Raw genomic sequence first — 57671 nt, 5'->3', positions numbered from 1 at the left:
CTGGTGCAGCGCAGCGTCACGGTCATCTCCGGAGTCCGCGAGACCGGCAAGATGATCAAGGTGGACGACATCGTGGCGCACTTCAGGACACGCTGCCGCGAGGTGGTGGTCGTCCCGTTCGACGAGCACCTGGCCGCGGGCGCGGAGCTGGATCTGGACATGATGCGGCCCAGGACGCGCGAGGCGTACTTCGACCTCGCCGCGCTGATCGCCGAGGACTTCTCACGCCACCAGCAGGAACAGGGCCTGTGGTCGCCCGGCGGGAACCCGCCGCACGTGGCACCGCCCATGCCGGGACAGCAGCCCCACCCCCAGTACCAGCAGCAGCCCCACCCCGGTGGGCCGGGTGGTCCGCCACCGTACGCGCAGCCCCAGCCGGGCCCCTACCCGCCCGGTCCGCAGCCCCAGCCCGGGCAGGCGCAGCCGTACGCGCCGCCGCAGCCCGGTGGGAACCCGCCCCACCCGGCACCACCGGCTCCCGGGGAGCAGTGGCGGCGACAGCCGCCCCCGGAACGGTGACGGCGGCGGGCCCGCCCCGCCGGAGGTACGGAACGGGCCCCGCCCCGGTCACCACGACCGGGGCGGGGCCCGTTCCGCGCTCGGTACCGGCGAAAGCCCGCTCCGTCGGTGCCCGCTCTCAGGCCAGCAGCCCCTTGGCGATCCGCACGTCCTCCGCCATCCGCTCCAGCAGTTCGTCCAGCGTGGCGAACTTCTCCTGGCCCCGGATGTAGGCCAGGAAGTCGACGGCGACGTGGAGCCCGTACAGTTCGAGATCCACCCGGTCGATGGCGTACGCCTCCACGGTCCGCTCGGTGCCGTCGAACTGGGGGTTGGTGCCGACGGAGATCGCCGCGGGCATCGACTCGCCGGCCACGACCAGCCACCCGGCGTAGACCCCGTCGGCGGGGATCGCGGTGTGGGGCAGGGTCTCCACGTTCGCCGTGGGGTATCCCAGTTCGCGTCCGCGCTGCGCACCGCGGACGACCACGCCCTCCACCCGGTGCGGGCGGCCCAACACCTCGGCGGCGCCCCGCACATCACCCTCGGCGACCAGTCTGCGGGTGAGGGTGGAGGAGAACGGTTCCCCACCGCCCGCCTCGCCGCGCTCGAACAGGTCGACGACCATCACCTCGTAGTCGTACGTCCGGCCCAGCTCCGCCAGGGTCTCCACGGTGCCGGCGGCCTTGTGTCCGAAGCGGAAGTTGGGGCCCTCCACGACCGTGCGGGCGTGGAGCCGGTCCACCAGTACCTTCGCCGCGAACTCGGCCGGTGAGAGCCTGGAGAACTCCCGGGTGAAGGGGAGGACCAGGACCGCGTCCACCCCGAGCTCCGCCATCAGTTCCGCGCGCCGGTGGTGCGGGGCGAGCAGCGGTGGATGGCTGCCGGGCCGCACGACCTCGCTGGGGTGCGGGTCGAAGGTGACGACGACGGACGGCAGCCCCAGTTCGCGAGCACGTTCGACCGCCCTGCCGATGATCGTCTGGTGCCCGCGGTGCACCCCGTCATAGGAGCCGATGGTGACGACGCTGCGCCCCCAGTCCTCGGGGATGTCCTCCAAGCCACGCCAGCGCTGCACAGTGCCCGCTCCTCGCCGAATGCCAGTGGATGGTGCCGGTCCAAGGGTGCCATGACCCTTCGTCGCGTTCGCACGGGGACCCGCACCGGATCGGCCTCTCGACGGCACGGGCCCCGGAAGGCCGCCGGGACGGGGACGGTGCCGGCGTGCTCCGGTGCGCGCCACGTTTCACTCCGAGCGCCCGCCCGCCGGGGTGAGTCCGGTCGTCCGGGTGGATAGGGAACAGGTGCACACAGGAGGGGGATCGTGGGGCGGGCACCGGTGTCGGCGCCCGCCCCACGGTGCGTGTCCCGGTGGCGTCGGTCGCCGACCCGCCGCCCGAGCCGGAGCCGCGCACCGCAGTCGGACGCCCTCCGGCACCCCAGCGGAGAGTTCGGGAACGGGCGACCATCGGCCCCGTCCTCCCTCAGGCGAAGACGGCCAGGCTCCTGGCCTTGCCGCCGCGTTCCTCGACCAGGGCCGTGAAACGGTCCCCCGGGCCGAAGACGGCCACCGGGCCGGGCCGTTCGGCGGGCGGCATGGCGATCCGCACGCCGTTGGCCAGCAGTCGGGCCCGTCGCTCGTCCACGTCCCAGCGGGGGAACGCCGCGGCGGCGGCCTCCCCGAGGGGCATGACGGTCAGCGACTCCTGGTGCTGTTCCAGGGTGCGCGCCGCCTCCAGGCCGTAGGGACCCACCCGGGTGCGGCGCAGCGCGGTGAGGTGGCCGCCGACGCCCAGGTCGGCGCCCAGGTCGCGGGCGAGCGCCCGGATGTAGGTGCCGGAGGAGCAGACGACCGAGACCAGCAGGTCCGTGACGGGCGTGCCGTCCTCGGCGCTCCCCTCGCGGACGTCGTGCACGGCGAAGGAGGAGACGGTGACCGGCCGGGCGGCCAACTCCACCTCCTCTCCCTCGCGCACCCGGGCGTACGCCCGCTTCCCGTCGATCTTGACGGCGCTGACCTTGGAGGGGGTCTGGAGGATGTCCCCGGTCAGTTGGGCCACCCCGGCGTCGATCGCCTCGCGCGACAGGCCGGCGGCCGGGGTGGAGGCGGTGACCTCGCCCTCGGCGTCGTCGGTGACCGTGCTCTGGCCGAGCCGGATGGTTCCGACGTACTCCTTCTCCGTCAGCGCCAGGTGTCCCAGCAGTCGGGTCGCCTTCTCGATGCCCAGGACCAGGACGCCGGTGGCCATCGGGTCGAGGGTGCCGGCGTGCCCGACCCGCCGGGTGCGGGCGATGCCGCGCATCTTGGCGACGACGTCGTGGGAGGTGAAGCCGGCGGGCTTGTCGACGACGACCAGTCCGCCGGGCTCCTGGGTGCCTTTGCTGCGTGCCACGGGTCAGGCGCCCTCGCCGTCCGTGTCGTCGGTGTCGTCGGTGTCGTCGGTGTCGCCGTCGGTCTCCTCGCCCGGCTCCTCGTCGTCCCGGACGGGCTTGCGGTAGGGGTCGGCGTCACCCGCGTAGGTGGCGCCGGAGGACACCTGCCGGACCTGGGCGTCCGACGCCCTGGCCTTCTCCAGCAGATCGTCGATGGTCCGGGCGTTCTCCGGGAGCGCGTCCGGGACGAACGTCAGCGACGGCGTGAAGCGCACGCCGGTCTGCCGTCCGACCTCGGAGCGGAGCACGCCCTTGGCGCTCTCCAGCGCGGCCGCCGAGGCCGCGCGCTCCTCGTCGTCGCCGTAGACCGTGTAGAAGACGGTCGCCTCCCGCAGGTCACCGGTGACCCGGGTGTCGGTGATCGTCACATAGCCGAGCCGCGGGTCCTTGATCCGCCGCTGGAGGGTCTCCGCGACCACGACCCGGATGCGGTCGGCCAGCTTGCGTGCCCGCGCGGTGTCGGTCATGTGTCTGCTTCCTTCTGTTTCGGATCGTTCGGTTGGGATGCGGATGCGGTCCCGGGCGACGGACCGGGCCGGGCCGGACGCCGGTCGGTCCGGCCCGCCACCGGTCAGTCGTCGTCGCCGTGGAACCGTCGCCGCACCGACAGCAGTTCCACCTCCGGTCGCGCGGCCACCAGCCGTTCGCACCGGTCGAGCACGTCGGAGACGTGTCCCGCGTCCCCGGAGACCATCGCCAGGCCGATCAGGGCCCTGCGGTGGAGGTTCTGTTCCCCGACCTCCGCCGCGCTCACCGCGTACTTGCGCTGGAGCTCGGCGATGATCGGGCGAATGACCGACCGCTTCTCCTTCAGCGACCGTACGTCGCCGAGCAGCAGATCGAAGGAGAGTGTGCCTACGTACATGCGATGCGGGTCCAGCCGACCCGTGAGGCCTCGTGAAGTGGACCCCTGCCGACGCCCGGCAGGGACACGAGAACCGTACACGTCCGGTTCCCGTCGATCGACGCGTTTAACGGCCGGGAGCCTCCCGCCGGGGCGGGAGGCTCCGTGGCCGTTCACCGGTGTGACCACCGGTGGGCGTCAGGCGCGGGGCTTCTCCCGCATCTCGTACGTCGCGATGATGTCGTCGACCTTGATGTCGTTGTAGTTCCCGAGGTTGATACCACCCTCGAAGCCCTCGCGGATCTCGGTGACGTCGTCCTTGAAGCGACGCAGGCCCTCGATGGTGAGGTTCTCCGCCACGACCTTGCCGTCGCGGATGAGACGGGCCTTGGTGTTCCGCCTGACCTCGCCGGAGCGGATGATGACACCCGCGATGTTGCCGAGCTTGGAGGAGCGGAAGACCTCGCGGATCTCCGCCGTGCCCAGCTCGACCTCTTCGTACTCCGGCTTGAGCATGCCCTTGAGGGCCGCCTCGATCTCCTCGATCGCCTGGTAGATGACCGAGTAGTAGCGGACGTCCACGCCCTCGCGTTCGGCCATCTGCGTGGCACGCCCCTCGGCGCGCACGTTGAAGCCGATGACGATGGCGTCGGAGCCGGTCGCCAGGTCGATGTCGGTCTCGGTGACCGCGCCCACGCCCCGGTGCAGGATGCGCAGGTCCACGTCCTCGCCGACGTCGAGCTGGAGCAGCGACGACTCCAGGGCCTCGACCGAACCGGACGCGTCGCCCTTGATGATGAGGTTGAGCTGCTGCACCTCGCCGGCCTTGAGCACCTTGTCCAGGTCCTCCAGGGAGACCCGGCGGGTGCGCTTGGCGAACGCGGCGTTCCGCTCGCGGGCGGCGCGCTTCTCGGCGATCTGGCGTGCCGTGCGGTCCTCGTCGACCACCAGGAAGTTGTCGCCCGCCCCCGGGACGCTGGTCAGACCCAGCACCAGGGCCGGAGTCGACGGGGTCGCCTCCTGGAGGTTGTTGCCCTTGTCGTCGAGCATCGCCCGGACACGGCCGTAGGCGTCGCCGACGACCATGGTGTCGCCGACCCGCAGGGTGCCGCGCTGGACCAGGACGGTGGCCACGGCGCCGCGGCCGCGGTCGAGGTGGGCCTCGATCGCGATGCCCTGGGCGTCCTGGTTCGGGTTGGCCCGCAGGTCGAGCGAGGCGTCCGCGGTGAGGATCACGGCCTCCAGCAGCTGGTCGATGTTCAGACCCTGCTTGGCGGAGATGTCGACGAACATGGTGTCGCCGCCGTACTCCTCGGCCACGAGCCCGTACTCGGTGAGCTGGCCGCGCACCTTGGTCGGGTCCGCGCCCTCGACGTCGATCTTGTTGACCGCCACCACGATCGGCACGTCGGCCGCCTTGGCGTGGTTGAGGGCCTCGATCGTCTGGGGCATCACACCGTCGTTGGCCGCCACCACGAGGATCGCGATGTCGGTCGACTTCGCACCGCGGGCACGCATGGCGGTGAACGCCTCGTGACCCGGGGTGTCGATGAAGGTGATCTTGCGCTCTTCGTCGTTGACCTCGGTCTTCGCCTGGTAGGCGCCGATGTGCTGGGTGATGCCGCCGGCCTCGCCCTCGATGACGTTGGTCTTGCGGATCGCGTCCAGCAGGCGCGTCTTGCCGTGGTCGACGTGACCCATGACGGTCACCACCGGCGGACGCGGCACCAGGGCCTCGTCGCCGCCCTCGTCCTCGCCGAACTCGATGTCGAAGGACTCGAGCAGCTCGCGGTCCTCCTCCTCGGGGCTGACGATCTGGACGACGTAGTTCATCTCCTCGCCGAGGAGCTGGAGCGTCTCGTCGGAGACCGACTGGGTCGCGGTGACCATCTCGCCCAGGTTGAACATCACCTGGACCAGCGACGCCGGGTTGGCGTTGATCTTCTCCGCGAAGTCGGTGAGCGACGCGCCACGCGACAGTCGGACGGTCTCGCCCTTGCCGCGCGGCAGCATCACGCCGCCGATGGACGGGGCCTGCATGGCCTCGTACTCCTGGCGCCTCTGCCGCTTCGACTTGCGGCCGCGACGCGCCGGGCCACCGGGACGACCGAAGGCGCCCTGGGTGCCACCACGGCCGCCGGGGCCACCGGGACGACCGCCGAAACCGGGACGGCCGCCGAAGCCGCCGCCGCCACCGCCGGGACGGCCGCCGAAGCCGCCGCCACCACCGGGACGGCCGCCGCCGCCACCGCCGGGACGGCCGCCGAAGCCGCCGCCACCACCGGGACGACCGGCACCGCCCGGACGGCCACCGCCGCCGGGACCGCGGCCACCGGGGCCCGGACGCGGACCCGCGGCCGGACGCTGCGGCATCATGCCCGGGTTGGGACGGTTGCCGCCCTGCGGACGCGGACCCGCGGCACCGCCCTGCGGACGCGGCATGTTGCCGGGGCTGGGACGCGCGCCGCCGGGCGCCTGCGGACGGGGACCGCCCTGGCCGGCGCCGGGACGCTGACCGCCCGGACCGCCGGGGCGCGGGGCACCGCCCGGCCGGGGCGCCTGCGGGCGTCCCATGCCGGTGGAGCCGCCGGAGGTGAAGGGGTTGTTGCCCGGACGCGGACCCGAGGGACGGGCACCCGGCTTGGGGCCGCCCGGCTTCGGGCCGCCGGAACGGCCGCCGCCCTGGCCCTGCGCGGGCGCGCCGGGGCGGGCCCCCGGCTTCGGGGCGCCCGGCTTGGGCGCGCCACCGGTCGACGGCGGGGCGGTGAACTCCGGCTTGGCCGGAGGCTGCGCCGGACCGGGCTTGGCCGGGGCCGGACGCGGAGCGGGGGCGGGGGCGGGCTTGGCCGGCCCCGGACCCGGGACGTTCTTCTGGGGCGCGCTCTTGGCGGCGTCGGCCGGGGAGGCCGACGGCCGGGGCGCGCCGGGCTTGGGGGCACCCGGCTTGGGTGCGGAGGCGCCCGGCTTGGGGGCGCCCGGCTTGGGCGCCGCCTTGCGGGGCGCGGCGGGCTTCGCGGCGGACTTCTTGGCGCCACCGGCACCGTTGCCCGCGTCGAATGCGTCAGTCAGTTTGCGTACGACCGGCGCCTCGATGGTCGAGGACGCCGAACGGACGAATTCACCGAGTTCCTGGAGCTTGGCCATGACGACCTTGCTTTCGACTCCAAGCTCCTTGGCGAGCTCGTATACCCGGACCTTAGCCACTTCGCTCCTTACGGTCCGGGGGGATCGTCCGCCGGACCTTCGCTACTGCATGGGCGTACTCATCGCGTACTCATCGAGTGCTCATCGCAATCTCGACCTACTTCCAACTCGCGAGGTACCTCTCCCGTACGGCGGGGTGCCGTACGGGCGTCGTGCGTGCTTGCCGTCTTACGGTGTCTCCCGCGGCACTGCGCTCCGCAGTTTCGCGGTGTCGAGCGGCCCAGGGACCCGGAAGGCCCGCTGGAACGCCCGGCGGCGGACCGCCAGGTCGACACAGGTCGGTGTGGGGTGCAGATAAGCACCCCGGCCGGGCAGCGTACCGCGATGATCGGGAACGCATTCGCCCTCGACCAACACCACACGCAGCATTTCGCCCTTGCCCGACCGCTCCCGGCAACCCACGCAGGTGCGTTCAGGGCATGCGCGGGCACGCGTCCGGTCGGACACCTTTCAGTCTACCTCCCCGCGCCGATTGCGCCGTTGGTGGGGTCGGCGGCGGGCACGGGCGGCGACCGTTGGCACGGTACGCCGTTCCGTGTCCTTCCGCACTCCTCATTCCGGTCGGTTCCGGCCGGCCCCGGACGGACCGGGGCCGGCCGTTCCCGCTCAGCGTTCCCCGCCCTGCTCCCCGCTCTGCTCGGTGTCCGGGCGGATGTCGATCCGCCAGCCGGTGAGCCGGGCGGCGAGCCGGGCGTTCTGCCCTTCCTTGCCGATCGCCAGCGACAACTGGTAGTCGGGCACGGTGACCCGGGCCGACCGGGCCGCGGCGTCGACGACCTCCACCCTGCTCACGCGGGCGGGCGAGAGCGCGTTGGCCACCATCTCGGCCGGATCGTCCGACCAGTCCACGATGTCGATCTTCTCGCCGTTGAGCTCGGCCATGACGTTGCGCACCCGACCGCCCATCGGGCCGATGCACGCGCCCTTGGCGTTCAGGCCCGAACGGGTGGACCGTACGGCGATCTTGGTGCGGTGACCGGCCTCGCGGGCGATGGCGGCGATCTCCACCGAACCGTCGGCGATCTCCGGCACCTCCAGGGCGAAGAGCTTCTTCACCAGGTTGGGGTGGGTGCGCGAGAGCGTCACCGACGGGCCGCGGACGCCCTTGGCGACCCGCACGACGTAGGTGCGCAGCCGGGTGCCGTGCGAGTAGTCCTCACCGGGCACCTGCTCCTGCGGGGGCAGGATCGCCTCGAGCTTTCCGATGTCAACAAGAACGCTGCGCGGATCCTTCCCCTGCTGGACGACTCCCGTGACGATGTCGCCCTCGCGCCCGGCGTACTCGCCGAAGGTGATCTCCTCCTCGGCGTCCCGCAACCGCTGCAGGATGACCTGCTTGGCCGTCGTCGCGGCGATCCGGCCGAAACCGGAGGGGGTGTCGTCGAACTCGCGCGGCTCGGTGCCCTCGGGCAGGTCCGCCGGGTCCTCCTTGGCCCACACCGTCACGTGGCCGGTGGAACGGTCCAGCTCCACACGGGCGTGGCGGTGACTGCCCTCGGTGCGGTGGTAGGCGATCAGCAACGCCGCCTCGATCGCCTCCACCAACAGGTCGAAGGAGATCTCCTTCTCCCTGACCAGGCCCCGCAGGGCACTCATGTCGATGTCCACGGCTACGCCTCCTCCTGGCTCTCGTCGTCAGAGGCCGCAGCCTGACGTACACCGTCGGTCCTGTCGGCGGCCTTGCGGTTGAACTCGATCTCGACCCTGGCCCTGGCGATCTCGTCGAAGGCGAGCCGGCGGGCGGTGGGCTTCCGGCCCTTGACGCCGGGGACCTCCAGGTCCAGCCCGTCGTCGTCCACCGCCGTGATCCGGGCGACCAGTTCGTCGCCCCCCGCCTCGTCGGTCAGCCGCGCCCTGATCAGCCTGCCCACGGCGCGGCGGTAGTGCCGCGGCTCGGTCAGCGGGCGGTCGGTGCCGGGTGAGGTGACCTCCAGGACGTAGGGGGCGCCCCCCATCACGTCCGTGGAGTCCAGCACCTCGGACGCCGCGCGGCTCAGCTCGGCGCAGGTGTCGAGCTGTACGCCCTCGTCGGAGTCCACCACCACGCGCAGGACGCGCCTTCTGCCCGCCGGGGTCACGGTGACCTCTTCCAGATCCAGGCCTCTGCCGACGGCGAGCGGCTCCAGCAGTACTCGCAGCCTCTCGCTCTGGGTGGTGCTCATCCGGGTGACTCCTCGGCCGCGTGTGCTGTTGTGGAAACATCCAGTCCTGGGGGTTCGGGGGTCAAGCCTATCGTCTGCGACGGGCCGCGCCGACCAGACGATCCGGCGGACTGCGCCGGGCGGCCGTCCCCCGCAGGGGGCACGGTGCGGGCACGGAGGTGACCCGTCGCGGGGGACGGTGCGAACACGGGTACGCTCGCAGGGCGCTGATCACCGTCGTCCCCGCGACCGTCTCGGCGTACCGTTCGAACCACCTCCCCAGGGAGCACCCGTGTCGATCGACTCGCGTCCACGCCGGCGGAGCCTGCTGGCCACCGGGGTCACGGGGGCCGCCGCCCTGCTGGTCACCGGATGTTCCGACGGTGGCCCCGAGGCCGCCGGGCCCGAGTCGGCCGGCCGCGCGGAGCGGCTGCGGCGGGACGCGGCGCGGCACAGCGCCGAACTGCTGGGCCGCTACGACCGCACCCTCGCCGCGCACCCCTCCCTCGCCGGACGGCTGGAGCCGCTGCGGGCGGACGTCGCTCGGCACGTGGAGGCGTTCGGCGGAACCGGACGGAAGGACGCCTCCGGTGCTCCCGACGCCTCGGCGGCCCCCTCCGCGTCGCCGGAGCGGGAGACCGGGCGGGAAGGACGCGGCGCCCCGGTGCCCGAGGACACCGACCGGGCGCTGACCACCCTGGCGAACGCCGAACGCGCCACGGCCGCCGCCCTGACCCGGGCCCTGGACGGGGCCCCGCCCGAACTGGCCCGGTTGTTGGCGTCCGTCGCGGCGGCGGGAGCCGCGCACGCGTATCTGCTCACGAACGGCGGCGAGAGATGAACAGCGCGACCCGAACGACACGGACCGGCCGGGCGGCGAACGCCCCCACCCGCCTCCGGACCCCCCTCCCGGCGTCGGCCGACCCGGCTCCCGAGGGGGCCGCCGCGCTCGGCGCGCTCCAGGCCGCGCTCGCCGCCGAGCACGCGGCCGTCTACGGCTACGGCGTGGTGGGCGGACGGATCGCCGAGGACCGGCGCGACGAGGCACGCCAGGCGTACGACGCGCACCGCGCTCGGCGGGACGCCCTGCGCCGCGCCGTGCGGCGGACGGGCGGCACGCCCGAGCCCGCCGCCGCGGCCTACTCGCTGCCCTTCGCGGTGCCGGACGGTGCCGCCGCGGTGCGGTTGGCCGCCGAGTTGGAGGACCGGGTGGCCGCCGTCTACGCCGATCTGGTCCGGGCCGGCGAGGGCGAACTGCGGCGGGAGGCGGCGGGCGCGTTGCGCGAGGCCGCGGTCCGCGCGGTGCGCTGGCGCGGCACGGGCGTACCCTTCCCTGGGCTCGCCGAGCGCTCCGCCACGGCGTCCCCGGAGTCCTTCTGAGATTCCGCGGGGCCCGGCGGCACGGACGGGGGCGGGTACACGGACGGACAGGACGACGAAGGGAACCGCTCGCGCATGGCATCCGCTCCCCACGTCGATCCCCCGCGGCGGCTGGTGCGCGCCCTGGGCGCGGACTCCCCCTGGCTGGCGTCCCTGCCCCGGCTGTTGGCGGGGTCGTTGGCCCGCTGGGAGTTGACGGCCGAGCGGGTGGTGGCCCCCGGTGGGCGCGGCAGCCTGGTGGTCCTGGTGCGCCGCGCCGACGGCACCCCGGCCGCGTTGAAGCTGCGCGCGGACGGCGCCGCGGCGGAGGCGGCGGCCCTGGCCCGTTGGGACGGGCACGGCGCGGTGCGACTGTTGGACGCGGCGCCGCGGGACGGGGCGCTGCTGCTGGAGCGGCTGCACGCCGAGGTGTCGCTGCGCTCCCTGCCGGAGGCCAAGGCCAACCTGGAGGCGGCCTCGGCGCTGCGGCGGCTGTGGGTGCCACCGGCGCCCACCGGCGCGGAGCACCCCTTCACCACCGTGGCCGAGCACACCGCACGGGCCGTGGACCGGATCCGCGAGCACGTGCCCGGTGAGGCCGGCGCCCTGGTCGACGAGGCGCTGGAGGCGCGCTCGGCGCTCCTGGACGACGCCCCCGAGGAGTTGCTGCTGCACGGCGACTTCCGACAGGGCGCCGTGCTCTCGGCCGATCCGGGGCGGGCGCACTGGCTGGTGGTCGGCCCCGATCCGCTGGTCGGTGAACGCGCCTACGACCTGGCCCGGTTGGTGCGCGACCGGCTGCACGACCTGGGGGCCACCTCCGGCGCCTCCTCCCTGACCCGGCGTCGGGTGCGCAAACTGGCGGACTCCCTGGAGGTGGACCGGGAGCGGTTGCGTGCCTGGAGCCTGTACCGGGCGGTGGAGTCGGCCTCCCGGCACTTCGCCGCCGGGGCGCGCGCGGACGGTGAGATGCTGGTGGAGTTCGCGGGCTGGCTCTGACCGCCCGTACGTCCCCGAGGCCCCGTACGGAGTGTGCGGGGCCTCGGGGACGTACGGGGCCCGCGGAAGCACCGCGGGCCCTGGTGTGACGGGATCAGGCGCGGGCGGTCAGCCGCTCCACCGCCTCCTCCACCGGCAGCTCCTCGCGCTCACCGGTGCGCCGGTCCTTCAGCTCCACCAGCCCCTTGGCCGCGCCCCGGCCCACCACCAGGATCTCCGGCACGCCGACCAACTCCGCGTCGGTGAACTTCACACCGGGCGAGACGCCCGCACGGTCGTCGACCAGGACGCGCACCCCCGACGCGGCCAGCCGGTCGGCCAGTTCCAGGGCCAGCTCGATCTGGGTGCCCTTGCCCGCGGCGACGACGTGGACGTCCGCCGGGGCCACCTCGCGCGGCCAGCACAGGCCCTGGGCGTCGGCGGTCTGCTCCGCCAGCGCGGCCACCGCGCGCGAGACGCCGATGCCGTAGGAGCCCATGGTGACGCGGACGGGCTTGCCGTCCTTCCCCAGCACGTCCAGTCCGAAGGCGTCGGCGTACTTGCGGCCGAGTTGGAAGATGTGGCCGATCTCGATGGCCCGGTCCAGCTTCAGGCCGGCGCCGCAGGACGGGCAGGGGTCGCCGTCCTCGACGGTGACCACGTCCAGGTACTCGTCGACCTCGAAGTCCCGGCCGCACACCACGTTGCGGGCGTGGGTGTCGGGCTTGTTGGCGCCGGTGATCCAGGAGGTGCCGGGGGCCACCCGCGGGTCGGCGACGTAGCGGAAGGCGGCGCCGGCCAGCCCCTGCGGGCCGACGTAGCCGCGCACCAGGGCGGGACGGCCGGTGAAGTCCTCGGCGGTGACCAGCTCGACGGTGGCGGGCGCCAGGTGCTCGGCGAGCTTGCCCAGGTCCACCTCGCGGTCGCCGGGCACACCCACGGCCCAGATCTCGCCGTCCACCTTGACCAGGAGGTTCTTCAGGGTCGCGGAGGCGGGCACGCCCAGGTGGTCGGCGAGGGTCTCGATGGTGGGGGTGTCGGGGGTGTCCAGCTCCTCGATCGGCGGGTGGGCCAGGGGGTCGCCGGCCGGGGCCAGGGGGAAGGTGACGGCCTCGGTGTTGGCCGCGTAGCCGCAGGAGGGGCAGTCGGCGAAGGTGTCCTCGCCGGCGGCCGCCGGGGCGAGGAACTCCTCGGAGGCCGAGCCGCCCATCGCGCCGGAGACGGCGGAGACGATCCGGTGGTCCATGCCGAGCCGGGTGAAGATCCGCACGTACGCCTCGCGGTGCAGCCGGTAGGACTCGGCCAGCTCCTCGTCGGAGGTGTCGAAGGAGTAGGAGTCCTTCATCAGGAACTCGCGGCCCCGCAGGATGCCCGAGCGCGGCCGGGCCTCGTCCCGGTACTTGGTCTGGATCTGGTAGAGCATCACCGGCAGGTCCTTGTAGGACGCGCACTGGTCCTTGACGACCTGGGTGAAGATCTCCTCGTGCGTGGGCCCGAGCAGGTAGTCGGCGCCCTTGCGGTCCTTCAGCCGGAACAGCAGGTCGCCGTACTCCTCCCAGCGGCCCGACTCCTCGTAGGGCTCCTTGGGCAGCAGGGCGGGCAGCAGCACCTCCTGGGCGCCGATGGCGTCCATCTCCTCGCGGACGATCCGGGTGACGTTCTCCAGCACCTGCCTGCCCAGCGGCAGCCAGGTCCAGATTCCGGCGGCGGTGCGGCGGACGTAACCGGCACGGACCAGGAGCCGGTGGCTGAGGGTCTCGGCGTCGGCCGGGTCCTCGCGCAGCGTCTTGAGCATCAGACGGGACATGCGCTGGACACGGGCTGCCATGGGGTTCTCCTGCGGACTGTGTGGTGTGCGGATGGTGCACGGGGGTGCGGATCCGGGGACGTCGGTGCGCCGCGCCCCCGCGAAGGAGCCTACCGGCGCCTCGGCGGCGACGGCGCACCCGTCACCGCCGCAGCGGCAACGGTGCCCCCATCACCGCGTACGGGCTCGGCGCGCTGGGGAAGAGCACGTTGCGGGCCAGGTCGCGGTAGCCCAGGGAACGGTACAGGGCTCGGGCGGGGCTCTCGGTGTCGATCGCGGAGAGGATCGAGCGGGGCTCGTCGGCGGCGTCGGTGATCGCGGTGATCAACTCCCGGCCGAGGCCGCGCTTCTGGTACGTCGGGTGGACGTGCAGTTCGGTGATGACGAAGGCGTTGTCGAGCCACTCGACGTTGCCCTCCCGCCGCAGGTACGGCTCGACGACCGTGGACCACCACTGGGCGCGGTCGTTGGGCATGCCGTAGACGAAGCCCACCAACCGGCCCCCCGGTGTGGTGACGCCCAGCGCGCGGGTGCCGGGAAAGGCCGCGTGCCGCAGCACGATGTGGCGGCGCACGCCCACCTCGTCGTCGGTCAGTCCGAAGGCGACGGCCTGCACGGCGAGCGCATCGTCCACCCGGGCTGCCAGGTCCAGGGGACCGACCACGACGTCCTCCATGGTCGAAGACCCTACTTCACGGGTGCGCGGCGGTTCAGAAGAGCACGCTCATGAACGCCCCGACCTCGCGGAAGCCCACCCGCCGGTAGGTCGCGCGGGCGGCGGTGTTGTAGTCGTTGACGTAGAGGCTGGCGACCGGGGCGACCTCGGTCAGCGCGTAGCGCAGCACCGCCGCCATACCGGTGACGGACAGGCCCCGGCCGCGGTGCTCGGGGGCGACCCAGACGCCCTGGATCTGACAGGCGCGCGGAGTGACGGCGCCGATCTCGGCCTTGAACACCACCTTGCCGTTCTCGATGCGGGCGAAGGAGCGGCCCGCGCCGACCAGTTCGGCGACCCGGGCCTGGTAGACCAGTCCGCCGTCGCCGGCCAGCGGCGAGACGCCGACCTCCTCGGTGAACATCGCCACGCAGGCGGGCATCAGCACGTCCATCTCGTCCTTGCGGACGCGCCGCACGTACGGGTCGGGCCGTATGCCCTCGGGGAGGGTGTCGGCGACCATCAGCGGCTGGTGGCGGCGGACCTCCCTCGCCGGGCCCCAGTGCGGCTCCAGGCGGGCCCACAGATCGGCGGTGGGTCCGGCGGGGCCGACGACGGAGGAGCAGCGGCGGCCCTGGCGGCGCGCCCTCTCGGCGAAGGCCCGCACCGCCTCCGGCCCCGCGCAGACGGGCACGAGGTTGGCGCCGGAATAGCACAGGGACTCCAGGCGCCCCCGGTGGTACCAGCCCCACATCTCGCCGCCCAGCCGCCACGGGTCCAGTCCGGAGACGCGGACCCGGGAGGCGACGAAGGCGTTGTCGACGGGCTCGCGGTCGAGTACCGCGAGGGCGTCGTCGAGCTCGTGCGGCTCCACGACGCGGGTGGTGGTCGTCAACACGTGGGAATGCCTCGCCGTGCGGCCCGAGGGAGGTCGGGGTGCCGAGATGGGGGTGTGGTCTCCCGACTCTACCTCCCCGGGCCGCGACGACGGCGCGGTACGGGCGTCGTGCGGTCGCCCGGCGCGGGTGGCACCGGGCGGGCCGGCGGGTCAGCCGACGGAGACCTCCGGCGGACCGGAGAGCACGCCGTCCTTCTCCATCTGTTCGGCGATCTTCATGGCCTCGTCGATGAGGGTCTCGACGATCTTGGACTCGGGCACGGTCTTGATGACCTCGCCCTTGACGAAGATCTGGCCCTTGCCGTTGCCGGAGGCGACGCCGAGGTCGGCCTCGCGGGCCTCGCCGGGGCCGTTGACGACACAGCCCATGACGGCCACCCGCAGCGGCACCTCCATGCCCTCCAGCCCGGCGGTGACCTCGTCGGCGAGCTTGTAGACGTCCACCTGGGCCCGGCCGCAGGAGGGGCAGGAGACGATCTCCAACCGGCGCTGCCGCAGACCGAGCGACTGGAGGATCTGGAGGCCGACCTTGACCTCCTCCACCGGCGGCGCCGACAGGGAGACGCGGATGGTGTCGCCGATGCCCTCGGACAGCAGGGCGCCGAAGGCGACGGCGGACTTGATGGTGCCCTGGAAGGCCGGCCCGGCCTCGGTGACGCCCAGGTGGAGGGGGTAGTCGCACTTCTCGGCCAGCAGCCGGTAGGCGTTGACCATCACGACCGGGTCGTTGTGCTTGACCGAGATCTTGATGTCGCGGAAGCCGTGCTCCTCGAACAGCGAGCACTCCCACAGCGCGGACTCCACCAGCGCCTCGGGGGTGGCCTTGCCGTACTTGGCCAGCAGCCGCTTGTCCAGCGAGCCGGCGTTGACGCCGATGCGGATGGGGACGCCCGCGTCGGAGGCCGCCTTGGCGATCTCCTTGACCTTGTCGTCGAACTGCCGGATGTTGCCGGGGTTGACCCGGACGGCGGCGCAGCCGGCGTCGATGGCGGCGAAGACGTACTTCGGCTGGAAGTGGATGTCCGCGATCACCGGGATCTGGGACTTCCTCGCGATGGCGGGCAGCGCCTCGGCGTCGTCCTGGGAGGGGCAGGCCACCCGGACGATCTCGCAGCCGGCGGCGGTCAGCTCGGCGATCTGCTGGAGCGTGGCGCCGATGTCGGCGGTGACGGTGGTGGTCATCGACTGCACGGAGATCGGGGCGTCGCCTCCGACGGCCACGGAACCGACCTGGATCTTCCGGCTGACCCGTCTGTCGGCCAGCTTGGCCGGTACGGACGGAATTCCGAGCGAAATGGCTGTCATGTGGTGTGCAACCCCAAGCTGTGGTTCAGCGCCCCGTGCGGCGGCGTACTCCGGCATCCGAGATTACGGCACGCCCCGGGCCCCGGGCACATCGCGGTCCGCCGCACGCGCGCGGGGGCGGGCGGCGCGCGCTCCGGCGCGTCCTCCGCCCCCGCGTGGGCGCCCGCTCATCCCGTCAGGCGCACCGGGTTGACGATGTCCGCGATGAGGACCAGCAGCGTGAAGCAGACGAAGACACCCGCCACCACATAGGCCACCGGCATCAGCTTGGCCACGTCGAACGGGCCGGGATCGGGGCGGCGCAGGAGCTTGGCGAAGCCCCGACGCACCGACTCCCACAGGGCACCCGCGATGTGGCCGCCGTCCAGCGGCAGCAGCGGCAGCATGTTGAACAGGAACAGCGACAGGTTGAAGCCCGCCACCAGGAAGAGCATCACCGCCACCCGCTGCTCGGCCGGGATCTCCAGGGCGAAGACGTCGCCGCCGACGCGGGCCGCGCCGACCACCCCCATGGGCGAGTCCTGTTCGCGCTCGGCGCCGTTGAAGGCGGCGTCCCACAGCCCTGGGATCTTCTCGGGGAGGCCGAGCAGGGCGTCGACGCCGCTGACCATCATGTCGCCCATGCGGTCCACGGCCTGCGGGAAGGTCTGTTCGACCACGCCGGTGGCCGGGGAGAAGCCCAGGAAGCCGGTGGTGACGTACTCGTCCTCGACGTAGCCGCCGCGCCCGTCGGACTTGGCCACCTCGTTCTTCACCAGGACGGCGTGGAGGACCTCGCGCTCCCCGTCGCGCTCGACGGTGACGGTGGCCGGACCGATGGTGTCGCGGATGCGCTGTTGGAGGTCGCTCCACTCGGTGACCTCCTTCCCGTCGAACGCGACGATGGTGTCGCCGGGCTTCAGACCGGCCGCCTTGGCCGGGGAGTTTGGGGCTCCCTCGGGACAGGTGTCGGTCCGCTCCGAGACCTTGATGACGCAGTCGGAGACGCTGGCGACGGTGGTGGTCTGGGTGCTGATGCCGAAGGCCATCAGCGTGGTGACGAAGACCACCACGGCCAGCACCAGGTTCATGAAGGGGCCGGCGAACATCACGATCACGCGCTTCCAGGGCTTGCGCGTGTAGAAGAGCCGCTTCTCGTCGCCCGGCTGGAGCTCCTCGAAGGCGGCGGCGCGGGCGTCCTCGATCATGCCCCGGAAGGGGGAGGTGGAGCGCTGCCGGATGGCGCCGTCCTCGCCGGGCGGGAACATGCCGATCATGCGGATGTAGCCGCCGAGCGGGATGGCCTTGATGCCGTACTCGGTCTCGCCCTTCTTCTTCGACCACAGGGTGGGGCCGAAGCCGACCATGTACTGCGGCACCCGGACGCCGAACATCTTGGCCGTCGACAGGTGGCCCAGTTCGTGCCAGGCAATGGAGAACAGCAGGCCGACGACGAAGACGACTATGCCGAGGATGGTCATCACCGTCGTCATGCGCGTGCCTCCGCTGTCGTCGCACCGGTGGTGCGTGCCGTACGTGCCGCCAGTTCGCGGGCGCGGGCGCGCGCCCAGTCCTCGGCGTCGAGGACGTCCTCCAGGGTCGGCTCCCCCGCCCGGGGGGTGCCGTGTTCCTCGACCACCGCGGCGACGGTATCCACTATGCCGGTGAAGGACAGCCCTCCGGAGAGGAACGCGTCGACACACTCCTCGTTGGCGGCGTTGAAGACCGCCGGGGCGGTGCCACCGAGGGCGCCGACGTGGCAGGCCAGCGCCACGGACGGGAACGCCTCCTCGTCCAGGGGGCGGAACTCCCAGTTCATCGCCGTGGACCAGTCGAAGACGGGACCGGCGTCGGGCACCCGGTGCGGCCAGCCCAGGCCGAGCGCGATGGGCAGCCGCATGTCGGGCGGGCCGCACTGGGCGAGGGTGGATCCGTCGGTGAACTCCACCATCGAGTGGATGTAGGACTGCGGGTGGACGACGACCTCGATGCGGTCGAAGGGGATGTCGTACAGCAGGTGCGCCTCGATGACCTCCAGCCCCTTGTTGACCAGGGTCGCGGAGTTGATCGTGATGACCGGGCCCATGTCCCAGGTGGGGTGGGCCAGGGCGTCGGCGGGCGTGACGTCCCGGAGCTCCGCGCGGCCGCGCCCCCGGAAGGGACCGCCGGAGGCGGTGACCAGCAGCTTGCGCACCTCGGCCCGGGTGCCGCCCATCAGGGCCTGGAAGAGCGCGGAGTGCTCGGAGTCCACGGGGATGATCTGGCCGGGCCTCGCCAGCGCCTTCACCAGCGGGCCGCCCACGATCAGCGACTCCTTGTTGGCCAGGGCCAGGGTGCGGCCCGCCTCCAGCGCGGCGAGGGTGGGACGCAGCCCGATGGAGCCGGTGATGCCGTTGAGGACGGTGTGGCACTCGGAGGCGGCCAGTTCGCAGGCCGCCTCCGGTCCGGCCAGCACCTCGGGCAGCGGTTCGGTGGGGGCGTAGCGGGCACGCAGCGCCTCGCGCAGCTCGTCGGCCCTGTCCTCGCGGAAGACCGCGACGGTACGGACCCGCAGCCGGTGGGCCTGCTCGGCCAGCAGCCCCACCCGTCCGCCCGCGGCGGACAGCGCGGTCACCCGGAAGCGGTCGGGATTGCCGAGCACCACGTCGACGGCCTGGGTGCCGATCGATCCGGTGGAGCCCAGGATCACGATGTCGCGCGGCCCGTCGGCGGGGGAGCCGGCGGTGCCGGCCGGGTGGCGCAGGTGCGGGTCGGCGAGGGGAGCGGGACTGTCGGTCATCCCCCCATTCTGTCCGGTCCGCGGGACGGGCCGGACACCGCGTCGCACCGTGCCACGCCCCGCCGCCCGGCCGTCACCCGGTGCGCAGCTCCTCCACCGACGTGCCGGTGCGCAGGAACAGCAGGCCGAGGCCGGTGGCGACCGCGACGAGGGCCAGCACCCCCAGACCGTGGAGGGCCAGGTCGTCCAGGGGCACGGGGACGGCGCGCACGACGTCGGGCACCTCGATGACGCGGACGTGTTCCTCGGAGGCGCCGGGGCCGAAACAGGCGTCCGGCTCCGCGTCGCAGATCTCGACCGAGCCACCGTGCTCCACCACCCGCGGGCCGAAGAAGCCCCGGCCCATCAGGGTGCCCACGGTCATGGCCAACAGCACGGCCGGGACCAGGGGCGTGAGCGTCTGCCACAGCAGCGCCCGGGACCAGCACCGGGCGGGGCACTCCGGAGGCCGTCAGGGCGGCGTGGGCGCGGCGGCGGGCGACGACGGCCTCGGCGACGGCCACCAGCATTCCGCCGGCCGCGATCACCAGCGCCACGATCACGGCCGTGTCCACCAGGTCCATGCTCCTCAGGTAGAAGGAGTCGGCCCCGTACCCGACCGCTCCCGTCTCGCCGGCCGCCTCGGCCTGGAGCCGCCACGCCTCCCGCCGGGCCTCGTCCATCACCGTGAAGTAGGAGCGCACGGCCAGGGCGCCGGCGCCGAAGACCACGGCCACCAGCAGCGCGGCGAGGGTGCGGCTGCCGTGCCAGGGGTCGGCGAGCAACCGTCGGGCGGCCAGCAGCGGGGCGGGGCGCCGGGCGAGGCGGTGCAGCACCCGGCCGGTGGTGTGGGAGATCCAGCCCGTTCCGAGCACGATGCCGAGGGCGGCCAGGAGTCCGCCCCCGAAGAGCAGGACGAGCGGCAGGGGGAAGGCGAAGGAGGGGTCGCGGGTCTCGTCGTACCACGTCCACAGCCCCTCGTAGGCGAAGAACGCGCCGACCCCGAGCACCAGCGGGACGGCGGGCCACGGCTTCGGCGTGCCCTTCGAACGCGTGCGGCGCACCACGCCGAGCGGGTCCACGGTCACCCGGCGCAGCATCACCGCGGCCGTCGCCGCCGCGAGCAGCGGCAGGCCCAGTACGGTGGCGGCCATCGCGGGCGCGGACGGCAGGACGTCGGTGGGAAGACGCAACCTGCCCTCGGCGTCCGGCCGGTGCAGCACCTCGTGCCCGATCAGGTAGACCACGAGCCCGCCCAGGGTGCCCAGCAGACTCGCCACCGCGGTCTCGGCGGCGGCGACGGCCGTGGTCTGGCGCGGGGTGGCGCCGGCCAGCCGGATCGCGGCGAGCCGTCGGTCGCGGGCGGGGGCGCCGAGTCGGGCGCACTGCCCGGCCAGGGCCAGCACCGGAATGCCGAGCATCAGCAGGGCGGTGGCCACGCCGGGGCGCAGTCCGGGTTCGCGCAGCAGCGCGTTGGTGTACCGGTCGGACCAGGAGGCGCTGCCGTCTTCCGGGCCGAGCCCGGCGGGGGCCTCGATGGCCAGCACGTTCAGCGCGGAGAACACCGCCAGGGCGGCGAGGAGGACGCCGAACGCGGTGAGCGCCACCCGCAGGGTGTCGGTGCGGGTTCCGGCGAGGGCCAACCGGAGGAGCGAGGAGGGCTTCACCGGTCACCGCCGTGCGGTGTCGTCGTCAGGTCGACGCCGAGGCCGGACGGGTCCACGGTCCCGTCCCGCAGGACGACCTCGCGGTCGGCGTAGGCCGCGACGGACGCGTCGTGGGTGACGAGCACGACGCTGGTGCGCTGCTCGTGGGCGACCCGGGTCAGTTGCCCGAGCAGCCGCTCCCCGGCGAGCGCGTCCAACGCGCCGGTGGGCTCGTCGGCGAAGAGCACCTTCGGCCCGGTGACCAGGGCGCGCGCGGCAGCGCACCGCTGTTGCTGGCCGCCGGACATCTCGCCGGGCCGGGAGTCGGCCACGTCGGCGACGTCCAGCCGCTCCAGCCACTCCAGCGCGGCGGCACGGGCCTCGCGCCGCCCCTTCCCGGCCAGCAGCAGCGGCAGGGCGACGTTCTCGGCCGCCGTCAGCTCGGCGACGAGCTGCCCGAACTGGAACAGCACCCCGAAGTCGGTGCGCCGCAGCAGGGAGCGGGCCGTCTCCGAGAGGGTGTCGAGGCGCTGCCCCCCGTACAGCACCTCGCCCGCGTCGGGGCGCAGGATGCCGGCCAGGCAGTGCAGCAGGGTGGACTTGCCGCAGCCGCTGGGGCCGGTGACGGCGAGGGTCTCGCCCTCGGCCAGGTCCAGGTCGACACCGCGGAGCGCGGGTGTGGGCCCGTAGGACTTCACGACCCCGCGGGCTCGCAGGAACGTCATGAGTGCACCTCCCGGTGCAGGTCGGCGACGCGTTCCAGCGTGGTGTGCAGCCAGCGCAGATCGGCGTCGAGGTGGGCGATGGCGAAGTCCGCGGCGATCACGTCGCCGAGCGAGGACTCCGGGTCGGTCTTGACGGTCGTCAGCTCCCGCAGCCGCGCGGTGTGCGCCCGGCGCTGCGCGGTGAGGTAGTCGCGGGCCTGCTCGACGCCGTCGACCAGCAGGGCGACGACGACCTTGGCCAACAGGGAGCTGCTGACGTACGGGGCCGGGGTCTCGATCGTCTCCAGCCAGGCGCGCAACTCCTCGCGTCCCGCGTCGGTGAGGGCGAACTCGGTGCGGTCCGGGCCGCCTTCGCGGCTCTGCCCCCGCTTCTCGACCAGGCCGTCGCGTTCCAGCCTGCCGAGCGTGCCGTAGACCTGGCCGAAGGCGATCGGCTTGGCCCTGGGGAAGCGCCGGTCGTGCGCCTTCTTCAGGTCGTAGCCGTGCTGCGGCCCGGCGGCCAGCAGGGCGAGCAGTACATGGGCTGCGGTCGACATGACGGGGACTATTCCCTGAGGTAATAGTCCCCGTCAAGTCGCCCCCGGGCGGGGCGAAAACGCGTTGCCCCACCCGGGGACGGCCCAGCAGACTGCCCCGGTGCTGATCCGCCGCGAGAACCCCGCCGACGTCCCCGCCGTCCGCGCCGTCACCGGCGCCGCCTTCGCCCCCGGGGCCGAGGCACCCGTTCCGGTCGAGGTGACCCTGCTGGACGAACTGCGCGACTGTGACGGATGGTTGCCCGCCCTGTCGCTGGTGGCCCAGGAGCCGGACGGCGAGGTGGTCGGGCATGTGGTGTGCACGCGCGGACGCGTCGGCGCCACGCCCGCACTGGGGCTGGGCCCGCTGAGCGTGCGCCCCGACCACCAGGGGCGCGGCGTCGGCTCGGCGCTCGTCCACGCCGTGCTGGGCGCGGCCGACGCCCTCGACGAACCGTTGGTGGCCCTGCTCGGTGATCCCGGCTACTACGGACGCTTCGGTTTCCGCGCCGCGACGGAGTGCGGCATCACCCCGCCCGACCCGGCCTGGGGGCGGTACTTCCAGGTCCGTGCGCTGAGCGCGTACGCCTCCGAGGGCTCCACCCCGCACGGCACCTTCGCCTACGCCGAGCCGTTCGACCGCGTGTGACACGGAATCGGGGTGATCGGGGAACGCGGCATCGTCCACGACGAGGCCGACGGCAAGCCGCCGGACGGCGGGGCGTGCGCCGCGACGAGCGCGGCGGTCCGTCCCGAGCCGGGGCGGCCGGTTCCCGTCCACGGGGTCCGCGCCTCGCGCCGCTCGCCCCCTCGGGCGTGAGCGCGGTACTACGATCGGTGGGTGCCAACCGGCCCGGCACACGGCCGGGATCGAGGACCGGCGATCGACGGGGGAACGATGAGCGGTGAGTGGATGCAGGTGGCCACGGCGTCGGCGAACACGCTCGTCGCGTTGATGCTGACCGACGCCTGGGAGCAGGCCAGGGACCGGATGGTGGGCGTGTGGCGCCGGTTCAGGCCCGAGCAGGCGGACTCGGTCTCCGGGCAGCTCGACGCGTCGGCCGACGATCTGGCACAGGCCCGGCAGGCGGACGACGGCGAGGCCGAGGACGAGATCCGCGGCGAGTGGAGCGGCCGGATCCGGCGCCTGGTGCGGGACGAGCCCGAGGCCGCCGACGTCCTGCGGGAGTTCGTCCGGCAGTACGCGTCGCGGACGGCGGACGCGGGCGGCACGACCGTGGTGCAGAACGCCCACGCGACGGGGAAGTCCCGCGTCTACCAGGCCGGCCGTGACATGACCGTCAACTGACCGGCGGGGGCGGCGAACGGGGCAGCGGGGACAGCGGGGGCGACGTGAGCGGCGAAGACGCCGAGCCGACCGGCGGGGACACCCGGCAGAACGGCAGGGCCGACGGGGACGGCAGGGTCTACCAGGCCGCGGGGACGATGACCGTCGGCCTGTCCGCCGGCGCCGTGACCCGGCTGCTCACCGGGGCCTTGGCCGTGGTGCTCGCCGGTCTGCCGGCCTTCTACGTCGTGGCCCGCACGGAGTCGGTGGGCGGTGACGCCCCGGAGCGGAACGGCTCCGAACGGAACGGGTCGGAGCAGCCCGCCGGTCTCCCCGGCGAGGCGGGGGAGGCCGGTGTCCTCCGGGCGACGATGACCCTGCGCGACACCGGCGTCCACACGGTGTCGAAGTACCTTCCCACCGAGCGGGAGGACCGCGCCTACCTCCACGACCCCTACCGGCACGGGGACACCCCCGACGCCGTCGCCTTCCGGGAGCGGCAGCACCCGGTGAAGGTGGCGGACTCCTTCAAGCTGTCGGTGGTGAACACCGGCGACTCCCGGGTCCGCCTGGTGGACATCAGACCCTCCTCGCTCCGCTGCGAGCCGGCGATCGACGAGGTGCTGTACTACCCGATCGGCGGCGCCGTGGGCGAGGAGGCGGTCTACGCGGTGCTGGACCTGGACAGCGAGGACCCGCGCCTGATGGCCGACGGGAAGGACTACTTCCGCAACTACTCGGTGCCCCTGCCGCCCGGCGACGCCTTCGACATCCTCATCGACATGAGGATCGAAAAGTCCTTCTGCCGCTTCTTCCTGGAGGTCCGGTACCTCGATGCCGAGGGCGAGCAGCGGACGATGACGATCAAGGACCCCTCCTACGGTCTCGGTTGGCTGGAGTCCGGTCCCGTGCCCGGACCGTTCGAGATCAGCGCCCTGCTCGACGACTCCCGCTACCGGCGGGTGTACAGGATGCGGGGCGAACCGCCCGTGTACACCCACGCCGACGGCGTCCCGGGACGACACTCCTAGGGCCCGCCTCCCTCGCGCCCCGTCTCGCCTCGCCTCCCGCCCTTCCCGGCGCGCCACAGCAGACGGACCGCCCCGGCGGCCGCCAGGCCGACCGCCCACCCCAGGGCGGCCGCGTGGGTGAGCCCCGCGGGTGGGGAGAGGGCCCGGACCGGCAGCGCGAGGAGGAGGAGCCCGGCGGGCAGGGCACGAAGGACTGCGGCCAGCAGCGGGCGATCGGGGGGCAGCAGTTCGGTGGTGACGAGGTAGGTGGTGCCCCAGATGGCCGGGGCCAGGGCGGTGACCAGCAGGATTCCGACTCGATTACTTAGCACTAAGCAAAAGTATCTCAACGCTAAGCGACCTGGTCACGGCCGGTGACGTATCTCTCACCGCTAAGACACCGAGTAGGGTGAGGCCATGGCCGATCACGTCGACCGAGTGCTGGAGCAGTGGGCCCGCGAACGCCCCGACCTGGATGCCTCCCCAATGGGGGTCATCGGGCGGCTGGGCCGCCTCTCCCGGCTGATCGACGCCGAACTGCGCCGCACGTTCGCCGCCCACGGGCTGGACCACGCGTCCTTCGACGTCCTGGCCACCATGCGCCGCAGCGGGCCGCCGTACCGGCTGAACCCGGCCGAGCTGATGCGCTCGGCCATGGTCACCTCCGGGGCCATCACCCAGCGTCTGGACCGGCTGGAGGCGCGCGGCCTGGTGGCGCGCTCCCCCAGTGAGACGGACGGCCGCGCGGTGCACGTCACCCTCACCGATGAGGGGCACGCCCTGATCGACCGAGTGCTGCCCGATCACCTCGCCACCGAGCACCGCGTCCTGGCCGGGCTCACCGACGCCCGGCGCGGCGAACTCGCCGGATTGCTGCGCGAGTTGCTGGAGTCCCTCGGGGACCGGGGGGACTGAGCCGGACGCGCGGCACCTTCGTCCGCGCCGAACCGTTCGACCGGGCGTGAACGAGACCGCTGTCAGCACCGAGCAAGGCGTCGTCCACGAACCCGGCGGCCGGTTACTGGACGTCCATCGGCCCGCCCACGGCCCGGCCGCCGCGCCCACCGTCCTCCCCTGGCACGGCAGGGGTCCGGACGAGCGGGACGTACTCGCGCCGCTCGCCCGTCAGGCCGCCTCGCTGGGGTTCGTGGTCGTGGTGCCCGACTGGCGCCCCGACGCGCCCGACGGCGGCTGGGGACACCTGCGGGCTTCGGTGCGTTTCGCCCGGGAGCGGGCGGGCGAGTTCGGCGGCGACACCGGCCGGATCGTGCTGGCCGGCTGGTCGCTGGGCGCGTACGCCGCGGTGAGTGTCGCGGTCCGGCCCGAGCTGATGGACGGATGGCGGCCCGCGGCGGTCGCCGGGATCGCGGGCAGGTACCTCTGGGAGCGCCCGGAGATGGGATTGGGCAACCTGCGTGACGCACTGGCCGCGACGCCCGCCGCCCCGGTGCCCGTCCATCTGGTGCACGGCACCGCCGACGATATCGCCCCCGTCCACCACCCGCGGAATTTCGTGTCCGTCCTCGACCGGTGGGGATGGCCGGTCACCCTCACCGAGACCGACGCCGACCACGCGAGCGCGGTGATGACCGAGTACGACCCCGCGCGGCAGCGCTGTGTCCCGGCCCGCGACGCGGGCGCTCTGGAGGCCGGTCGCGCCACGGCTCGCGCCCTAGCCCGCGCCGCGGGTCTCCCCGTACCCGGGTAGCCGCCCATGGGCGCGGTGGTCCCGGACTCCCGGCCTGGGGGGCCAGCACCCAGCCGTGATCGGCGTCGCGGGCGACCTGTTCGACGACTGTTCGCCCGGACACCTACGGGCGGGCTCTCGGCGGCGATGTCAAGCGAGGGAGGTTCCCGACTCTCATACTGGATTCGCAGTAGTTTCGGCCCGGCTTCTCGTTTCGGAGCCGCGCGGACGGCATAGCAGAATGAGAAGAAGCGTAACGGCCGTTCCTGAGGCCGCCGGCAGGCTTCCCTTGTACACGGCATACGCCAACAAGCCTGCCTCCAACAGGGCGCAGATAGCGAGAGCCCGCCTGGTGGAAGGACTCGACCGCAAGGACCGAGAGAGAATCCAGCACATCCACGCGCTCATGGCCATGAAGGCCCCGCCGAGCGCGTAGAGACGCATAACCTTCCCCTCCACCGCCTCAGGAGAAACATCAATATCCTGTGGTGGGATTCCCTGAGCGGACAAGGGAAGCAAGACAAAGGCGAAGAAGGCAACGAAAACAGCTTGGCAGACAACCAGGAAAATAGCTGCTGCCGCTGCGAGGCGACGCATAAGAATCACACCGTTCTCTGAACATTTCAAGTGCGCGGTGCGGGCGGCGCATGGCCGCCCGCACCGACGGAACAACAGTCAACTATCTATCCACTGCGTTACGCTCAGTACCACAAGTAGTTCAGAGTGCCATCACTCACGCTCTGCAGACACCATCCCGGAAGGACGGACTCGGCCTCACTGCGGGACATCCCGACATCCTTGCCGTACTGGCCGAAAAATCTCCCCCATGCGTTGTTGTGGTAGTCCATCCTGTGGTGCCGCTCCGCCAACTCCTCGCTCATATTGGCGGGCTTGGGGCCCTGCTCGTGCCGGTCGGCAAAGCCCTTGGCGGTCTTGGCGCCCATCTCGTAGGCCATGAGCGCGTTCCAGGTGCAGTGTCGGTAGGCGTCCGGCTTGCCTCCGTTGGTGCGGCCTCCCGGCCAGAACCCTGTGTCCTTCGCTTCGTTGATCGCCATGTTCTCGGCAATCACGGATTCGTCGTAGGCGATGGCACAGATACGTGCCCTGCTGGGCCACATGCAGAATTTGAACTCTGCCGAGTTCATGTACCCGTCGTACGCGAGGGTGCTGACCTCTCCTCCGTCGTCACCGACCCAGTCCGGCTTGATCGCCATGTGCTGGACGTCCTCCTGGGTCAGTTCGTTCTCGCCCGGAGGAACGATCTCTCCGCTGATGAACTTTTCTGTGGCGGCCGCCTGCGCCGCTGTGGCCACACCCTCGGAGAGTGCGCTGGTGTCACCGAAGACGGTGACGTTCTTCGCGGTGGAACTGTGATCCTCGGCGAACCATGCGCCGCTCTGGGTGAACTCCGTCGGCGGGTTCAGCAGCAGGGGCATTTCCACCGCGGCGGCATAGGCGCCCCCGCTGACGGCATCGGTGTAGGTGCTGGTGGTGGCCATACCGACGCGCTCGGGCTGGGGCATGAACTTGTCGGCGATGAAGGCGCTGGTCTCGATGTCGTCGCGGCCGACCACGTCGCCGAAGGTGCTGGGGTAGGCGTCACTGGCGGCCGCACCGACCGTGGTCTTGGACACGGTGTCCGGCAGACCGTCCAGCCATGTCCTGGCCGCCGAGGAGAGAGTGCCGCCGTCGCTGAGGATGAGCGCTCCTTCGGCGGCGGCGACCGCGCTGGCCGCGCTCACCGCGTCCTCCCAGTTACCTGCGCTGGCGATGACCACGTGCTGAGGCTCGGCAACGCCGTCACGGGCGATGACCAGGGAGGTCTCCTGTGCGGTGGCGCCGGCCAGGCGCACGACATCGTAACCGAGGCCACGGATCGCGTCGTCGACGCTCGTACTGAACGCCCCGCCGGCAAGGTAGACCGTCTTCCCCTCTGGAAGGATTCTCTCGATCTCCGCGCTCACCCTGGTGTCAAGCGCGGATTTGGCGGTGAGCAACAGCGGGCCCTGCTTGGCCTTGGCCAACGGAATCGCGGAAGCACCGTCCTTGTAACTATCGGTCGGAGCGAGCACGACCGCGTCCGCGGCGTTGCCGTCGGCCGCCGAGGTCGCCTTCCAGTGGCTCCGTGAAACCTCCACCGAAGTGTCGACGGGGTCACTGCCCGCGATGCGGGTCAGGCTCGCAGCGGAGTCGGTGATGACGGTGAACGGGGTCCAGTCGGACCAGCCGGTGTTGTAGTGCGTACCGTCATAGGGGGATGTGCGGAACTCGTACCTTCCGCCGTCCTGCAACCACCCCTGGGGCACCGTGACCTGGGCGGGCACTCCGGACGACGTCCAGTCGGAGACCAGGTAGTCACCGACCTTCGTCCCGGTTTCGGCGTCGCGGATCTCGAAGGTGCCGTTGACCTCGTCACCGTTGGCGTCGTCGAAGGCGGCCCGCAGTACCGGCGTGGTGGTGCTCACCACCCACACCCCGTCGGTGGCGGAGAACGGCGGCCCGGCCTGCTGGTCGGTGCCGGTCTGCGGCCGGTGGTTGTAGGTGACGGTCAGCCTGGGCTGGTTGCTCGCGTTGTTCGCCGAGTTGATCCGCTTCCACGCCCCGACGGCGTCACTGGTCGCGCGCAGCCCCATGTGGCCACGGGTGACCTGGCCGGAAGCCCAGTACTGGGCCAGGTCCGTGACGTCAGCGGAGATCCACCCGTCCGAGCCACAGGCCGGGTTGCCCTTGGTCTGGGTCGAGGTGTGGTACTGCCGCACCCAGGCGGGCTGGTCGGTCCACCGCGACGAGGTGGAAGCGGCACCGGTGGCCCACACGCCCCAGCCGTAGGACCGGCAGTCGGTGTTTCCCGAGTGGAAGTTCCACAGTTTCAGTTCCGCAGCGGATACCAGAGCGTCTCGGATGGGCGTTGTGTTCCAGTGGATGAACGACCGGGCGGTGCGAGGAGTGCCGTCGGAGTTGGTCGTTCCCGGGTTGCCGAGGTCGAGTTCGGTGTCGTTGGACCAGTCGACCGTCTCGCCCTGCTGCACATAGGTGTCGAAGGTGTTGGACAGCGCCGAGGTGGAGGGGTCGACGGTGACCGGATAACGGGTCTCGGGGTCGGCGAGGAAGTCCGCGTCGGGGGTGACGACCAGGTCCACCGCGCCCTTGCCCCGGCCGACCACGTCCATCTCGACCGGTACGCGACGGGTGTGCTCGCCCGACACCTCGTCGACCGTCGAGTCCCACATCACGGGCGCGGGCATCACGGCACGCTTCTTCCCCGTGGCGGCGTCCGTGAAGAGCACGGACCCGTCCTTCTGCTCTTCCGCCTCAAGCCCCTTGGTCTTGAGCGGCAGGGTGTAAGAGTAGTCCCCACGCTCAGGCTGCTTCCGGATCTCGACGAACTGCTCGAAGCCTGTGCGGGTGGCCTCCACGATCACATCCGCGCCCGGGACCGCGTTCTCGTAACGAGCGGTGGTCCCGTCAAGCACCGGTTCGGGCAGCCCGCCCTTCCACTGAAGCGTTACCCGCTCCTCACCGGAACCGAGCGTCACCAGGTCGCGCGCTGAGGACTTGGCGGCGGCCGAGAGGGAACCGGGGACGGCACCGCCGCCGCCGGCCAGCGTCAGGCCCTCCGGATGGTTCCTGGACACCACTTTGCCATCACGCTTCGTGAGGGTGACGTCGACGGCATACCACTTGCCGTCCCGTTCGACCCGTTCGGGCCCCGCCGTCATCTCGGTGGTAAAACTGCCGTCCGGGTTGGCGAAGGTGCGGGAGGTCTCCGTCCTCTCCGACACCAACTCGACTCGCTTACCGGTCCTACGCGCCTTGAATCTTGCCTCGGGGACCTCGCCCGCGTCCTTCGGGAGTTCCACAGCCGCCGGAGCGGGGTCTTGGGCCTTCCCTCCTCCTTCGGGCTTCGGGGGAGTGGCGGCCGTCGCGGTGACGCAGGTCTGGGCCGCCACGACAATCACCGCCCCTATGGCTGTTCGGGACAGCGAGCGTCTGTGCCGGGTGAAAATAGGCACCCTTCCAGTCCTCTCCGCCCTCGATTCACAAGAATCCAGGACATGCTTCACGATCACTCCGCGAAGTCTCCTCGGACTTCACGCACAGGCACCCAAGGGCAGTCAAGATCATTCGGCAAGGTGGAGCGTTCCGGAACAAGCCACCGACCTTATGGTTTGATCTCCAACTTTGAAGGCTGACGAACGCTTCCCGGTGAAATTCCCCTGGTTTCGTGTCAGGTCTTCCGCACGCGCCGGAGCTTCTCCTCTGTACGCCCGTACGAGCACGCCGCCTACCTCCGGCAAGCGTCTTCGCCTACCGCTCGCGTCCTTGGCGGAGTGCCTGGACTCCAGCGCGATATCTGGCTGAAAAACGCCCCTCGCGTTACGGCCCCGAGGAGCGCCGCCACCTTCCGGGAGTGCGCGTGAGGGTCAGGGGATGGGGCGGTGGACGTCCGTGCGGGTGGCGGGGCCGGGGTCGGCCGGGGCGATCCAGGGGCCGGGGGTGGAGGGGTCGATCACGCCCTCCTCCAACCAGGTGTAGACCCCGCCCAGGACGCCGCGGGCGACCACGCGGTCGACGGCGTCGGTGTTGTTCCACAGCCGGTCGAAGAGTTCCTCGATCCGGACGCGGGCCTGGCGGCAGAAGGCGTCGGCGAGTTGGTAGGCGGCACGGCCGTGCTCGCCGTCGCGGCGCATCGTCTCCGCCCGGACGCAGGCGGCGCTCATGGCGAACAGCTCGGCGCCGATGTCCACGATCCTCCCCAGGAAGCCCTGCTTGCCCTCCAGCTTCGCCTGCCAGCGGGACATGCCCAGGAAGGTGGCGCGGGCCAGGCGGCGGCAGGTGCGTTCGACGTAGCGCAGGTGGGCGGCCAGGTCGGGGTGGCCGGCCGGGTGGAACTCGCGGTAGGAGCCGGGGAGCCGGCCGGGCCCGGCGACCAGTTTGGGCAGCCAGCGGGCGTAGAAGCCGCCGGCGCGGACGGCGGCGCGGCCCTTGTCGGTGAGGGTCCTGTCGGGGTCGACCAGGTCGCCGGCGACCGACAGGTGGGCGTCGACGGCCTCGCGGGCGATCAGCAGGTGCATGATCTCCGTCGAGCCCTCGAAGATGCGGTTGATGCGCAGGTCGCGCAGCATCTGCTCGGCGGGGACGCCCCGCTCGCCGCGGGCCGCGAGGGAGTCGGCGGTCTCGAAGCCGCGGCCACCGCGGATCTGGACCAGCTCGTCGGCCATCCGGTACGCCATCTCCGAGCCGTAGAGTTTGGCGAGGGCCGCCTCGATGCGGATGTCGTTGCGGTCCTCGTCGGCCATTCGGGAGGCCAGATCGAGGACGGCCTCCAGGGCGAAGGTCGTCGCGGCGACGAAGGAGACCTTGGAGCCGACGGCCTCGTGGTGGGCGATCGGCTTGCCCCACTGTTCGCGTGCCGCCGACCACTCGCGGGCGATCTTCAGGCACCACTTGCCCGCGCCCGCGCACATCGCGGGCAGGGAGAGGCGTCCGGTGTTGAGGGTGGTCAGGGCGATCTTCAACCCGGCGCCCTCGGGGCCGATGCGGTGGGCGGCCGGCACGCGGACGCGGTGGAAGCGGGTGACGCCGTTCTCGATGCCGCGCAGCCCCATGAAGGCGTTGCGGTTCTCCACGGTGATGCCCTCGGAGTCGGCTTCGACGACGAAGGCGGTGATGCCGCCCGGGTGCCCCTCGGAGGCCGGCACCCGGGCCATGACGACGAGGAGGTCGGCGATGACGCCGTTGGTAGTCCACAGTTTCACGCCGTCCAGGAGGTAGGCGTCGTCGCCGTCGGGCACGGCGGTGGTGGCCAGTCGGGCCGGGTCGGAGCCGACGTCGGGCTCGGTGAGCAGGAACGCCGAGACGTCGGTGCGGGCGCAGCGCGGCAGGAAGGCACGCTTCTGCTCCTCGGTGCCGAACATCTTCAGCGGTTGGGGGACACCGATCGACTGGTGGGCCGAGAGCAGCGCGCCGACGGCGGGACTGGCGGAGCCGGCCAGGGCCAGTGCCCGGTTGTAGTAGAGCTGGTTCAGGCCCAGGCCGCCGTACTCGGGGTCGATCTTCATGCCGAGCGCGCCGAGCTCCTTCAGTCCCTTGACCACGCGGTCGGGGACGCGGCCCTCCCGGTCGATGGCGATGCCGTCCACCTCCGCCGCGCAGAACTCCTCCAACGCGGCGAGGAACTCCTCGCCGCGCCGGACCTCGTCGTCGTCCGGCCGGGGGCGGGGGTGGACCAGGTCGAGGCGGAACCGACCGAGGAAGAGTTCCCTGGCGAAGCTGGGCTTGCGCCACTCGCTCTCCCTCGCGGCCTCGGCGACCTGTCGTGCTTCCCGCTCGGAGACGGACATCGGGGCTCACCTCGCTCTACGGACGGGTGTTACCCAACCGTATGTACCCGTTCCATACGTTCTGTACCGACTTTGATCCGTTGTGCACCCGTGTGCGACCGTTTGTTGAAGCGCTTCGACAAGCCATGGCACAGCATCTGGACAGCTTGTCAGCGCGGGTTTAGGGTCTGGTCGCAGATCCCCTGTCGAAGCGCTTCACCACAGCAGCTTCCCGCATCGCCCTGGAGAGTCCATGGTCACCCTCGCCGAGGTCGCCCGGCACGCCGGAGTCTCCGCCAGCACCGTGAGCTACGTCCTCAGCGGCAAGCGTTCCATCTCCGCCGCCACCCGGGAACGCGTGGAGGAGAGCATCCGCGCGCTGGGCTACCACCCCAACGCCGGGGCGCGGGCGCTGGCCAGCAGCCGCTCGAACATCATCGCCCTGATGATGCCGCTGCGCACCGACATGTACGTGCCGGTGATGATGGAGATCGCGCTGGCCGTCGCCACCACCGCCCGCTCCCACGACCACGACGTGCTGCTGCTGACCGGCGAGGAGGGGCCCGCGGCCGTGCGCCGGGTGGTGGGCAGCGGACTGGCCGACGCCATGATCCTGATGGACGTCGAGCTGGACGACGCCCGACTGCCGCTGCTGCGCGAGGCGGGGCGCCCGTCCGTGCTGATCGGCATCCCCGCCGACCCGTCCGGACTGACCTGCGTGGATCTGGACTTCACCGCCACCGGCGCGCTGTGCGTGGAGCACCTGGCCGAGCTGGGCCACCGGGACGTCGCGGTCGTCGGAGAGGCCGCCGCCGTCTACGAACGGCACACCGGCTTCGCCGAGCGCACCCGCGACGGACTCCGCACCCGTGCCGCCGAGCTGGGAGTGCGGCTGCTGCACCGCCCCTGCGAGGGCGACTACGCGGCGATGGCCGGGACGCTCACCCGGGTCCTCGACGAACGCCCGGACACCACCGGCTTCATCGTGCAGAACGAGGCCGCCATTGAGCCGCTGCTGAGCCTGCTGCGCCGGCTGGGCAAGGCCGTCCCCGAGGACGTGTCGGTGGTCGCCATCTGCCCCGACCAGGTGGCCGTCCAGGCGTCCGTGCGGCTGACCTCCGTGGCCATACCCGCCCACGAGATGGGACGCCGGGCGGTCGAACTGGTGATGGCCAAGGTCCGCGGCGAGCGGGACGAGCGGCTCGACCTGCTGCCGCCCCGGCTCACCGTGCGGACCAGCTCCGGCCCGGCCCCCGCCCTCCCCCACTGACCGGCACTCCCCTCCCCCTCCGCCGCACGTCCGCCTGGACGGTTCCGCGTCCGTTCCGCCCCGCCGTTCGATCCACCATCCACCCGCCGAGCATCCGGGAGCACCGTGTCCACACCCGCCCACCTCTCTCCCCCGTCCTCCTCCCTGGCCCAACCCTCCCCCACCCACGGCACCTTCCGGACGCACGGCGGTGCGCTGGAGTGGCGCGGACGGCAGGAGACCGTCCGCGTCGAACCGTGGGGGCCGAACGCCCTCCGGGTCCGGTCCCGACTGGGCGGCCCGGTCCTCGACGGGTTGCCCGGCGCGCTGCTGGAGGAGCCGCCGGCCGCCGAGGACACCGAGATCCGGATCGCCGCCGACCACGCCGTGGTGACCTGCGGAGCGATCACCGCCGTGGTCGATGCCGAGGGCATGCTGCGCTTCGTCCGCACCGCCGACGGCGCCGAGCTGCTGTCGGAGGACCGCGCCCACTTCTGGTGGCCCGGCCCCCGGCTGCACACCGCCACCGGCAACGGCTACCACCGTCTGGAACAGCGCTTCACCGCCTACGAGGGCGAGCGGCTGTACGGCCTGGGCCAGCACCAGCACGGGTTGCTGGACCAGAAGGGCACGGTGGTCGACCTCGTGCAGCGCAACGCCGAGGTGTCCATCCCCGTGCTCACCTCCAGCCGCGGTTACACCCTGCTGTGGAACAACCCGGCCGTCGGACGCGTGGAGCTGGCCCACAACGGCACCCGCTGGGTCGCCGACTCCGCCCGGCAGATCGACTACTGGATCACCGCCGGGGCGCCGGCCGACGCCCAGCGCCGCTACTCCGCCGTCACCGGCCGCACCCCGATGCTGCCCGAGTGGGCGGCCGGCTTCTGGCAGTGCAAGCTGCGCTACCGCACCCAGGAGGAACTGCTGTCGGTGGCCCGCGAGTACAAGCGGCGCGGGCTGCCCCTGTCCGCGATCGTCTGCGACTTCTTCCACTGGACGCACCTGGGCGAGTGGAAGTTCGACCCGGCCGAGTGGCCCGACCCGACGGCGATGGTCAAGGAGTTGGACGCGCTGGGCGTGAAGCTGGTCGTCTCCGTGTGGCCGTCGGTCTCGCCGCTGAGCGAGAACCACCGGCCGATGGAGCACCAGGGCCTGTTCATCGGCACCGAGTACGGCCCGATGGCGCACGCCGACTGGCCCGACAAGGGCGTCGCCGAACCCGTCCAGGTCGCCTTCTACGACGCCACCAACCCCGACGCGCGCGACTTCGTGTGGTCCCGCATCCGGGAGAACTACGCCTCGTACGGCATCACGGCCTTCTGGCTGGACGCCGGCGAGCCGGAGCTGAAGCCCGGTTTCTCCGCCAACCTGCGCTACCACGCCGGTCCCGGGCTGGAGGTGGGCAACCTCTACCCGCGCGAGAACGCCCGGACCGTCCACGACGGCCTGGCCGCCGAGGGCGAGACCGAGATCATCTCCCTCAACCGCTCGGCGTGGGCGGGCTCCCAGCGCTACGGCGCCGCCCTGTGGTCCGGCGACATCGGCACCGACTTCGCCACCCTGCGCCGCCAGATCGCCGCCGGGCTCAACACCGCCCTGTCGGGCATCCCGTGGTGGAACACCGACATCGGCGGCTTCCACGGCGGCGACCCGGACGACCCGGCCTACCGCGAGGTGATGGTGCGCTGGTTCCAGTTCGGCGCGCTCTCCCCGCTGATGCGACTGCACGGCTTCCGCGAGCCGGGGATGCCGCTCGGACCGGAGATGACCGGCGGGCCCAACGAGGTGTGGTCCTACGGCGAGGAGGCCGGCGCGATCCTGGAGTCCTACCTGCGGCTGCGCGAGCGCCTGCGGCCGTACGTGCTGGAGCAGATGCGCACCGCCCACACCGAGGGTCTGCCGCCGATGCGACCGCTGTTCCTGGAGTTCCCCGACGACCCGGCGGCCTGGGAGATCGACGACGCCTTCCTCTTCGGCCCCGACCTGCTGGTGGCGCCCGTACTGGAGGCGGGCGCCCGGGAGCGTGCCGTGCGCCTCCCGGCGGGCGCGCGGTGGACGGACGCCTGGACGGGCGAGACGTACCCGGGCGGTGAATCCGTGACCGTGCCCGCGCCGCTGGAGCGGATCCCCCTGTTCCTGCGGGACGGCGCGGAGCTGCCGATCCGGGAGGAGTGACGGCGGATACGGGGCGGGCGGTCGCCGGCGGGGTCTCCGCCGGCGACCGCCCGCCCCGTATCCGTGTCCGGGTTTCCGGGCGCCCCGGCCGGCGAGGATCTCGACGGCCGCCGGGAGGAAAGCGGCACCGGGCCGGCGGTCGCCGGCCCGGTGCCACGTTTCTCCGGTCGCTCCGGTCGCTCCGGTGGAGACCTCGTCTTCGCGGTGTGGGGCGAGTGCGGGGCGGGGTGGGGCCCGGTGGCTCAGCCGCCCCCCGGCGCGGGCGGTGCCTCGCGCAGGACGGCCGCGCCGTGGCGGTCGAGCGGGAGCTCACGCCCGTACCGCCGGCCGGTGAGCAGGTCGGTGGCGGGGGCGGGCAGAAGGACCGTGACCGGCTCCCCGCGGTGGTTGAGGAGGAACAGCAGCTCGCCGCGGCGCACGGCCTCCACCCCGCTCGGCAGCCCGGCCAGGGTCGGCCGGACGCCCGCCTCGTCGGCCGCGCGGCCCAGCAGGGCGCGCAGCGTGGCGGGGTCGGGAAGGGTGGACAGGTACCAGGCGGTTCCCGCTCCGGCGGTGTGGCGGGTGATCGCGGGGCGGCCGTCGAGTTCGCCGCCCCGGTAGACGGCGACGGTCTCGGCGCCGGCGGTCTCGACGTCCTCGCGCCACAGCGCCGCGGTGGGGCCGCACGCGCCGTCGGGGTCGTCGGGGGCGCCGGGGTCGCCGGTACGGAGGACGAGGTCCTGGACGTCGCCCTCGTCCATCGGCCACCACTCGTGGACGAGGTCGATGCCCAACAGCTCGCGCAGCCGGGCGTCCATGCCGCCCTCGCGGACCCGGTCGTCGGCGTCGGCGACGCCGGTGAAGAAACCGCACACCAGGGTGCCGCCGCCGCGGACGTAGGCGGCGAGGTTGTCCAGGGCGGTGTCGGTGAGCAGATACAGGTGGGGCACGGCGACCAGGGCGTAGTCGCTCAGGTCGGCCTCGGGGTGGGCGAGGTCGCAGAGCAGGTTCCGCTCCCACAGGGCGCGGTGCCAGGCACGCAGCGGTTCGGTGTAGGCGAGCCGCTCGGAGGGGCGGCCCTGCTGGAGGCCGGCCCACCAGGCGTCCCAGTCGTGCAGGACGGCCACCCGCGCCGGGACGTGGGTCCCGGTGGCTTCGGCCAACGCGCCCAGGTCGGCGCCCAGCTCGCACACCTGCCGGAAGGTGCGGCTGCGCCGCCCGGCGTGCGGAACCATCGCGGAGTGGAACTTCTCGCTGCCCTGCCGGGACTGGCGCCACTGGAAGAAGCAGATCCCGTCCGCGCCGCGCGCCACCGCCTGGAGCGACCACAGCCGCGTCAGCCCCTGAGGCCGGGGGTGGTTGACGCCGCGCCAGTTGACGGCCCCCGCGGCCTGCTCCATCAGCAGCCAGGGGCCGCCCGCCTGGGACCGGGTGAGGTCCTGCACCAGGGCGCCCAGCGCGGCGCCGTCGGGGCCAAACGGATCGGCGGGATCGGGGTAGAGGTCGACGGAGACCACGTCCTCGTGCTCCGCCCAGGCCCAACCGTCCTGGCCGACGAAGAGCGGCATGAAGTTGGTGGTGACGGGGACGTTCGGGGTGCGCTTGACCAGGACGTCGCGTTCGGCGGTGAAGCACTCCAGCAGGGCGTCGCTGGTGAAACGCCGGAAGTCCAACTCCTGGGTGGGGTTGGTCAGGTACTGGGTGCGGCGCGGCGGGAGGATCTCCTCCCACTCCCCGTAGCGCTGGCTCCAGAAGGCCGTGCCCCAGGCCTCGTTGAGGGCCTCCAGGTCGCCGTAGCGCTTGTGCAGCCAGCCGCGGAAGTGCCGGGCGGTGGTGTCGCACCAGCAGAAGGTGCCGTACTCGTTGTTCACGTGCCACAGCCGCAGCGCCGGGTGGTCGCCGTAGCGGTCGGCGAGGTCGGCGGTGATGCGCAGGGCGTGTTCGCGGTAGACGGGCGAGGAGGCGCAGAAGTGGTTGCGCGAGCCGTACCAGACGGTCGCGCCCGCCGGGTCGCGCGGCAGGGTCTCGGGGTGGCGGGCCCCCATCCAGGGGGGCGGGGAGGCGGTGGGGGTGGCCAGACAGACGCCGATCCCGCTGCCGTCGAGGAGGTCCAGGACGCGGTCGAGCCAGCCGAAGTCGCGCTCCCCGGGGCGGGGTTCGATCCTGGCCCAGGAGAAGACGCCGACGGTGACGAGGTTGACCCCCGCCTCCCGCATCAGCTCCACGTCCTCGCGCCAGACGTGCTCGGGCCACTGTTCGGGGTTGTAGTCGCCGCCGTAGAGCAGGCGTCCGCGGGTGACGTCGGCCAGGGCGGGTCGGGGTTCGACGGTCATCGGACGGGGTCTCCGTACTGCACGCCGCGGCCGTTGGTGCCGAGGTAGACACGGCCGTACCGGCGGGGGTCGCCGGTGATGGTCTGGCCGATCCACCCCCACTGGTGGGCGTCGTCGTTGATGCGGGTCCAGGTGCGGCCGCCGTCGTCGGAGCGGTACACGGCGGTGCGGCCGGAGCCGGCGAGCCGCGCGACGTGGTAGACGGCCGGGTGGTGCGAGCCGGGGGCGGCCTTGCCGAAGCCGAGGGTGTGGGAGGCGGCGATCCCCTCGTCGCGGACGAAGACGCGGCCGCCGTCGGTGGACCGCAGCAGGCCACCGTCCTTGGCCGACAGCCACAGGTCGCCGGTGCGGCCGGGGGTGGCGGCGAGCTGGTACTCGCGGTCCCCGGCGGGCAACCCGTCGGCGGCGGTGACGAAGGTGCGTCCGGCGTCGTGGGAGACGGCGACGGTGCCGCGGGCGGTGTCGTACGCGTAGACCACCCGCGGGTCGATCGGGTCGGCCAGCGGGGTGGCGCCGGCGGGGAAGGTGGGGATCTCGGTCCAGTGGGCACCGTCGTCGTCGGAGCGCCAGCCGGGATGGGGGGTGCCGTCCCAGTGGACGAGGGACCAGATCAGGGCGCCGGCGTCGGCGGTGACCGCGATCGGGCCGGGGGCGTCCTTCGCGCCGGGCGGCTGGGAGGCGAAGGGGGTCCAGGTGCGGCCGCCGTCGCGGGAGAAGGCGCCGTTGCCCCGGTCGCCCCAGCCGGCGCGCACCACGTACGACGGCCTGCGGGCGGCCAGGTCCAGGCCGGTGGCGGTGCCGAAGACGGGGTTCCGGTAAAAGCCCCGGGCCGGGGAGGCGGTGAGGGTGTCGTGGTGGAAGCCGCCGATGTCGCCGAGGGCGGAGAGGAGGTGGGCACGGCCGGTGGGCGGACTGACCAGCTTGCGCACCGACGCCTCCTCCAGGCCGCGGATGCGCGGGGCCCAGTGCGTCAGGTCGTGGGTGCCGTAGATCGTGGCGCCGGTGCCGTACAGCACGTGGCGGTCGTCGAACGGGTCCATCGCCAGTGCCTGGATCCACCAACCGAACTTCGGCTCCTCCTCGCCCCAAGTCAGGTACGGCGTCTCGGAGACGTCCAGGACGGCCCGCTCGCGCAGCGAGGTCCACGTGGCGCCGCCGTCGGTGGAGCGGTAGAGGGTGTCGACCCTCCCCCAGCGGTTGTTGGTGGAGACCACCACGGTGCCGGGGCGGTTCGGGGAGACGGCCAGGCCCGCGTAGCCGAAGGTGTCGTCGCCGCCGGGCCGGTGGGGGGTGACGTCCCGCCAGGTGCCGGTGGCCACGTCGAGCCGGTGGACGGCGCCGTCGGTCTGTCCGCCCGGGCCGGGGGCGTTCGCGTAGGTGACGTAGAGGGCGCCGTGGGCGTGGGCGACGCGCTGGGGGACGGCGGTGGCGGGCCCGATGGGCTGTCCGGGCACGGGCTCCCAGCCGCCGGAGGCGGTGGTGCGGTACAGGGCGGGTTCCGTGCCGCCACCGTCGCCCCAGCCGGCGTAGACGGTGCGCCCGGCGGCGGCCAGGACCGTGACGCCCTGTCCACCGGCGGACGGCTCGGCGGGGAAGGAGGTGTCGCGCTCCCAGCCGGCGCCGGCGTCGGTGGAGCGCCACAGTCCGTCGTGGCGGGTGCCCAGCCACAGGGTGTCGCCGTCGCGGGGGTCGACCAGGAGGCGTTCGCCGGTGCCGCGCCCGTCCTCGTTGGCGCCGAGTTTGACGGGCAGGTCGGCGCGCTGCCAGCCGGTGCCCCGGTCGTCGGAGCGGAGCACAGCCCCGTTGGAGGCCCAGGGCTGGGCGTAGGTGCCCACCGCCAGGTAGAGACGGTCGGGGCGGGCGGGATCGACGGCGATCGCCTCGACGCCCAGCAGGTTCCAGTCGTCCCAACCGATGTGGTCGGTCAGCGCCGTCCAGCGGGCGGCGCGGTCGTCCCAGCGGTAGGCGCCGCCGATGTCGGTGCGGGCGTAGAGCAGTCCGCGCACCGTGGGGTGGAAGAGGATGCCGGGGACGAAGCCGGTGCCGCCCATGGCGACGCTGCGCCAGCGGTAGGGCCGTGCTCCGTCGGCGGCCGGACGGGCCCGGTCCGCCGGGGCGGCGTGGGCGGTGGGGTGCGGGAGGGAGGCGGCCAGTCCGCCCGCGGCGGTCGCGGTGACGGTGGCCGCCGCGGCGCCGCGCAGCACGGAGCGCCGGGTGGCGCCGGCGTCGGCGCCCGCGCTCCGCGCGTTCCCGGTGGTCTCCGCTGCCTCCGTGTCCCGGTTCGGGAGTCTGCCGTGGGGGTGGTGGCTCATGGTGGTGGGACCTCGCTGCCTGGGGACGGGAGTGGGGGTGGGGGTGGGGGTGGGGGTGGGGCGGGGAGACGGGCGTGCCGGCGGTGCGGGGCTCAGCCCTTGACGGCGCCGATGAGCATGCCCTTCTTGAAGTGCTTCTGGACGAAGGGCGAGAGCACGGAGACCGGCACCAGGGCCAGCACCATGACCGCCATCTGCACCGACAGGGTGTGGATCTGACCGGTGTTGACGATCTGGGACATGCCGGTGGGGCGCTGCCCCTCCAGGACGATCTGGTTGAGCACGACCTGGAGCGGCATCTTGGTCTGGTCGTTGAGGTAGATCGACGCGTTGAACCAGGCGCTCCAGTAGCCGACCGCGTAGAACAGCGAGATCACCGCCAGCACGGGCCGGGACAACGGCATCACGACCTGCCACAGGATGCGGAATTCGCCGGCGCCGTCGATGCGGGCGCTGTCGATCAGCTCCGGCGCGGTGCCCATGAAGAACGCCCGCAGCACCAGGATGTTGAAGACGCTGACCGCGCTGGGCAGGATCAGCGAGGCGTAGGAGTCGATCAGGCCGAGGGACTGCACCAGGAGGTAGGTGGGAATCAGCCCGGCGCCGAAGAACATCGTGGCCAGCAGCGTCATCAGCATCGGCCGGTGGCCGAAGGAACCGGAGCGGGAGAGGCCGTAGGCGCACAGCACCGAGACGGTCATGCTGAACAGGGTGCCCACGACGGTGATGCAGACGCTGATGACGGTCGCCCGGGTGACCTGGCCGCCGCTGAGCAGTTCGCGGTAGGCCTCGAAGGTGATCCCGTCGGGCACGATCACCAGCCCGCCCGCCTGCCGGATGGTCTCGGCCGGCGACAGGCTGGTGACGATCACGATCCACAGCGGGAAGAGGATCGCCAGGCAGGCCACCCCCAGCACCACGCCCTTGGCGGTGAGGCCGACACGGCCGGGCGGCTCCTCCCAGGCGGGCCGCATCCGGGCGCCGGTGTTCTCGACCTCCCGGTCCTCGGTCAGCACGCTCACTTCTTGTACACCCCCTGCTCGCCCAGCAGGTGGGCGGTCTTGTTGGCGATCAGGACCAGGCAGAGGCCGAAGATCCCCTTGACGACGCCGACGGCCGCCGCGTAGCCGAAGTCGCCGTTCTCCAGGCCGACGTTCCAGACGTAGGTGTCCAGGACCTCACTGGCCCCCGTTCCCACCGCCCTGCGTTGGAGCAGGATCTGTTCGAAGCCGACGGTGAGGGCGTCGCCGACGCGCAGCACCAGCAGCATCGCGATCACCGGACGCAGCGCGGGCAGGGTGACGTGCCACATCCGGCGCCACCGGTTCGCGCCGTCCATGGCGGCGGCCTCGTACAGCTCGTGGTTGACGGCCGCCAACGCGGCGAGGAAGACGATGATGCCCCAGCCGGCGTCCTTCCAGATCATCTGGAAGGTGACGAGGAACTTGAAGAAGTCGGGGTCGGTCATCAGGTCGAAACCGCCCCCGCCGTGGTCCCGCATCGTCTGGGCGATGATCCCGGCACCGCCGAAGATCTGCTGGAAGACGGTGATCACCAGCACCCAGGAGAAGAAGTGCGGCAGGTAGAGCACGCCCTGGGCCCAGGCGCGCACCCGCGGACTGATGATGCTGTTGATCAGCAGGGCCAGCAGGATCGGGATGGGGAAGAAGAACACCAACTGGATGAGGAAGATCACCAGGGTGTTCTCGACGGCCCCCCAGAAGTAGGGGTCGTCCCACATGCGCTGGAACTGTTCGAAGCCCACCCAGGGGCTCAGCTCGAAGCTCTCGAAGAAGGACTCGCCGACGTAGGGGTCGAACTCCTTGAAGGCCACGGCGTTGCCCAGCAGCGGCACGTAGGCGAAGACCAGGACCAGCAGCAGCGCGGGCGCCGTCATCAGGACCAGGGCGCGGTCGCGGCGCAGCCGGTGCCGCCAGGTGATGCCGCCGGGCGGGGCGGCCGCCTTCCGGCCCTTCCTCCGCCCCCTCCTCGGGCCGGGACGCCGGCCGTCGTCCGGCGGTGGGGCGTTCGACGGCGTGCCGTCCGCCGTCGGCGAGCCGGCGGGCGCCGCCGGTGCGATGTGGGGTGCCGGGGCCATGCCGGTGGATCCGGCGCCGTCGGCCGGCGCCCCGCCGGGGGCCGTGCTGTGCGACACGGGTCTCTCCTCGTCAGCGTTGCCGGGGCCCGACCCGGTGCGGGACGCGCGTGCGGACGGCGCGTCCTGGCGGTGCGTGCCCGCGCCGGGCCCTCGCCTGGGGTGCGCGGGTCGGTCAGGCGGCGGACTCGCCGACCTCGTCGATCAGCTTCCGGTACCAGTCGCGCAGTTCGTCGCCGCCGGCCTTGCGCCAGTCCTCGATGGCCCGCTGCATGTCGGAGATCTTCTTGCGGCCGCGCACGACGTCGTCCTCCAGGTCCTCGAACTGGTCGCCGAGGTTGGCCCACCGGTTGGGCTCGCGGACCTGCATCCCGTACAGCAGCGGCTTCTTCATGAACGCGCCCATCCGCTGCTGCCAGGCGCACCAGTCCCTCACGATCTGCGGGTAGTCGGGGAAGGCGGCGACGGCCTCGGAGCCGGCGGTGAAGAAGTAGGTGTCCTGGGTCTCGGTGACGCCCTGGGGCGTCTTGGTGGGCACGCCGTCCTCCAGCGTGTAGTGGGTGCCCTCGACGCCGTACCGGACCAGGCGGTTCTCCCTGGTTCCGTATGGGGCGGCGGCGAAGTTGGCGATGGCCAGGCACTCCTCGACCGTCTCCTTGGAGGCCTTGCGGTTGACGAAGGCCCAGATGCCGGCCGGGTTGGCGAAGTACAGCCGCGGATCGCCGCCGTCGTGGCCGAAGATGTCCATGCCCGAGACACGGAAGTCGGGGTTCTGCTCGCGCTGCTCGAAGGTCCAGCCGTACCACTTGGCGTTGCCGTCGTTGGTCATCATCGACTGGCCGGCGGTGAAGCGGGTGCCCGCGTCACCGCGCACCGCCATGGCGTCGGGGTGGACGACTCCGGCGGCGTAGAGCTTGCGGGTCCACTCCAGCGCCTCGAGGTAGTTGTCCGTCTCGATGCGGTGGACCAGTTTCTCGCCCTGCCACTCCCAGCAGTACGGCTTGTCCGGCAGCGCGCCGAAGACGTTGAACGCCGTCCACTTCATGTCCTCGCAGGCCCACACCTTGGCCCTGGGCGCGGTGATCTCCTTGGCCAGGTCCATGAACCCCTGGGCGCTGGTGGGAACCTCCCAGCCCTTGTCCTCGAAGATGTCCTGGCGGTAGTAGGGGATGACGATGTCGACCGCGCCGGACGGGAGGGGCAGGCCCTTCAACTTTCCGCTGAAGATGGACATCCGCCAGGCCTCGGTGGGGATGGCGGCGAGGTTGGGGTACTTCTCGACGTTGTCGCCCGACAGGTAGGAGCCGAGGTCGGCGAAGCGGCTGTCGATGGCGCTGGGGATCTTGCCCTGCATCTCCCAGCTGGGGATCACCACCATGTCGGGGATGCCGCTGGAGGCGAGCACCGCGCCGAGCTTCTCGCCGTAGGTGTTGCCGTCCTGGGTCTGCCAGTCGACGGTGACGCCGGTGGCCTCGTCGACGGCCCGGTAGTAGGCGCAGTCCTTCTTCGGCGGGGTGCCCCACAGCGGGCTCATGATCGTGACCTTGCCGCCCTTGCCCAGCTTCTCCGGAACGGAGGCGGGCAGTTGCGCGTACGGCTCGGCCTTGCCGGTGAAACCGGGGCGGGACCCGTTCTCGCTGGGGATGTCCGGCTCGACGACGCGGGACGCCCGGTAGGTCGGGAGGAGCTTGGCCGCGTCCTTCTTGGTCGTCGTGCCGCCCTTGCCGCCCCCGCCACCCTCCGATGAGCACGCCGACAGCAGCGGCACCCCGCCGACCACGGCGGCGGCGACGGCCGTGGAGGCGAGGAACGTTCTCCGGCTGGGGCTGTGGGTCTGGGACATGGTGGCAACCCTTCGTGGCGGCGCGTCGGCGGACGACCAAAGCGGCCTGGCGGCCCGGCACGGTCCCGCCGGTCGAACGAATCGGTCGAAGCGCTTCGATATTGCGGCGAGATTAAGCCTGAGGGTCATAGCGCGCAAGAGTCGGGACAAAGAAACATCCAAGCTCTCTCCATGGCTCGAACGCAGGAAGTTCAAGGGTTCCGAGGTTGTTGCCGTTCAATGCCTTGACACCCGCCCCTCCACAGCTCCAGCATCGAAGCGCTTCGAATCGTGAACCGCACCCGGGGCGCGCGACGCTCGCGTCCCCGACCCGCTGCGCCGTTGCCGGCAACTCGTGACGCCGTGGACGCCGGCGGGGACCGACCACCCCGAGGGGATTCCTTACGTGAGCACCGACCAGCCGCCCTTCCGCGATCCGCGCCTGTCGGCCCGGGAACGCGCCGACGACCTGCTGGGACGGCTCACCCTCGACGAGCGCGTCGCGATGCTGCACCAGTTCGCGCCCGCCGTGGAGCGCCTGGGCGTGCCGGCCTTCCGCACCGGCCAGGAGGCCCTGCACGGCGTGGCCTGGATGGGCCCGGCGACCGTCTTCCCCCAGGCGGTCGGCCTGGGGGCGACCTGGAACGACGATCTGGTGCGCCGGGTGGGCGAGGCCGTCGGGCGGGAGGTGCGCGCGATGCGGGCCCGCGACCCGCGCGTCGGTCTGAACGTCTGGTCGCCCACGGTCAACCTGCTGCGCCACCCGCTGTGGGGCCGCAACGAGGAGGGGTACGCCGAGGACCCGCACCTGACCGCCGCGCTCGCCGGCGCCTACACCCGGGGCCTGCGCGGCGACCATCCGACCCGCCTGCGCACCGCCCCGGTGCTCAAGCACTGGTTGTCGCACAACAACGAGACCGACCGCGACACCTCCTCGGCCTCGGTGCGGCCCCGGGTGCTGCACGAGTACGAACTGCCGGCCTTCCGCGGCCCGGTGCGGACGGGCGCGGTGGCCGGGGTGATGCCCGCCTACAACCTGGTCAACGGCCGCCCCAACCACCTCTCCCCGCTGCTGGCCGAGGAACTGCGCACCTGGTGCGACCGGGACCTGGTGGTGTGCTCGGACGCGGGCGCCCCCAGCAACCTCGCCGACTCCCAGGGCTACTTCGCCGACCACGAGGAGGCCACCGCCGCCGCCCTGCGGGCCGGCGTGGACAGCTTCACCGACCACGGCGAGGACTCCTCCGTCGTCATCGCCCGGGTGCGCGGCGCGCTGGAGCGCGGCCTGCTGACGGAGGCCGACGTCGACACGGCGGTGCGGCGGCTGTTGACGATGCGTTTCGCGCTGGGCGAGTTCGACCCCGAACCCGCCGACGGCGCCTCCGACGCGGCGTTCGACACCCCCGAGCACCGCGCGCTGGCGCGCGAGGCGGCCGAGCAGGCGGTCGTCCTGCTGAAGAACGACGGCCTGCTGCCCCTGGCCGAGGGGGTGCGGGTGGCGGTCGTCGGACTGCTGGCCGACGAGTGCAAGCTCGACTGGTACAGCGGCGCCCTGCTGCACCGTTCCACCCCGCTGGACGGTCTGCGGAAGCGGTTCGGCGCCGAGGGCGTGACGTTCGCCGAGGGCGCCGACCGGATCCGGCTGCACTGCGCCGGCGGTCGGCTCGCCGTTCCCGACACCGGTCCCGGTGGGGACGGGGGCGACCCCGGCGACCCCGACGACCCCGCCGCGGCCGGCGCGTTGGACCCGGCGCTGCTGCGCGGACGCACCGACCTGCCGCCGCTGGAGGTCCGCGCCGAGCCGGCCGCGCGCGACACGTTCGCCCTGGTGGACTGGGGCGGCGGGGTGGTGACGCTGCGCGCGGAGTGCGGCAGGTACCTGTCGGTCGCCGACGACGGTCGGGTACGTGCCTCGGCCGGGCAGCCGGGTGGCTGGGTGGTGCAGGAGACCTTCGAGCTGCGACCGCACGGCGGGGGACACCTCCTGTGGCACCGGGGGACGGGCCGGTACCTGACAGTCGCCGCCGACGGCGCGAGGGTTGCCGCCGACGGCGAGGAGGGCACGGTGTTCACCGTGGAGACGGTCGAGCGCGGCGAGGACGCGGTGCGGGCCGCCGCCGCCGAGGCCGACGTGGTGGTCGTCGTCGCGGGCAACGATCCGCACATCAACGGGAGGGAGACCGAGGACCGCACCACGCTCGCCCTGCCCGAGCAGCAGGACCGCCTGTGGCGGGCGGCCCGCGACGCCAACCCGCGCACCGCCCTCGTCCTCACCTCGGCCTACCCGTACGCGGTGGGGGACGCCGACACCGCGCTGCCCGCCCTGCTGTGGACGGCCCACGGCGGGCAGGCCGCCGGGGACGCGCTGGCCGCGGTCCTGGCCGGCGACGTCTCACCGGGCGGGCGACTGCCGCAGACCTGGTACACCGACGACGCCGATCTCCCCGACCTGCTCGACTACGACATCATCGGCTCCCGCGCCACCTACCTGTACTTCGACGGCACGCCGCTGTACCCCTTCGGGCACGGGCTGTCGTACACCTCCTTCTCCTACGGCGAGGCGACGGCGTCGCACGACGGGCGGACCCTGACCGTCCGCTGCGCGGTGACCAACACCGGCGAACGGGAGGGCGACGAGGTCGTCCAGCTCTACGTCCGCGCGGCGGACGTGGCCGGCCCCGCCCTCCCCCGCCCGCACCGCGCCCTGGCCGGTCACCGGCGGATCCGTCTGGCGCCGGGCGCCTCGCGGGAGGTGGAGTTCACCGTCCCGCTGTCAAAGGCGCTGGGCCACTGGGACGTGGCGCACGGCCGGTGGACGGTGGCGCCGGGCACGTACGGCGTCGAGGTCGGTGCCTCCAGCGCGGACGTCCGCGCCACGACCACCGTCCACGTCGACGGCGAGGCGCCCGGGCCGCGTCCGGTCGCGGACATCGCCGCCGCCGACTACGACGAGCAGCGCGGCACCGAGTTGGTGGACCTGAGCCGGGAGCGCGGCGACGCGGTCGCCCCCACCGGGCGCGGGGAGGCGGAACTGGTCTTCCTCTCCTGCGACTTCGGCTCCGGCCCCGGCTCGGTCACCGTGCGGGCCGCCCGCGAGGAGCCGGGCGAGGCCACCGTCGTCCTCCACCCGGAGGGCGCCGCGTCGATCGCCCTCGCCGTCCCCTCCACCGGCGACCGCTACGCCTACACCACCGTGCGGGCCGACCTGCCCGAGCCCCCGACGGGCGTCGGCGCTCTCCGCGTCACCCTGCGCGGCTCCCTCCGACTGGCCCGCCTGGGCTTCGGCGACCCCTCGTCCGCCGAATCCACCTGACGCGGGCGGGCCGCGCCGCGGCCGGCTCCCGTCCTCGGGCGCCGGCCGCGGCGATCACGCGTCACCCCCGGCACGGCACCGCGCGGAAGTGCGTGGTGAGGCGGCCTGTGTCGGCCGGGTTCACCGGTTCCCCCCGTCCGGCCCCTCGGACAGGCGCAGGACCTCGTAACGGGTGCCGCCGCCCCTCGTCCCCGTGCCCTGGCTCTCCCGCAGGGCGAAGTGGACCAGCTCCCGGCGGTGCGGGTCGAGGCCGAGCACGACGGAGTGCGTGCCCGACTCGTGGGCGGCCGTCCACACCTCGTCCATCGCCTGCTCGAAGGGCGCGGACGAGGCGGCGGAGCGGGCGAGGACGTAGCCGCCCCGGACGACCGCGACGACCGTCGCCGCCGTCGCCGCCGGGTCGAGCGCGGTGGTGGACTCCCCGCGTTGCCGTCCCTCCCCCGGGACGACGGCGGCCGGGACGCGCGGTGTGCGCGTCCCGGCCGCCGTGGGCTCCCGTCAGCCGACCCCGGTCACAGGTCCAGGCCGGTGAGGACCATCACCCGCTCGTAGGTGTAGTCCTCCATGGCGAACAGCACGCCCTCGCGTCCCACACCGGACTCCTTGACGCCGCCGTAGGGCATCTGGTCCGCCCGGTAGGAGGGCACGTCGCCGATGATCACACCGCCGACCTCCAGGGCGCGGTGGGCGCGGAAGGCGGCCTGCACGTCGTGGGTGAACACGCCCGCCTGGAGGCCGTACCGGGAGTCGTTGACCGCGGCGAAGGCGGCCTCCTCGCCCTCGACGGAGGTGATGGTCAGCACGGGGCCGAAGACCTCCTCGCAGGAGATCGTGACGTCGGCGGGGACGTCGGCGAGGACGGTGGGCGCGTAGGTGGCACCGTCGCGCTTGCCGCCGGTCAGCAGCCTCGCCCCGGCGTCGACCGCCTCGTCCACCCAGGACTCCACCCGCTTGGCGGCGTCCTCGCTGATCAGCGGGCCGACGTCGGTGGCGTCGTCCGACGGGTCGCCGGTGACCTGGGCCTCGACCGCGGCGACCACCTTGGGCAGCAGTCGGTCGTACACCGAAGCGTCGGCGATGACGCGCTGGACGGAGATGCAGGACTGGCCGCCCTGGTAGTTGGAGAAGGTCGCGATGCGCTGCGCGGCCCGGTCCAGATCCTCCTCCGAGGAGTAGTCGGCCAGCACGACGGCCGCGCCGTTGCCGCCCAGTTCCAGGGTGACGCGCTTGCGGGGCACCGAGTCCAGGATGGACCACCCCACGGGGCCGGAGCCGGTGAACGAGAGCACCGGCAGCCGCTCGTCCCTCACCAGCGACGGCATGCGGTCGTTGGGGACGGGCAGCACCGACCAGGAGCCGGCGGGCAGGTCGGTCTCGGCCAGCAGTTCGCCCAGCAGCAGCGCGGAGAGCGGGGTGGCCGGCGCGGGCTTGAGCAGGATCGGCGCACCGACCGCGATCGCCGGGGCGACCTTGTGGGCGCACAGGTTGAGGGGGAAGTTGAACGGCGCGATGCCCAGGACCGGCCCGCGCGGGAAGCGGCGGGTCAGGGCCAGGCGACCGGCCCCGCCCGCGTCGGAGTCCAGCCGCTGGGCGGTGCCGCCGTTGAAGCGGCGGGCCTCGTCGGCGGCCCAGCGGAAGACCGACACGGCGCGGCCGACCTCGCCGCGGGCCCACTTGACGGGCTTGCCGTTCTCGGCGGAGATCAGCCGGGCGATCTCCTCGGAACGCTCGGCGAGCCGCCGCGAGACGTGGTCCAAGGCCGCGGCGCGCACGTGCGCGGGGGTGGCCGCGAACTCGGCGGCGACGTCGGTCGCGGCGGCCACGGCCCGCTCGACCTGGTCATCGGTGGGAACGGCGACGGTGCCGACGGTCCGGCCGTCCCAGGGCGAGGTGACCTCGAAGGTCTCGTCGCCGGTCGCCTCGCGACCGGCGAGCCAGAACGCGTGCGTGGAGATCGCTGTGGTCACTGCGTATCCCGGCCCTTCCGAAGTGGTGGAGCGATGTGGGTTCCGCCCGAGGTGTCGAGGGGCGGTTGGTCGACGGATGCCGACGGCGTGCGGGAGGACGGCGCCCGCGCTGGCACGGACGACCTTCCGCCTCCACCGTAGGGGCCGCACCGGCCCACGGCCGTTGTCCGGCACGTAGCACTTCGGTGTTTTCCCGCTCCTCTTTGGCCAGGAGGGTGGGGTTGCCCGTCCTCCCTCTTGCCGCGACCATGACATGAAACGCACGGCCCCCCACCCGTCGAACTGGACACCCCAGGAGACGCGATGCGTAGACGTACGACCGGGCGGCGGCCCCTCACCGCGGCCCTCCTCCTCACCCTCGCGCTGACCGTTCCCCTCGGAGCACAGGCCACCGCCGCGCCCGAGGACGGTCCCCGGTCCGCCCCCACCACCACCGCCGGAGGGGAGCGGCAGTACGAGATAGCCGGGATCGACAGCGCCGAGCAGCGCACGGCCATCGCCCGCACCGGCGCCGCGATCGACGCGGTGCGCGACCACTCGGTGGTGGTCACCGCCGACACCGCGCAGGTCGAGCGGCTGCGGAAGGCCGGGCACCGGATCTCCGCGCTCCCCGCGCCGCCGAACCGGTCGACGGACCGAGGGACCGGGCAGGAGACCGGCACCCTCGGGTTCCCGCCGGCCGACTCGGGCTACCACGACCACGCCGAGATGACGGCGGCGATCGACCGGTACGTCCGCGAACACCCGACCATCCTCTCCCGGCAGGTCATCGGCACCTCCCACGAGGGACGCGACATCGTCGCCGTCAAGATCAGCGACAACGTCCGCGCCGACGAGGACGAACCGGAGGTGCTGTTCACCCACCACCAGCACGCCCGCGAGCACCTGACGGTCGAGATGGCGCTCTACGTGATCCGGGAGTTCGGCGAGCGGTACGGCTCGGACGCCCGCATCACCCGGATGGTGGACCAGCGGGAGCTGTGGATCATCCCGGACGCGAACCCCGACGGCGGCGAGTACGACATCGCCGGCGGCACCTACCGCAGCTGGCGCAAGAACCGCCAGCCCACCCCCGGCTCCCGGTACGTCGGCACCGACCTCAACCGCAACTGGCCCTACCAGTGGGGCTGCTGCGGCGGTTCCTCCTCCAACCCCTCCAGCCTCACCTACCGCGGCCCGTCCCCCGGGTCCGCCACCGAGGTGGGGGTCGTCGCCGACTTCGTCGAGAGCCGGGTCGTCGGCGGGGAACAGCAGATCAGGGCGCACATCGACTTCCACACCTACAGCGAACTGGTGCTGTGGCCCTACGGCTACACCCACAGCGACACCGCGCCCGGCCTCACCCGCGACGACCGCGACGCCTTCGCCACCGTCGGCCGGGCGATGGCCGCCTCCAACGGCTACACCCCGCAGCAGTCCAGCGACCTGTACGTCACCGACGGGTCGATCAACGACTGGATGTGGGGCGTGCACCGCATCTTCAGCTACACCTTCGAGATGTACCCCGGGCCGAACGGCCGGGACGGCTTCTACCCGCCCGACGAGGTGATCGAGCGGGAGACCGCCCGCAACGAGGGCGCGGTGCTCCTGCTGTTGGAGAACGCCGACTGCATGTACCGCTCGATCGGCAAGGAACGGCAGTACTGCGCCTCCTGACCGGCCGACGGCACGGCCGCGGGCGGGCGGGTCAGCCGGCTCGTCCGTCCGCGGCCGGCGGCACGGCCGCCGTCGCCTTGAGCGCCAACCACAGCTCCATCCGCGCGTCCGGGTCGTCCAGCGACCGTCCGAGGATCTCCTCGACCCGCCGCATCCGGTAGCGCAGGGTGTGCCGGTGGACGCCGAGGTCGGCGGCGGCCGCGTCCCACTGCCCGTGCCGGGAGAGCCAGGCGTGCAGCGAGGCGACCAGGTCGCCGCGGCCGCGCGCGTCGTGTTCGTACAACGCCCGCAGCATGCCGTCGGCGAAGGCGCGCACCGCGTCGTCGGCCAGCAGCGGCAGCACCGATCCGGAGGCCACGTCCTCGTGCTCCACCAGCGCCCGCCCCCGGCGGCGGGCGACGGACAGCGCCTGCTCGGCCTGCCGGAAGGCCACGGCCGCGGAGGCGATCCCGGCGGGCGCCGAGACGCCGACGACCAGACCCGGCCCCGTCTGCCCGGTCCGCCCCGCCTCGGGGACGTCGCCCCCGGGGGCGGCCTCGGCCCGCTCCGCGAACTCGGCGCAGGCGGCGGCAGCGGCTCCGCCGTCGGCCACCAGGCCGGTCAGCCTGGTGGCGTGCGGAACCAGCAGCACCGACTCGCCGGCCCGTGCCGCGGCCGCCTCGACCCGCTCGGCCAGCGCGTCCAGCACCGCCGGCGATGGGTCCGCCGCCTCCCCCGCGCCGTCGGGGACGGCCTCGTCCTCCCCCCGGGCGCGGGAGGCGGCGGACGCGCGCCGCCGGCCCCCCGTGCCCGGCACGGCCTCCGCGACCACCACCCGCAGCGGCTCGTCCAACAGTCCGCCGTACAGGGAGCCGGCGACCGCCCGGGCGTGGTCGGCCTCCCCCGCCATCAGCATCCGCAGCACCGCGGCTCCCAGCCGCTGTTCGGCCCCCTGCAGGGCGCGGGACCGCTCGGCGGCCAGGGTCAACAGGGCCACGGCGGAGTTGACCGCGTAGCGTTCGGCGGTCCCCAGGGGGGCGTCGGTGCCCACCGCCAGCACGGCCCTGACTCGACGCCCGGATCCGATCGACTGCAGCTCCACCCGGTCGTCCGGGCCCTTCCCGTCCCGCTCCCCCGCCCCGCCCCGCTCGTCCGCCGGAGCCTCGCCGACCACGGCGCTCGCGGGCACGGGGCGATCGCACAGCCGCCGCACGTCCCCGGCCAACCTCGCGGCCCGGCGGGTCGCCCAGGCGGGAGCGACCGCCACCGGCGCGCCGGAGAGGTCGTAGAGGGCCGCCCAGCCGTCGATGTGCGCGGCCAGTCGCGCGAGCAGGGCCGCCGGGCCCTGCTCGGAGAGCGCGGCGCGGGTCAGCTCGCGCTGGGCCTCGAACCCCGCGGTGACCGCGCGGTACTGCTCGGCGGCGTTGGCCGCCGAGACCGCCTTGCTGATGGCCAGGAACGGGGTGCGGCGGGGCACCTCCAGCAACGGGAAGTCCGCCTCGCGGGCCGCGGCGAGCAGCGCGGGCGGCACCTCCGCGTAGGCGACCCCGGCCGCGAAGCCCAGCCCGACCACGCCGGCGGCGTCCAGCCGGCCGACGTAGAGGCGCATCGCGTCGGCGTCCTCCACATCGAGCTTCATCGCCGTGATCAGCAACAGCTCCCCGCCCTCCAGGTACGGCACGGGATCGGCCAACTCGCTGACGTGCGCCCAGCGCACGGGCGCGTCCAACCGGCCCTCGCCCGCGAGGACGGTGAGCCTGAGGGAGGAGTGCTGGACCAGCGAGGCGAGGGTGAGCGGCATGACTGACCTGGGCCCTTTCCGGCGGTTCGCCGCATTACGTCGACGCTTTCCGGCAGATGGGGTGACACATGACGACGAGTTTTTGGCCGTACGGTAGTGAGGATAAGGCCGGACTGCGCCTGACCGTACAGCCGTACGCCCCCCCGTGCGCCCACCCGCGCCCCGGACGCGGACTACTCGCCGAGTCGGGCCAGGACCGGCGGGCTCGCCTCGCCCCGGAAGGTGGTGAGCGACACCACCGCGTGCCCCGGCGGCACCTTGTGGGCGAGGTCGGAGGCCGACCAGCGCTCGCGCTGCACCGTGCGCACCGTCACCGAACGGGTCGTCGCGCGCACCCCGGTGAACAGGGTCCGGACGGCACGCACGGCCCTGCGGAGCGGACCGCCGGAGAAGTCGGGGTTGTGGGTGACGTCCTCGGTCTTCACCCAGTCGCGGCCCCACGCCCGGGCGAACACCTCGCCGTCCCAGGTGCTCAGCCCCGACAGTGCCACCCGGCAGCCGACCGCGCCGACGGCGGCGGCGCGCAGCGGTTCGGGCACCTCGTCCAGGCTGCGCAGCGCCAGCACCACGCCCGCGTTCGCCGTCCGCAGCCGTTGGACGGCCCGCACCGAGGCGGGAGTGAGGGTCTGCGCGGCGTCGTCGAGCACCAGACAGGCGAAGAGCGAACGCTCGTCACGGCCCTGGACACACGTGGTGAACTGGGCGAGCAGCAACCGGGCCAGCAGACGGGACGCCTCGGCGTGCCCGCGCTCGGGCAGGTCGATCCGCACCCGCAGCGGATGCTCCAGGTCCCGCAGGGCGAAGGGCCGACCGGAGCGGAGAGCGCCGTCCCCGGGGGCGCCGGTGCGGAAGAACCCGGCGAACGCGGGCCGGTCCAGCAGCGCGACCCGGTCGGCCAACAGCGGCCCCGGATCGCCGGGACGCCCGAACTGGCGCTCGCGGGCGTCCAGTTCGCGCAGGGCGGCCCCGTCCCCGACGGCCTCGCAGGCCTGGCGCAGTGCCGCGAGGGCGACCGGCACCCCGTCCAGCAGCTCGCGCAGCTCGGGAACGGCCGGGAAGCGACCGTGCGCGGTGCGGTAGGGGCCGATGAGCTGCGCGAGGGTGGTGGCGGCGCGGCGGGTGTCGGCCTCGCCGCCCGGCCCCCCGAACGCGGCTCCCCCCGTGCCGCCCCCGAGGGCGTCGCCGACCAGCGCCTCGGCCAGTACGGCCGCGGCCTCGTCGGGGTCGTCGGTGCCGCCGTAGAGGTCGAGGTCGTGGGCGGAGTCGGGGTCGCCGAGCCTGATCACCACGTCGTAGGCCTCGTCCGGCCCGAGCCCGGCGCCCGCCGCGCCCACGGCGACCACCGCGGCCCGCCCGGCCAGCGCCTGGAGGGCCAGGGACTCCACCACCGGCCGCACCACCCTGCTGGTCTTCCCGGCCGCCGACGGGCCCACCACCAGCAGCGAGGTGCTCAGCAGGGCGGGTTCCAGGGCCAGGCAGACGCCCCGGTAGGCGTACGGGTTGCGCTCCTCGTCGGGCGCGGAGCCCAACCGCACCTGCCCGGTCAGCAGGTCGTGCCGGGCCGCCCGGACGGGCAGGTCCCGGTCGCCGGAGGGGTGGACGAAGGCCTCGGCGCCGCGGGCGAGCACGGCCTCGGTGAACGCGGGCAACCGGTCGGGCCTGGCCCGCACCGACCGCCAGACGCGGTCCAGGCGCGCGTAGTCGACGTCGTTCATCCGCCCCTGCCGGGCTTCCGCCGTCAGCCGGTCGGCGGCGGCGTGCTCGCCGACGGCCCGCAGGCCGGGCCAGAGTTCGGGGTCGGTGGGGCCGCCGGCGGGCACGGGCGCCGGACCGGCCGCTCCGGCCGGGGAGTCCTCCCGCGCGCCGCGGAGGCCGGCCAGCCGGGGGCGCGCGTGGCGCCGCCAGACCTCACCCCAACGCCCCAGCTTCCCGAAGACCCAGGACAGCAGGACGGCGACGAGCGCGTAGTAGACGTAGGCGGCGGTGACGAAGGCGCCCTCCCCCTTCCAGGAGTCGGGCGTGAACCAGTCCAGCGGCCACATCAGCGGCGGCAGGTAGCCGTTGTAGTTGAGCGACCACACCAGCAGCCCGCACAGCAGCGCCAGCGCGGCGCCGCCCAGCAACTGTCGGTCGTCGAGCCGGTCGGGGTCCTCCGGCGGTTTCGGCCGGTGTCCGTACCGCCACACGCCCGGCTCAGCCTCGGGGCGGGGGGTGCGCAGCCACTCCCCCAGGGACGGTCCGGCCGCCGGAGCCCGCCGCGGCATCGGCGGGGGCGTCGGGGGCGTCGGTGGGGGCGGCGGCACCGACGGCACCGACGGCACGGCGTTCGCGCCGCCCCACGGCGCGCCGGGGACACCCCCCGGTGCGCCGTGCGCCCCCGGCGGTCCGTACGGTCCGTGACTGCCCTGCGCCCCGTCGCCCACCATGCCCCGCTCTGCTCCTCGTCCGGCTCGCCCGGCCCACCCGGCCCGACGGGCCCGTCCGGCGGCCCACCGCCACACCGTCTCCGCTCCAATCTAGTGTCCCGGCGGGGGCGTTGGCCGTACCGCGGAACCGGCCATGTCCACCGTGGCCAACACGACACGGCCACTTCTCCGCGGCGGTGCATGTCGACACCCCGTCCGGGGACCTAGCCTGCGAGAAACCACACCCGTGGACCCTTCCCACCCCCTTCGCACCGAGGAGTCCGCCATGACCGAACTGTCCGGAGGTCCCTCCCTCCCCCAGGAGCGCCGCGTCGTCACCGCCGTCCCCGGCCCCAAGTCCCAGGAGCTGATGGCCCGCAAGCAGAGCACCGTGGCGGGGGGCGTGGGCGCGGTCATGCCCGTGTTCGCGGCCCGCGCCGGGGGCGGGGTCCTGGAGGACGTGGACGGCAACTCCTTCATCGACCTGGGCTCGGGCATCGCCGTGACCTCGGTCGGCAACAGCGATCCGGCCGTGGTGCGCCGCGCCGCCGAACAACTGGAGCGGTTCACCCACACCTGCGCGATGGTGACCCCCTACGAGGGCTACGTCGAGGTGTGCGAGGAACTGGCCAGGCTCACCCCCGGCGACCACGCCAAGAAGTCGGCGCTGTTCAACTCCGGCGCCGAGGCGGTCGAGAACGCGGTGAAGATCGCCCGTTCGCACACCGGACGCCAGGCGGTCGTCGTCTTCGACCACGGCTACCACGGCCGCACCAACCTCACCATGGCGCTGACGGCGAAGAACATGCCGTACAAGCACGGCTTCGGCCCGTTCGCGCCCGAGGTCTACCGGGTGCCGGTGGCCTACCCCTTCCGCTGGCCCACCGGACCGGACAACTGCGCCGAGGAGGCCGCGGCCCAGGCCATCGACCAGATCACCAAGCAGGTCGGAGCCGAGAACGTCGCCGCGATCGTGATCGAGCCGGTGCTGGGCGAGGGCGGCTTCATCGAGCCGGCCAAGGGCTTCCTGCCCGCGATCCGGCAGTTCGCCGCGGACAACGGGATCGTCTTCGTCGCCGACGAGATCCAGTCGGGCTTCTGCCGCACCGGCCAGTGGTTCGCCTGTGAGGACGAGGGCGTCGTCCCGGACCTGATCACCACCGCCAAGGGCATCGCGGGCGGCCTGCCGCTGGCCGCCGTCACCGGCCGCGCCGAGATCATGGACGCCGTGCACTCCGGTGGCCTCGGCGGCACCTACGGAGGCAACCCGGTGGCCTGCGCCGCCGCGCTGGGCGCCATCGAGACGATGCGCGAGCTGGACCTGAACGCGAAGGCCCGCCGCATCGAGGAGGTCATGAAGCCCCGGCTGGAGAAGGCGGCCGAACGGTACGGGGTGATCGGCGAGGTCCGCGGCCGGGGTGCGATGATCGCGATCGAGCTGGTCAAGCCCGGCACCAAGGAGCCGAACCCCGAGGCCACCGCCGCCGTCGCGAAGCACTGCCACCAGGCGGGCGTGCTGGTGCTGACCACCGGCACCTACGGCAACGTGGTCCGCTTCCTGCCCCCGCTGGTCATCGGCGAGGACCTGCTGAACGAGGGCCTGGACGTCGTCGAGGAGGCCCTCGCCGGACTGGAGTGACCCCGACGGAAGGAGCGGCGTGAAGAATGTGTGCGGGGGCCATGGCCTTGTGGTGACACGCCTGTCCCGCGCCCGCCGGCTGCCGTACGTTCTTTCTCGGAAGAACGCGGTGTCCCGTCCGCGGATGACCGTGGACGGTACCGAGTCGGCGATTCCCCTTCTCCGGCCCGGTCGTGCCCTCGCGCACACTCCTCACCGATCGGACGGCCGCCCGCCCCACACCCCCCGGGGCGCGCGGTGACCGGTCGCCACGGCGGCCCCGGAACCCTCCCCCCTGTTCCGGGGCCGCCGTTCCGCGTGACGGCGGCGCTCGCGGTGTCGACGCGCGCCCTGCTCCTCCCGGTGTTCCTGCCCCTGCTGCTCTTCGCCGCCATCGCCTGGCAGGTGCTCTCCGACGGGCCGCTGGCGGAGGCGGACGAGCGGCTCGCCCCCGTACTGCGCGCCAACGCCCCGCCCGCGACGGTCGCCGAACTCCTGGCCGACCTGGGCAACGTCGAGGTCGCGCTGCCCGTCCTGGCCGCGGCCCTGGGGTACGCGTGGCTGCGCGGGCGCCGCTGGATCCCGTCGGTGACGGCCGTCCTCGCGTCGGCCGCCGTCCCGGCGCTGGTGGTGCCGTTGAAGGCGCTGACCGACCGGCCCGGCCCGCTGGGGGGCACCGGTTACTTCCCCTCGGGGCACGCGGCGACGGCCCTGATCGCCTACGGCGCGGCCGTGCTGCTGGTGCTGCCGTACCTGCCGACGCGGGTGCGGCGACTGTCGGTGGCGGTCGCCGTCCTGGTGTGCGCCGCCGCCGGCGCGGGGCTGGTGTGGCGGGGCTACCACTGGGTGCTGGACGTGTCGGCGAGTTGGTGCCTGGGGACTCCGCTGTTGGCCGCCGTCCGCGCCGCCTGCCG

Annotated in this window: 44 protein-coding genes and 2 pseudogenes (2 of these 46 only partly in view); 16 read left to right on the top strand and 30 right to left on the bottom strand. The window is 73.0% G+C overall.

Going from position 1 to position 57671, the window contains the following annotated elements; genetic code table 11:
- Positions 1-519 carry the end of an SCO5717 family growth-regulating ATPase gene (locus F0L17_RS19595; RefSeq protein ID WP_162466449.1) on the top strand. The gene continues 1923 nt to the left of window position 1, outside the view, so 519 of the gene's 2442 nt are visible here — the last part of the coding sequence; its start codon lies off the left edge, out of view; its stop codon occupies positions 517-519.
- A 118-nt stretch (positions 520-637) separates the two neighbouring features.
- Here the strand turns inward: F0L17_RS19595 and F0L17_RS19590 are convergent, their stop codons facing one another.
- The 8 genes from F0L17_RS19590 to rimP form a co-directional block, all read right to left on the bottom strand.
- The gene (locus F0L17_RS19590) at positions 638-1576 is read right to left on the bottom strand and encodes a bifunctional riboflavin kinase/FAD synthetase (RefSeq protein WP_162466448.1); all 939 of its coding nucleotides are present in this window, start codon (positions 1574-1576) and stop codon (positions 638-640) included.
- Between the two features lie 406 nt (positions 1577-1982).
- A complete protein-coding gene (truB, locus tag F0L17_RS19585) occupies positions 1983-2891 on the bottom strand; it encodes a tRNA pseudouridine(55) synthase TruB (RefSeq protein WP_162466447.1) in 909 nt (302 codons plus the stop codon).
- A gap of 3 nt (positions 2892-2894) precedes the next feature.
- Complete coding sequence (gene rbfA, locus F0L17_RS19580; RefSeq protein ID WP_155072076.1) at positions 2895-3398, bottom strand: 30S ribosome-binding factor RbfA; 504 nt, start codon at positions 3396-3398, stop codon at positions 2895-2897.
- A gap of 104 nt (positions 3399-3502) precedes the next feature.
- Positions 3503-3796, bottom strand: a complete 294-nt coding sequence (locus tag F0L17_RS19575; protein WP_155072075.1) for a DUF503 domain-containing protein — start codon at positions 3794-3796, stop codon at positions 3503-3505.
- 177 nt (positions 3797-3973) lie between these two features.
- On the bottom strand, positions 3974-6979 hold the full coding sequence (gene infB, locus F0L17_RS19570) for a translation initiation factor IF-2 (protein ID WP_162466446.1): 3006 nt from the start codon (positions 6977-6979) through the stop codon (positions 3974-3976).
- 168 nt (positions 6980-7147) lie between these two features.
- Positions 7148-7426, bottom strand: a complete 279-nt coding sequence (locus tag F0L17_RS19565; protein WP_162466445.1) for a DUF448 domain-containing protein — start codon at positions 7424-7426, stop codon at positions 7148-7150.
- 159 nt (positions 7427-7585) lie between these two features.
- Positions 7586-8587 carry a transcription termination factor NusA gene (gene nusA / locus F0L17_RS19560; protein WP_162466444.1) on the bottom strand — a complete coding sequence of 334 codons (1002 nt, stop codon included), beginning with the start codon at positions 8585-8587 and terminating at the stop codon, positions 7586-7588.
- Positions 8588-8589: 2 nt separating this feature from the next.
- Positions 8590-9141: a ribosome maturation factor RimP gene (gene rimP, locus F0L17_RS19555; protein ID WP_155072074.1), complete on the bottom strand. Its 552-nt coding sequence runs from the start codon at positions 9139-9141 to the stop codon at positions 8590-8592.
- Positions 9142-9412: 271 nt separating this feature from the next.
- Between rimP and F0L17_RS19550 the strand changes: the two genes are divergently transcribed.
- The 3 genes from F0L17_RS19550 (at position 9413) to F0L17_RS19540 (ending at position 11478) form a co-directional block, all read left to right on the top strand.
- Positions 9413-9961 carry a hypothetical protein gene (locus tag F0L17_RS19550; protein WP_162466443.1) on the top strand — a complete coding sequence of 183 codons (549 nt, stop codon included), beginning with the start codon at positions 9413-9415 and terminating at the stop codon, positions 9959-9961.
- Entirely contained in the window at positions 9958-10500 is a 543-nt protein-coding gene (locus F0L17_RS19545) for a ferritin-like domain-containing protein (protein ID WP_155072073.1), read from the top strand. The genes F0L17_RS19550 and F0L17_RS19545 overlap by 4 nt, the downstream gene beginning before the upstream one ends.
- A 75-nt stretch (positions 10501-10575) precedes the next feature.
- Positions 10576-11478, top strand: a complete 903-nt coding sequence (locus tag F0L17_RS19540) for an aminoglycoside phosphotransferase family protein (RefSeq protein ID WP_155072072.1) — start codon at positions 10576-10578, stop codon at positions 11476-11478.
- Positions 11479-11572: 94 nt separating this feature from the next.
- Here F0L17_RS19540 and F0L17_RS19535 read toward each other — a convergent pair whose 3' ends face one another.
- The 9 genes from F0L17_RS19535 to F0L17_RS19495 all read right to left on the bottom strand — a co-directional run bounded on the left by F0L17_RS19535 (position 11573) and on the right by F0L17_RS19495 (position 21766).
- Positions 11573-13285, bottom strand: coding sequence for a proline--tRNA ligase (locus F0L17_RS19535; RefSeq protein ID WP_155072071.1), 1713 nt, complete (start codon positions 13283-13285; stop codon positions 11573-11575).
- Between the two features lie 121 nt (positions 13286-13406).
- Positions 13407-13940 carry a GNAT family N-acetyltransferase gene (locus tag F0L17_RS19530; protein ID WP_155072070.1) on the bottom strand — a complete coding sequence of 178 codons (534 nt, stop codon included), beginning with the start codon at positions 13938-13940 and terminating at the stop codon, positions 13407-13409.
- A 34-nt stretch (positions 13941-13974) separates the two neighbouring features.
- Positions 13975-14817 (bottom strand): GNAT family N-acetyltransferase, encoded by an 843-nt coding sequence (locus F0L17_RS19525; protein WP_162466442.1) that lies wholly within the window; start codon positions 14815-14817, stop codon positions 13975-13977.
- Between the two features lie 150 nt (positions 14818-14967).
- A complete protein-coding gene (gene ispG / locus F0L17_RS19520; protein WP_155072068.1) occupies positions 14968-16122 on the bottom strand; it encodes a flavodoxin-dependent (E)-4-hydroxy-3-methylbut-2-enyl-diphosphate synthase in 1155 nt (384 codons plus the stop codon).
- A 167-nt stretch (positions 16123-16289) separates the two neighbouring features.
- A complete protein-coding gene (locus tag F0L17_RS19515; protein ID WP_155072067.1) occupies positions 16290-17594 on the bottom strand; it encodes a M50 family metallopeptidase in 1305 nt (434 codons plus the stop codon).
- A complete protein-coding gene (gene dxr, locus F0L17_RS19510; RefSeq protein ID WP_155072066.1) occupies positions 17591-18880 on the bottom strand; it encodes a 1-deoxy-D-xylulose-5-phosphate reductoisomerase in 1290 nt (429 codons plus the stop codon). Before dxr ends, F0L17_RS19515 begins: the two co-directional genes overlap by 4 nt.
- Complete coding sequence (locus F0L17_RS19505; protein ID WP_202917896.1) at positions 18877-20502, bottom strand: hypothetical protein; 1626 nt, start codon at positions 20500-20502, stop codon at positions 18877-18879. Before F0L17_RS19505 ends, dxr begins: the two co-directional genes overlap by 4 nt.
- Before the next feature lie 20 nt (positions 20503-20522).
- Entirely contained in the window at positions 20523-21230 is a 708-nt protein-coding gene (locus F0L17_RS19500; RefSeq protein ID WP_155072065.1) for an ABC transporter ATP-binding protein, read from the bottom strand.
- The gene (locus F0L17_RS19495; protein ID WP_155072064.1) at positions 21227-21766 is read right to left on the bottom strand and encodes a PadR family transcriptional regulator; all 540 of its coding nucleotides are present in this window, start codon (positions 21764-21766) and stop codon (positions 21227-21229) included. The genes F0L17_RS19500 and F0L17_RS19495 overlap by 4 nt, the downstream gene beginning before the upstream one ends.
- A 100-nt stretch (positions 21767-21866) precedes the next feature.
- Here F0L17_RS19495 and F0L17_RS19490 point away from each other — a divergent pair, with 100 nt between their 5' ends.
- The 4 genes from F0L17_RS19490 (at position 21867) to F0L17_RS19475 (ending at position 24064) form a co-directional block, all read left to right on the top strand.
- Positions 21867-22394: a GNAT family N-acetyltransferase gene (locus F0L17_RS19490; RefSeq protein WP_162466441.1), complete on the top strand. Its 528-nt coding sequence runs from the start codon at positions 21867-21869 to the stop codon at positions 22392-22394.
- A gap of 12 nt (positions 22395-22406) precedes the next feature.
- Complete coding sequence (locus F0L17_RS19485; RefSeq protein ID WP_155072063.1) at positions 22407-22565, top strand: hypothetical protein; 159 nt, start codon at positions 22407-22409, stop codon at positions 22563-22565.
- A 78-nt stretch (positions 22566-22643) separates the two neighbouring features.
- Positions 22644-23054: a hypothetical protein gene (locus tag F0L17_RS19480; protein WP_155072062.1), complete on the top strand. Its 411-nt coding sequence runs from the start codon at positions 22644-22646 to the stop codon at positions 23052-23054.
- A 44-nt stretch (positions 23055-23098) separates the two neighbouring features.
- Positions 23099-24064 (top strand): hypothetical protein, encoded by a 966-nt coding sequence (locus tag F0L17_RS19475; protein WP_155072061.1) that lies wholly within the window; start codon positions 23099-23101, stop codon positions 24062-24064.
- 143 nt (positions 24065-24207) lie between these two features.
- Here the strand turns inward: F0L17_RS19475 and F0L17_RS28350 are convergent.
- Positions 24208-24375: pseudogene (locus tag F0L17_RS28350) on the bottom strand (EamA family transporter); the annotation flags it as partial.
- An 85-nt stretch (positions 24376-24460) separates the two neighbouring features.
- Here F0L17_RS28350 and F0L17_RS19465 point away from each other — a divergent pair.
- Together F0L17_RS19465 and F0L17_RS19460 are read left to right on the top strand one after the other, a co-directional pair.
- Positions 24461-24958, top strand: coding sequence for a MarR family winged helix-turn-helix transcriptional regulator (locus F0L17_RS19465; RefSeq protein WP_155072060.1), 498 nt, complete (start codon positions 24461-24463; stop codon positions 24956-24958).
- A 46-nt stretch (positions 24959-25004) separates the two neighbouring features.
- Complete coding sequence (locus tag F0L17_RS19460) at positions 25005-25751, top strand: alpha/beta hydrolase family protein (RefSeq protein ID WP_162466440.1); 747 nt, start codon at positions 25005-25007, stop codon at positions 25749-25751.
- A gap of 680 nt (positions 25752-26431) precedes the next feature.
- On the opposite strand, the gene F0L17_RS27690 is transcribed toward F0L17_RS19460, so the two are convergent.
- The 3 genes and pseudogenes from F0L17_RS27690 to F0L17_RS19450 all read right to left on the bottom strand — a co-directional run bounded on the left by F0L17_RS27690 (position 26432) and on the right by F0L17_RS19450 (position 32074).
- Positions 26432-27304, bottom strand: coding sequence for a cell wall-binding repeat-containing protein (locus tag F0L17_RS27690; RefSeq protein WP_338018277.1), 873 nt, complete (start codon positions 27302-27304; stop codon positions 26432-26434).
- Between the two features lie 333 nt (positions 27305-27637).
- Positions 27638-29698 (bottom strand): annotated as a pseudogene (locus F0L17_RS27685) (DNRLRE domain-containing protein); the annotation flags it as partial.
- Between the two features lie 456 nt (positions 29699-30154).
- Positions 30155-32074, bottom strand: coding sequence for an acyl-CoA dehydrogenase family protein (locus F0L17_RS19450; protein ID WP_155072058.1), 1920 nt, complete (start codon positions 32072-32074; stop codon positions 30155-30157).
- A 232-nt stretch (positions 32075-32306) separates the two neighbouring features.
- Between F0L17_RS19450 and F0L17_RS19445 the strand changes: the two genes are divergently transcribed.
- Together F0L17_RS19445 and F0L17_RS19440 are read left to right on the top strand one after the other, a co-directional pair.
- A complete protein-coding gene (locus F0L17_RS19445) occupies positions 32307-33323 on the top strand; it encodes a LacI family DNA-binding transcriptional regulator (protein ID WP_155072057.1) in 1017 nt (338 codons plus the stop codon).
- 105 nt (positions 33324-33428) lie between these two features.
- Positions 33429-35477 carry a TIM-barrel domain-containing protein gene (locus F0L17_RS19440; protein ID WP_162466438.1) on the top strand — a complete coding sequence of 683 codons (2049 nt, stop codon included), beginning with the start codon at positions 33429-33431 and terminating at the stop codon, positions 35475-35477.
- Positions 35478-35719: 242 nt separating this feature from the next.
- Here F0L17_RS19440 and F0L17_RS19435 read toward each other — a convergent pair whose 3' ends face one another.
- The 5 genes from F0L17_RS19435 to F0L17_RS19415 form a co-directional block, all read right to left on the bottom strand.
- Entirely contained in the window at positions 35720-37789 is a 2070-nt protein-coding gene (locus tag F0L17_RS19435; RefSeq protein ID WP_155072056.1) for a beta-galactosidase, read from the bottom strand.
- Positions 37786-40101 carry a sialidase family protein gene (locus F0L17_RS19430; protein ID WP_238419448.1) on the bottom strand — a complete coding sequence of 772 codons (2316 nt, stop codon included), beginning with the start codon at positions 40099-40101 and terminating at the stop codon, positions 37786-37788. The genes F0L17_RS19435 and F0L17_RS19430 overlap by 4 nt, the downstream gene beginning before the upstream one ends.
- A 92-nt stretch (positions 40102-40193) precedes the next feature.
- Positions 40194-41075 (bottom strand): carbohydrate ABC transporter permease, encoded by an 882-nt coding sequence (locus F0L17_RS19425; protein WP_155073882.1) that lies wholly within the window; start codon positions 41073-41075, stop codon positions 40194-40196.
- A 44-nt stretch (positions 41076-41119) separates the two neighbouring features.
- On the bottom strand, positions 41120-42256 hold the full coding sequence (locus tag F0L17_RS19420) for an ABC transporter permease (protein WP_338018143.1): 1137 nt from the start codon (positions 42254-42256) through the stop codon (positions 41120-41122).
- A 115-nt stretch (positions 42257-42371) separates the two neighbouring features.
- Positions 42372-44039, bottom strand: a complete 1668-nt coding sequence (locus F0L17_RS19415; protein WP_155072055.1) for an extracellular solute-binding protein — start codon at positions 44037-44039, stop codon at positions 42372-42374.
- Positions 44040-44424: 385 nt separating this feature from the next.
- Between F0L17_RS19415 and F0L17_RS19410 the strand changes: the two genes are divergently transcribed.
- Entirely contained in the window at positions 44425-47331 is a 2907-nt protein-coding gene (locus tag F0L17_RS19410) for a glycoside hydrolase family 3 C-terminal domain-containing protein (protein WP_162466437.1), read from the top strand.
- A gap of 120 nt (positions 47332-47451) precedes the next feature.
- Here the strand turns inward: F0L17_RS19410 and F0L17_RS28345 are convergent, their stop codons facing one another.
- Together F0L17_RS28345 and F0L17_RS19400 are read right to left on the bottom strand one after the other, a co-directional pair.
- Positions 47452-47637, bottom strand: a complete 186-nt coding sequence (locus F0L17_RS28345) for a hypothetical protein (protein ID WP_202917894.1) — start codon at positions 47635-47637, stop codon at positions 47452-47454.
- A 206-nt stretch (positions 47638-47843) separates the two neighbouring features.
- Positions 47844-49298: an aldehyde dehydrogenase family protein gene (locus F0L17_RS19400; protein ID WP_162466436.1), complete on the bottom strand. Its 1455-nt coding sequence runs from the start codon at positions 49296-49298 to the stop codon at positions 47844-47846.
- 303 nt (positions 49299-49601) lie between these two features.
- On the opposite strand from F0L17_RS19400, the gene F0L17_RS19395 reads away from it, so the two are divergent.
- Positions 49602-50954 (top strand): M14 family metallopeptidase, encoded by a 1353-nt coding sequence (locus F0L17_RS19395; protein ID WP_155072053.1) that lies wholly within the window; start codon positions 49602-49604, stop codon positions 50952-50954.
- Between the two features lie 31 nt (positions 50955-50985).
- Here F0L17_RS19395 and F0L17_RS19390 read toward each other — a convergent pair whose 3' ends face one another.
- The gene (locus tag F0L17_RS19390; protein ID WP_155072052.1) at positions 50986-52734 is read right to left on the bottom strand and encodes a PucR family transcriptional regulator; all 1749 of its coding nucleotides are present in this window, start codon (positions 52732-52734) and stop codon (positions 50986-50988) included.
- A 173-nt stretch (positions 52735-52907) separates the two neighbouring features.
- Positions 52908-55160, bottom strand: a complete 2253-nt coding sequence (locus F0L17_RS19385; protein WP_155072051.1) for an ATP-binding protein — start codon at positions 55158-55160, stop codon at positions 52908-52910.
- A 265-nt stretch (positions 55161-55425) separates the two neighbouring features.
- Here F0L17_RS19385 and gabT point away from each other — a divergent pair, with 265 nt between their 5' ends.
- Both gabT and F0L17_RS19375 read left to right on the top strand, forming a co-directional pair.
- A complete protein-coding gene (gabT, locus tag F0L17_RS19380; RefSeq protein ID WP_155072050.1) occupies positions 55426-56778 on the top strand; it encodes a 4-aminobutyrate--2-oxoglutarate transaminase in 1353 nt (450 codons plus the stop codon).
- A 297-nt stretch (positions 56779-57075) separates the two neighbouring features.
- On the top strand, positions 57076-57671 hold the 5' portion of the coding sequence (locus F0L17_RS19375; protein ID WP_338018142.1) for a phosphatase PAP2 family protein. Its footprint extends 130 nt past the window's final position; the window shows 596 of its 726 coding nt (coding positions 1-596); its start codon is at positions 57076-57078; its stop codon lies beyond the right edge, outside the window.

The sequence above is a fragment of the Streptomyces taklimakanensis genome (genome assembly GCF_009709575.1).
Lineage (GTDB): Bacteria > Actinomycetota > Actinomycetes > Streptomycetales > Streptomycetaceae > Streptomyces > Streptomyces taklimakanensis.
Note: the sequence above shows the minus strand (reverse complement) of the source record. Positions and strands in the feature narration are given on the sequence as shown.

What these genes read in the sequence shown, in the direction of transcription:
- rbfA (WP_155072076.1), bottom strand. Translation starts at nt 3,398, where the DNA reads ATGACCGACACCGCGCGGGCACGCAAGCTGGCCGACCGCATCCGGGTC.
- F0L17_RS19575 (WP_155072075.1), bottom strand. Translation starts at nt 3,796, where the DNA reads ATGTACGTAGGCACACTCTCCTTCGATCTGCTGCTCGGCGACGTACGG.
- rimP (WP_155072074.1), bottom strand. Translation starts at nt 9,141, where the DNA reads ATGAGCACCACCCAGAGCGAGAGGCTGCGAGTACTGCTGGAGCCGCTC.
- F0L17_RS19545 (WP_155072073.1), top strand. Translation starts at nt 9,958, where the DNA reads ATGAACAGCGCGACCCGAACGACACGGACCGGCCGGGCGGCGAACGCC.
- F0L17_RS19540 (WP_155072072.1), top strand. Translation starts at nt 10,576, where the DNA reads ATGGCATCCGCTCCCCACGTCGATCCCCCGCGGCGGCTGGTGCGCGCC.
- F0L17_RS19535 (WP_155072071.1), bottom strand. Translation starts at nt 13,285, where the DNA reads ATGGCAGCCCGTGTCCAGCGCATGTCCCGTCTGATGCTCAAGACGCTG.
- F0L17_RS19530 (WP_155072070.1), bottom strand. Translation starts at nt 13,940, where the DNA reads ATGGAGGACGTCGTGGTCGGTCCCCTGGACCTGGCAGCCCGGGTGGAC.
- ispG (WP_155072068.1), bottom strand. Translation starts at nt 16,122, where the DNA reads ATGACAGCCATTTCGCTCGGAATTCCGTCCGTACCGGCCAAGCTGGCC.
- F0L17_RS19515 (WP_155072067.1), bottom strand. Translation starts at nt 17,594, where the DNA reads ATGACGACGGTGATGACCATCCTCGGCATAGTCGTCTTCGTCGTCGGC.
- dxr (WP_155072066.1), bottom strand. Translation starts at nt 18,880, where the DNA reads ATGACCGACAGTCCCGCTCCCCTCGCCGACCCGCACCTGCGCCACCCG.
- F0L17_RS19500 (WP_155072065.1), bottom strand. Translation starts at nt 21,230, where the DNA reads ATGACGTTCCTGCGAGCCCGCGGGGTCGTGAAGTCCTACGGGCCCACA.
- F0L17_RS19495 (WP_155072064.1), bottom strand. Translation starts at nt 21,766, where the DNA reads ATGTCGACCGCAGCCCATGTACTGCTCGCCCTGCTGGCCGCCGGGCCG.
- F0L17_RS19480 (WP_155072062.1), top strand. Translation starts at nt 22,644, where the DNA reads ATGAGCGGTGAGTGGATGCAGGTGGCCACGGCGTCGGCGAACACGCTC.
- F0L17_RS19465 (WP_155072060.1), top strand. Translation starts at nt 24,461, where the DNA reads ATGGCCGATCACGTCGACCGAGTGCTGGAGCAGTGGGCCCGCGAACGC.
- F0L17_RS19450 (WP_155072058.1), bottom strand. Translation starts at nt 32,074, where the DNA reads ATGTCCGTCTCCGAGCGGGAAGCACGACAGGTCGCCGAGGCCGCGAGG.
- F0L17_RS19445 (WP_155072057.1), top strand. Translation starts at nt 32,307, where the DNA reads ATGGTCACCCTCGCCGAGGTCGCCCGGCACGCCGGAGTCTCCGCCAGC.
- F0L17_RS19435 (WP_155072056.1), bottom strand. Translation starts at nt 37,789, where the DNA reads ATGACCGTCGAACCCCGACCCGCCCTGGCCGACGTCACCCGCGGACGC.
- F0L17_RS19430 (WP_238419448.1), bottom strand. Translation starts at nt 40,101, where the DNA reads ATGAGCCACCACCCCCACGGCAGACTCCCGAACCGGGACACGGAGGCA.
- F0L17_RS19425 (WP_155073882.1), bottom strand. Translation starts at nt 41,075, where the DNA reads ATGCGGCCCGCCTGGGAGGAGCCGCCCGGCCGTGTCGGCCTCACCGCC.
- F0L17_RS19415 (WP_155072055.1), bottom strand. Translation starts at nt 44,039, where the DNA reads ATGTCCCAGACCCACAGCCCCAGCCGGAGAACGTTCCTCGCCTCCACG.
- F0L17_RS28345 (WP_202917894.1), bottom strand. Translation starts at nt 47,637, where the DNA reads ATGGACGAGGTGTGGACGGCCGCCCACGAGTCGGGCACGCACTCCGTC.
- F0L17_RS19395 (WP_155072053.1), top strand. Translation starts at nt 49,602, where the DNA reads ATGCGTAGACGTACGACCGGGCGGCGGCCCCTCACCGCGGCCCTCCTC.
- F0L17_RS19390 (WP_155072052.1), bottom strand. Translation starts at nt 52,734, where the DNA reads ATGCCGCTCACCCTCGCCTCGCTGGTCCAGCACTCCTCCCTCAGGCTC.
- F0L17_RS19385 (WP_155072051.1), bottom strand. Translation starts at nt 55,160, where the DNA reads ATGGTGGGCGACGGGGCGCAGGGCAGTCACGGACCGTACGGACCGCCG.
- gabT (WP_155072050.1), top strand. Translation starts at nt 55,426, where the DNA reads ATGACCGAACTGTCCGGAGGTCCCTCCCTCCCCCAGGAGCGCCGCGTC.